General features: G+C 66.2%; 45 protein-coding genes (1 of these 45 running past the window's edge). 14 read left to right on the top strand and 31 right to left on the bottom strand.

Features of this window, described 5'->3' with window-relative positions; genetic code table 11:
- The 22 genes from CKO40_RS09260 to CKO40_RS09160 all read right to left on the bottom strand — a co-directional run.
- Positions 1–856, bottom strand: the beginning of a protein-coding gene (locus CKO40_RS09260) for an eCIS core domain-containing protein (RefSeq protein WP_200345924.1). The gene continues 4,076 nt to the left of window position 1, outside the view; only the first 856 of its 4,932 coding nucleotides appear in the window; it begins with the start codon at positions 854–856; the stop codon falls past the left edge of the window.
- A gap of 17 nt (positions 857–873) precedes the next feature.
- Complete coding sequence (locus CKO40_RS09255; protein WP_200345923.1) at positions 874–3,009, bottom strand: ATP-binding protein; 2,136 nt, start codon at positions 3,007–3,009, stop codon at positions 874–876.
- 16 nt (positions 3,010–3,025) lie between these two features.
- Positions 3,026–4,954 (bottom strand): hypothetical protein, encoded by a 1,929-nt coding sequence (locus tag CKO40_RS09250; protein WP_200345922.1) that lies wholly within the window; start codon positions 4,952–4,954, stop codon positions 3,026–3,028.
- A 228-nt stretch (positions 4,955–5,182) separates the two neighbouring features.
- A complete protein-coding gene (locus CKO40_RS23945; RefSeq protein ID WP_207173525.1) occupies positions 5,183–5,344 on the bottom strand; it encodes a hypothetical protein in 162 nt (53 codons plus the stop codon).
- A gap of 239 nt (positions 5,345–5,583) precedes the next feature.
- Positions 5,584–8,037 carry a hypothetical protein gene (locus tag CKO40_RS09245; RefSeq protein ID WP_200345921.1) on the bottom strand — a complete coding sequence of 818 codons (2,454 nt, stop codon included), beginning with the start codon at positions 8,035–8,037 and terminating at the stop codon, positions 5,584–5,586.
- A gap of 34 nt (positions 8,038–8,071) precedes the next feature.
- Positions 8,072–9,763: a hypothetical protein gene (locus CKO40_RS09240; protein WP_200345920.1), complete on the bottom strand. Its 1,692-nt coding sequence runs from the start codon at positions 9,761–9,763 to the stop codon at positions 8,072–8,074.
- A 5-nt stretch (positions 9,764–9,768) separates the two neighbouring features.
- Positions 9,769–12,582: a phage tail protein gene (locus CKO40_RS09235; RefSeq protein ID WP_200345919.1), complete on the bottom strand. Its 2,814-nt coding sequence runs from the start codon at positions 12,580–12,582 to the stop codon at positions 9,769–9,771.
- A 9-nt stretch (positions 12,583–12,591) separates the two neighbouring features.
- Entirely contained in the window at positions 12,592–14,862 is a 2,271-nt protein-coding gene (locus tag CKO40_RS09230) for a baseplate J/gp47 family protein (protein WP_200345918.1), read from the bottom strand.
- Positions 14,863–14,877: 15 nt separating this feature from the next.
- Positions 14,878–15,279, bottom strand: a complete 402-nt coding sequence (locus CKO40_RS09225) for a GPW/gp25 family protein (RefSeq protein WP_200345917.1) — start codon at positions 15,277–15,279, stop codon at positions 14,878–14,880.
- Positions 15,276–16,853, bottom strand: coding sequence for a hypothetical protein (locus CKO40_RS09220; protein WP_200345916.1), 1,578 nt, complete (start codon positions 16,851–16,853; stop codon positions 15,276–15,278). Before CKO40_RS09220 ends, CKO40_RS09225 begins: the two co-directional genes overlap by 4 nt.
- 19 nt (positions 16,854–16,872) lie before the next feature.
- A complete protein-coding gene (locus CKO40_RS09215; RefSeq protein ID WP_200345915.1) occupies positions 16,873–17,574 on the bottom strand; it encodes a phage baseplate assembly protein V in 702 nt (233 codons plus the stop codon).
- Between the two features lie 8 nt (positions 17,575–17,582).
- Positions 17,583–18,671 (bottom strand): phage late control D family protein, encoded by a 1,089-nt coding sequence (locus CKO40_RS09210; protein ID WP_200345914.1) that lies wholly within the window; start codon positions 18,669–18,671, stop codon positions 17,583–17,585.
- 8 nt (positions 18,672–18,679) lie between these two features.
- Positions 18,680–18,856: a hypothetical protein gene (locus tag CKO40_RS09205; protein WP_200345913.1), complete on the bottom strand. Its 177-nt coding sequence runs from the start codon at positions 18,854–18,856 to the stop codon at positions 18,680–18,682.
- Between the two features lie 150 nt (positions 18,857–19,006).
- A complete protein-coding gene (locus tag CKO40_RS09200) occupies positions 19,007–19,720 on the bottom strand; it encodes a CIS tube protein (protein WP_200345912.1) in 714 nt (237 codons plus the stop codon).
- A gap of 27 nt (positions 19,721–19,747) precedes the next feature.
- Positions 19,748–20,197: a phage tail protein gene (locus CKO40_RS09195; protein ID WP_200345911.1), complete on the bottom strand. Its 450-nt coding sequence runs from the start codon at positions 20,195–20,197 to the stop codon at positions 19,748–19,750.
- Between the two features lies 1 nt (position 20,198).
- A complete protein-coding gene (locus CKO40_RS09190) occupies positions 20,199–23,066 on the bottom strand; it encodes a hypothetical protein (protein WP_200345910.1) in 2,868 nt (955 codons plus the stop codon).
- 24 nt (positions 23,067–23,090) lie between these two features.
- Positions 23,091–23,549, bottom strand: a complete 459-nt coding sequence (locus CKO40_RS09185) for a phage tail protein (protein WP_200345909.1) — start codon at positions 23,547–23,549, stop codon at positions 23,091–23,093.
- Positions 23,550–23,577: 28 nt separating this feature from the next.
- Complete coding sequence (locus CKO40_RS09180) at positions 23,578–25,440, bottom strand: phage tail sheath family protein (protein ID WP_200345908.1); 1,863 nt, start codon at positions 25,438–25,440, stop codon at positions 23,578–23,580.
- A gap of 31 nt (positions 25,441–25,471) precedes the next feature.
- The gene (locus CKO40_RS09175) at positions 25,472–26,401 is read right to left on the bottom strand and encodes a hypothetical protein (RefSeq protein ID WP_200345907.1); all 930 of its coding nucleotides are present in this window, start codon (positions 26,399–26,401) and stop codon (positions 25,472–25,474) included.
- The gene (locus CKO40_RS09170) at positions 26,398–27,048 is read right to left on the bottom strand and encodes a Pvc16 family protein (protein ID WP_200345906.1); all 651 of its coding nucleotides are present in this window, start codon (positions 27,046–27,048) and stop codon (positions 26,398–26,400) included. The genes CKO40_RS09175 and CKO40_RS09170 overlap by 4 nt, the downstream gene beginning before the upstream one ends.
- Positions 27,041–27,298, bottom strand: coding sequence for a hypothetical protein (locus tag CKO40_RS09165; RefSeq protein WP_200345905.1), 258 nt, complete (start codon positions 27,296–27,298; stop codon positions 27,041–27,043). Before CKO40_RS09165 ends, CKO40_RS09170 begins: the two co-directional genes overlap by 8 nt.
- A 277-nt stretch (positions 27,299–27,575) precedes the next feature.
- Entirely contained in the window at positions 27,576–28,298 is a 723-nt protein-coding gene (locus CKO40_RS09160; protein WP_200345904.1) for a HugZ family pyridoxamine 5'-phosphate oxidase, read from the bottom strand.
- Positions 28,299–28,558: 260 nt separating this feature from the next.
- Here CKO40_RS09160 and CKO40_RS24895 point away from each other — a divergent pair, with 260 nt between their 5' ends.
- From CKO40_RS24895 to CKO40_RS09110, 10 genes are all read left to right on the top strand, one after another.
- Positions 28,559–31,102: an endonuclease/exonuclease/phosphatase family protein gene (locus CKO40_RS24895; RefSeq protein WP_200345903.1), complete on the top strand. Its 2,544-nt coding sequence runs from the start codon at positions 28,559–28,561 to the stop codon at positions 31,100–31,102.
- 103 nt (positions 31,103–31,205) lie between these two features.
- Positions 31,206–34,658, top strand: coding sequence for a bifunctional metallophosphatase/5'-nucleotidase (locus CKO40_RS09150; protein ID WP_200345902.1), 3,453 nt, complete (start codon positions 31,206–31,208; stop codon positions 34,656–34,658).
- 310 nt (positions 34,659–34,968) lie between these two features.
- Complete coding sequence (gene queF, locus CKO40_RS09145) at positions 34,969–35,358, top strand: preQ(1) synthase (RefSeq protein WP_200345901.1); 390 nt, start codon at positions 34,969–34,971, stop codon at positions 35,356–35,358.
- The gene (locus CKO40_RS09140) at positions 35,355–36,644 is read left to right on the top strand and encodes an FGGY-family carbohydrate kinase (RefSeq protein ID WP_207173523.1); all 1,290 of its coding nucleotides are present in this window, start codon (positions 35,355–35,357) and stop codon (positions 36,642–36,644) included. The genes queF and CKO40_RS09140 overlap by 4 nt, the downstream gene beginning before the upstream one ends.
- A 640-nt stretch (positions 36,645–37,284) precedes the next feature.
- Positions 37,285–37,908: a V-type ATP synthase subunit D gene (locus CKO40_RS09135; RefSeq protein WP_200345900.1), complete on the top strand. Its 624-nt coding sequence runs from the start codon at positions 37,285–37,287 to the stop codon at positions 37,906–37,908.
- A gap of 157 nt (positions 37,909–38,065) precedes the next feature.
- On the top strand, positions 38,066–38,728 hold the full coding sequence (gene nth / locus CKO40_RS09130; protein ID WP_200345899.1) for an endonuclease III: 663 nt from the start codon (positions 38,066–38,068) through the stop codon (positions 38,726–38,728).
- A 159-nt stretch (positions 38,729–38,887) separates the two neighbouring features.
- Complete coding sequence (locus tag CKO40_RS09125; protein WP_200345898.1) at positions 38,888–39,334, top strand: DUF1841 family protein; 447 nt, start codon at positions 38,888–38,890, stop codon at positions 39,332–39,334.
- Positions 39,335–39,673: 339 nt separating this feature from the next.
- Complete coding sequence (locus CKO40_RS09120; RefSeq protein WP_200345897.1) at positions 39,674–39,934, top strand: HvfA family oxazolone/thioamide-modified RiPP metallophore; 261 nt, start codon at positions 39,674–39,676, stop codon at positions 39,932–39,934.
- 29 nt (positions 39,935–39,963) lie between these two features.
- Complete coding sequence (locus CKO40_RS09115; RefSeq protein WP_200345896.1) at positions 39,964–40,833, top strand: HvfB family MNIO-type RiPP peptide maturase; 870 nt, start codon at positions 39,964–39,966, stop codon at positions 40,831–40,833.
- Positions 40,826–41,656, top strand: a complete 831-nt coding sequence (locus CKO40_RS09110; RefSeq protein WP_420827374.1) for an HvfC family RiPP maturation protein — start codon at positions 40,826–40,828, stop codon at positions 41,654–41,656. The genes CKO40_RS09115 and CKO40_RS09110 overlap by 8 nt, the downstream gene beginning before the upstream one ends.
- Before the next feature lie 78 nt (positions 41,657–41,734).
- Here CKO40_RS09110 and CKO40_RS09105 read toward each other — a convergent pair whose 3' ends face one another.
- Entirely contained in the window at positions 41,735–42,580 is an 846-nt protein-coding gene (locus CKO40_RS09105; protein WP_200345894.1) for a retropepsin-like aspartic protease family protein, read from the bottom strand.
- Positions 42,581–42,948: 368 nt separating this feature from the next.
- Between CKO40_RS09105 and CKO40_RS09100 the strand changes: the two genes are divergently transcribed.
- The 3 genes from CKO40_RS09100 to CKO40_RS09090 are packed head-to-tail and all read left to right on the top strand — an operon-like array spanning position 42,949 to position 45,801.
- Complete coding sequence (locus CKO40_RS09100) at positions 42,949–44,139, top strand: aspartate aminotransferase family protein (protein ID WP_200345893.1); 1,191 nt, start codon at positions 42,949–42,951, stop codon at positions 44,137–44,139.
- Complete coding sequence (gene argF / locus CKO40_RS09095; protein ID WP_200345892.1) at positions 44,136–45,080, top strand: ornithine carbamoyltransferase; 945 nt, start codon at positions 44,136–44,138, stop codon at positions 45,078–45,080. Before CKO40_RS09100 ends, argF begins: the two co-directional genes overlap by 4 nt.
- 25 nt (positions 45,081–45,105) lie before the next feature.
- The gene (locus tag CKO40_RS09090) at positions 45,106–45,801 is read left to right on the top strand and encodes a TIGR04211 family SH3 domain-containing protein (protein ID WP_200345891.1); all 696 of its coding nucleotides are present in this window, start codon (positions 45,106–45,108) and stop codon (positions 45,799–45,801) included.
- Positions 45,802–45,949: 148 nt separating this feature from the next.
- On the opposite strand, the gene CKO40_RS09085 is transcribed toward CKO40_RS09090, so the two are convergent.
- The 4 genes from CKO40_RS09085 to gpmI form a co-directional block, all read right to left on the bottom strand.
- The gene (locus CKO40_RS09085; protein WP_200345890.1) at positions 45,950–46,828 is read right to left on the bottom strand and encodes a LysM peptidoglycan-binding domain-containing protein; all 879 of its coding nucleotides are present in this window, start codon (positions 46,826–46,828) and stop codon (positions 45,950–45,952) included.
- A gap of 146 nt (positions 46,829–46,974) precedes the next feature.
- Entirely contained in the window at positions 46,975–48,051 is a 1,077-nt protein-coding gene (gene sohB / locus CKO40_RS09080) for a protease SohB (protein ID WP_200345889.1), read from the bottom strand.
- A 176-nt stretch (positions 48,052–48,227) separates the two neighbouring features.
- The gene (locus CKO40_RS09075; protein ID WP_200345888.1) at positions 48,228–49,067 is read right to left on the bottom strand and encodes a thymidylate synthase; all 840 of its coding nucleotides are present in this window, start codon (positions 49,065–49,067) and stop codon (positions 48,228–48,230) included.
- Positions 49,068–49,122: 55 nt separating this feature from the next.
- Entirely contained in the window at positions 49,123–50,667 is a 1,545-nt protein-coding gene (gene gpmI, locus CKO40_RS09070; protein ID WP_200345887.1) for a 2,3-bisphosphoglycerate-independent phosphoglycerate mutase, read from the bottom strand.
- 408 nt (positions 50,668–51,075) lie between these two features.
- Here gpmI and CKO40_RS09065 point away from each other — a divergent pair, with 408 nt between their 5' ends.
- On the top strand, positions 51,076–52,335 hold the full coding sequence (locus CKO40_RS09065) for a glucose-1-phosphate adenylyltransferase (protein WP_200345886.1): 1,260 nt from the start codon (positions 51,076–51,078) through the stop codon (positions 52,333–52,335).
- A 492-nt stretch (positions 52,336–52,827) separates the two neighbouring features.
- On the opposite strand, the gene ihfB is transcribed toward CKO40_RS09065, so the two are convergent.
- The 4 genes from ihfB to aroA form a co-directional block, all read right to left on the bottom strand.
- A complete protein-coding gene (gene ihfB, locus CKO40_RS09060) occupies positions 52,828–53,220 on the bottom strand; it encodes an integration host factor subunit beta (protein WP_200345885.1) in 393 nt (130 codons plus the stop codon).
- Between the two features lie 92 nt (positions 53,221–53,312).
- Positions 53,313–54,992: a 30S ribosomal protein S1 gene (rpsA, locus tag CKO40_RS09055; protein WP_200345884.1), complete on the bottom strand. Its 1,680-nt coding sequence runs from the start codon at positions 54,990–54,992 to the stop codon at positions 53,313–53,315.
- A gap of 221 nt (positions 54,993–55,213) precedes the next feature.
- Entirely contained in the window at positions 55,214–55,924 is a 711-nt protein-coding gene (gene cmk / locus CKO40_RS09050; protein WP_200345883.1) for a (d)CMP kinase, read from the bottom strand.
- Positions 55,921–57,270 carry a 3-phosphoshikimate 1-carboxyvinyltransferase gene (gene aroA, locus CKO40_RS09045; RefSeq protein ID WP_200345882.1) on the bottom strand — a complete coding sequence of 450 codons (1,350 nt, stop codon included), beginning with the start codon at positions 57,268–57,270 and terminating at the stop codon, positions 55,921–55,923. The genes cmk and aroA overlap by 4 nt, the downstream gene beginning before the upstream one ends.
- Positions 57,271–57,671: the final 401 nt, after the last annotated feature.

Here is a 57,671-nt window from a genome sequence, read left to right as displayed (position 1 = left end):
ATGCCGATGCCGATGCCGCGCTCGCCTGCAGCGCGTCCTCGTCCTCGGCCCTCGTTTGCAAAGGGCCTTCATCGCTGGACTTGGCTTGTACGCTGTCCTCGTCCATGGATGCGGTCTGCAGCGGCTGCTTGTCGGCGAGCTCGGCCTGTATCCGGTCCTGCTCTCCGGGTGACGCCTGCACTGCCTTATCATCCGCCGAGCTGGTCTGTGCGACCTCTAAGTCATTCGATTCGGTCTGCACATCCAGGGACGCCTCCTGCTCCGCCACCTTCTGCACCGGCAGGTCTTCCGCCGGCGTCACGCCCTGACCCTGGATGGGCTTGGTCTGGAGGCTGTCGTTGTTCCCGCCCGCCTTGGGCTGGACCTCCATCTCGTGCGGTGACTCGGCCGCCGCGCATTGCTCGCACTTGGCCTGGATAGTCTCCTGCTCGGACTCCGTCGGCGTCGATGCTTGGGTCTGGATCGTCTCGCCGTCGGCGGAGCCGGATTCGATCTGGCGCTGCAACGGGGTTGGCTCGGCCGACAGGTCGTCTCCCCCTCCCTTAGTCTGCGGCGCGCCGGCCAGTCCTTGGGCCGGCAGGGTCGAGATCTCCGGCACCGCCGCGCCCTGCACTACGCGGTCGGCGACCGCATCGGCCTCGCGCTCGTAGGGATCGCCGGCCTCGCCCACCTCGACTTTGGCCTGGAGCGCACCGCCCAGCGTGAAGGCGGGCGGCGCCGCGTAGAAGGCGCTCAGCGCTCGCGGTGCGGCCGCACTGGGCTGGCCGCTGCTGTTGGATGCCGCTGGAGTCGCGCCCCGTGCCGTCTCGCCACCACGCGGGCGGCTGCCCTTGGGCCTGAGTGCCGTGACGCTCATGGCTGGGCCATTTCGCGTCAATCGTCCCTGAGCGCCGCCACGAAGGACTGCAGGCGCCCGGGTCGCTCAACGAAGCCCTCTGGCTGGCGGCGGATCGGATAGACGCCACCGGCCTTGCGGTACTCGGCGCGCAAGGCGGTCTCCAGATGCCGATCCTCGATTGGGGCGGACTCCTCCAGCGCCAGCAGCGCGGCATGGGTCACGGCATTGCGCAACTGCCCGCCCGTGAGCTGACAGCGTAGCGCGACCTCGTCCAGATACTCCGGGCTCAGACCCTGCAACGTCGGCAGATGGAGGCTGAGGATACCTCGCCGCTCCTGGACCTGTGGCGCGAAGAAGGGCACTACCACATCCATGCGCCGCTTGAACGCCTGGTCGATGTTCTCGCCCAGATTGGTGGTTACCAGGACGATGCCTTGATACTGCTCTAGACGCTGCAGCAGGAAGTTGGTCTCCAGGTTGGCGTAGCGGTCGTTGGCGGACTTCACCTCGGTGCGGCTGCCGAGTAGAGCATCGCCTTCGTCGAGCAGCAGGATGACGTCCAGCGCCTCGGCTTGGGTGAGCACCTGGTGCAGGTTCTTCTCGGTCTCGCCGATGTACTTGTTGACCACCGCGGCCAGGTCGACCCGAAAGATGTCCATGCCAAGCTCGGCGGCCAGGATGCGTGCCGCAAGCGTCTTACCCGTGCCGCTGACGCCGGTGAGCAGGGCGCGCACCCCGCGCTGAGCGCTGCCCTCGAATGCCGGACCGAGATGCCCTTGAATGCGCTCGCGGCAGGCGCAGCGGCGGCCGAGCTCTATGAGCTTGACCCGGGTCGCCTCGCTGACCACGAGATCCTCCCAGCGTCCCTTCGCCTCAAGTCGGGCTGCCAACGTATCCAGATGCTGCCGGTTCAGGGCGCGAGCGGCCTCGCGCACCTCTGCCAGACCGACCCGGTCGCTGCCGTTCAGCCCGGCCTGAGCGAGCGCGATCTGGGCCACTTGACGGATATAGGCGCCCGACAGCCGAAAGGTCTCGGCCACGCGGTCGAGGTCCTCACAGGTATGCCCGTTCAGGGCGCGGCGCCAGTGACGGCGGCGCAGCTCCAGGTCGGGCGGGTCTAGCTCGAGCGTGATCACCTGATCCAGCGCCCGATCCGACAGGCCGCCCTCGCGTCCCTGGAGCACGCCGACAGGCCCGCCATAGCCACCGAGCGCAGGCAGCTTAGCCGTTTCGCCTGGGCTCAAATCGTAGGCGATCACCGGCATGGCGCCCGTCATCGCACACCAGGGGGCCAGGGCCGGCCAAGTGCGCTCGCGATCATTGCTACCGCTCGGCAGACTGAGCACGCCACGCCCAAGACCGCGCGCGATCGCCCCCATCACGTCCAACGCCTCGGTCCCCGGATCGCTGCGCAGCAAGATCAGACGGACCATGCCCGAGGCCACCAGGGCTGGGAGCCGAGCCAGACGTCCCAGCAGATCAGCCGGAAACAAGAGATCGTCGATGGATGGGAGCCGGCCGGTGGGGATGAGACGCAGCCCGGTCTCTGAGGGTGGGTCGCCGCGTCCTCGGGCGGCATCCCAAAGCAGGGCCGGCACGCGCAGCGTCCATTCGGACCGCGGTGCCTCGGGATTGGCGGTCTCGACGAGCCCCGATTCGAGCAAGGGGCCACAGAGACCCCAGGGGTCAGGAACGCCGATGCGTCCGGCACCGCCGCCCAGCACCTGCCCGAGAAACTCAAGGGTCGGACGGCGCGTATTGAGCGGGGCTTGCAGCTCGGAGAGGAACGTGCCGAAGCGCGAGTCTTCCTCTACCAGCCCCGTGAGGACGAAGGCGAGACGCGCCTCGAATGTCAGGCCGAGGTGGCTACCCAGTGCGCGAAGCGGCAGATGCGTGCCCGTCCCTTCCTCCCAGGCCAGTATCTGGCTCCGCCACAACTCGGCTCTGTGAACCCAGTCCAGATTCTCGGGCATGTAGCGGCACAGCTCCGCTCCGTAGGCCGCGAGAAAGGGATAGCGTTGGTAGAACCGATCGAGCGGCTCGCCGCCGTAGGCACTCATTCGATCGATATGCGCGAGCAGCTGGTCGATGGCGACATAGAGATGGACCGCGAAATGGCTCGCCGGATCACAGAGGATCAGGTCGAGGGACGATGTCTGGGCTTGAATCATGGTCGTGACCAGCCGCCTACTGAAAGTGGAAGGACACCACGCGCCCCCAGTCGCCGGCCCAGCCCGGATCGCGATCCAAACCGGCCAGGCGCGCCGGTAGCGAGATGCATTCCAGACTGGTCACCAGATCGACGTGGGCCCGGGTCACGTAGAGGCGCCCCGACACCAGCAGCAGGTCGCCGAGCGGGTCCAAGGCCGCCGGTGCCGCCTGATCCAGCCGCCAGCGGATATAGGGGATGACGGACCGCAGCCAGAAGGCCATAGCGGGACCGAGGACCTCATGCAAGGCCTGATGGAGCCTGGCCGCAGGCGCGCTATCGAAGGGCGCCGACGTCGGCACGGGCAACTCGGGATAGCGCCGTGCCTCCGTGATGGCCTGCTCAATGGCGGGCTGAGCGCCGCGCGGGATGTCGGCGATCAGGAAGCCGCGATCGGCCCATAGGCGCAGACACCGGTCGGCCGTACCCCAGTAGAGGTGCTCGGGCGGCTCGTCGATCCAGTGGTCAGGAATGCGATAGACATCGTTGGCGGCGACCGCCTCGCCAGGCCAATCCCCTGGCGCACGGCTGTCGAGCTCGGCCAGGACACGCCAGAGCGGATCGCTCGCATGAGCGTCGTGGTCCTCGCCCAGCAGAGCACGCGTGATCAGCTCCAGAAGCCCCCAGGGACCCAGATCGCGCCCTAGTCCCCAGCTCGGCTCGAAGCATTCCGGCAGCCCGAGATGACGCATGAGATTGATCAGGTAGAGCGCGCCGCCGAGACGCGTGGCGACGCCCGAGACCGCTCGATCATCTGGCCAGTCGCCTGCCCAGTCATCTGGGCTCTCGAGCATGCTGTCTGAGCTGGAATCGACCGGGGACTCGCTGTCTACGGCGTTCGAGACCTGTGCTGCCACCCCATCCGATAGAGGCCCGTTCGATTGTTCAGTAGCCGTTGCGAGCGACGCCGGAAGCTCTAACGCTGTTGACTGATCCCGTGTCAACCTATGCCTTGCCGTGGAACGTGACGCCCTAGCGGGCTCCAGTTTCGCCTCGGCCCGATCCGGCCCGGCGGGCGTTCGCGTCCAGCGGCCAACGGAAACCGTGGGGGCGGCTGAGGTGTCGGCGGACACCTGCTCCGATGCCGGCGAGCCCGACCCAGCGAGAGCCTTGCGCGGCGCACCCTCCGGCAGCTGTCCAGCCACAGAGCGGCTGCTCCGGCTTGGTCCAGACACCTCCTCCAGCGCCGCGGCCTCGTCCTCAGCGTGGGGCGCAGCCGAGGCCGCACGGTCTCGAAACCAGCTGCGCAGCTGGGCACGGAACAGCGGTGAGCGCGCCTGAGCCGGCTGATGATGAAGCATCAAGGCCAGACCGACGAAGAGCTCGGCCTTTAGACCCAATTGGTCTAGACCCAATTGGTCGTTCTGAACGGGGTCAAGCCACTTCCGCCAGGGTGATGGCGATGGATCGGCGCGGCTCAGCCGAGCGGGCGACGCCGCCGCGCCAGCGTCCTCCGGAACCTCGGCAGCCTGCTCAGGCGCCACATCGATATCCAGCGCATGCTCCCTCGACAGCGCCCGCACGAGATCATCGAGCATGTCGTCCTGCAAGCAAGACAGCACCGGACTGCACTGCTCCCAGAGTACGAGCTGCGCGATCACTGCCGGCACCAGCCTCGCATTGGCGACGAGCAATCCCTCGAGCCGGGCCCGGCCGCCGGCGGCATAGCGGTTCAGCGCGAGCGGCCAGCACCAATGCGCCGCGAGCTCGCCGCGCGCCAACGCCAAGGCGAGACAGGCGATGAGCTCGCTCTCATCCGCGAGCAGAACCGAAGCGGTGCCCGTCGGGACTCGACCCCGCACCGGCCGGGCGGCGTTGCGGTAGTCCTGATCCAGACGCTCACAGACCGCGTGCTCCCAACGGGGCGATAGTCGCGAGGTCTGGTGCGCCGACAACCATCTGGGCAAGGGATCGGCGATCCGACGCACGAGCAGCAAGGCCGAGGGGGGCAAACCCGAGGGCCTGAGATCGAGACTCCTGAGTTGCTGCTCGAGTTGAAATCGTCGAGCCGCGTCTCGCCCTCTTCTAGATCGGATCGAGAGGCGGTTGATATAGGTGGTGCCCGGGTCAAACACGGAGCACCGGCGTATCAGGGCCGAGGAGCGTGGGAAACGCGCGCAGCAGTGCCCCTCCAATCAGGTACCGGGCATTCGACGCAACGTCTCTCGCCAGTGGATACGCTTCATCGACCCATCGGGCAGGGTGAGCAGCCGATTGGACGATTGGGAGGACAGCGAGGTCTTGACGACCTCGCCTGGTGCGTAGCTTGGGATTCGAACCCCCAGACCGCTTTGCATCGAGACAACTGAGCTGTCGCAGGAAAAACCTGAAAACAACTATTGCGCTACCCGCGTACGACCTGTGCACATACCAAAGGCTCGCTACACGCTTAATCCTATAGAACTCGGCTCTCGTCTTGTCAAGTAGAACGAAACCACCCCTACCACGAGTCGCATCGTTCTGACTGCGAACGGCTTCGAAAGAACGACGGTTCTGTCTTTGGACGCGGTGCCGCATGGACTCGTCCCCAGACCGGCTAGGCGACGTTGTTGCCAATGTTCCGCACCCGTGAGCGCAGCGCGGTTGGCTCGACGCGAACGGCCTGCCCCGCCGAGCTGAGCAGGTTGTCCTCCACCACCCATTGCAGCTCCGGATTGGTCGGCGGCAGGGTCACCGAGTGGATCAGGATGCCGGTGTTGAACTGATCGAGCTGATTGCCGCGCACCAGCAGCCGGCGCCCGAAGGTGCCGAACAGACGCAGCCCCTCGATGCTCTGATTGGCACCACCGATACGCTGCAGACTCGCACGGTTCTCGTCCACCGAGAGACTGAGACAGTTGCCGACGAAGATGGCATGACGCTCGCCCCGGACGCTCGGGTCGAGCACGACCTCGATCGCGTTGCCCGCGATGACGACCCGGCGGATGCTGTCCGGCGTGCCCCGCGAGGACTCGCGATGACTCACCCCCACATGAATCCCCTGGACCAGGTCCCGCAGATCGTTGTCCCGCACCCGCACCTCGCCCGCGATGCGCCCGCCGACCACGATGCCCTGACCCGCCGGGGCCGTGCCGGGGCCCGGACTGCCGTCGAGCCGCACCTGGTTGTCCTCGATCTGGCAGCGATCGGCGTTCACCGCCAGGATGCCGACCTGACCGCTGCCCACCAGACACTCGCATCCCCGCACCCGCGTCCTGTCGGAGGGACCACCGGCGGCCGTGTCATGACGGACATAGAGACAGCTCGCGGCCCGTCCGACTGCGGACGCGCAGCGCAACCGCACCCGCTCGATCTCGACGCTGGGGCAGTCGCGAGCGCTCAGGACCCCGGCCAGACTCTGGAACTGCCGATTGGCACCCGAGCCCTGGGGCGGACTCGCCGTGCCGGCCTGGGCCGAGAGGTCGCTGACTCGAACGCTGGCGCAGTCCTCGAAGATCAGCGCGCTCTCCCGGTTGGCGATCGTCAGCCGCGTACCGGGACCACCGCCGCACACCTTGACGTGACCGAACCCAGTGAAGCGCAGCGGCTCGGTCAGGACGAAGTGCCCGACCTCGAAGCAGATGGACACATCCTGCCCCGGCGCGAGCGCGTCGATCGCCTGCCGCCAGTTTCCCCCGGGCGCGATCACCAGCGTGCAGCAGCCGCGCAGCCGCTGGCAGAGGTCGTCCAGCGCGCCCTGCACCGTATGGACGCCGGGGAGCTGGCAGCCCGCGTTGTCGAAATGCACGTCGCGCGCGACGACCTCGGCGAGCCCCGAGCGCACGATGAGGACATGATCGGTACGGCCATCGATCCGGTAGACCAGATAGGGGGTCGCGTCGGCGGCGCCCGGTGCATCGCGCGGCACTACCCTCGGTGCCAGGCGCGGCAGGGCTGTCGCCAGCACCGAGCGCACCAGGCCCTGCGCGACCGGCGTCTCGCTCGACGGGGCATGGGCACCGAGGAAGCTCTGCCAGCCGAGGCCGTTCGGACCGGTCGGCAGATAACCGACCGCCGGCAGATGGGTGAGATAGTCCTCGACCCGAGCGCCCGCGCCCACCGCCGGATCGTTGCGCAAGTCTGCGATCTGATCGGCGAACTGCAGCAGCACGGCCTCGGACTCGGCCGCGAAGCGCGGGTCGAGCAGGGTCGGCCAGTCGGCGGCGGGGGCCGGCGTGACGGGACGCCGGCGCACTGACCAGGTGTCGATGAAGCGGATGCCGTCCGCGGTCCAATAGATCAGCGCCAGTGGGACGTCGCAGTCCGTCAGCAGTGACTCGGGCAATCGCCCCAGCGCGCCGTACTCGAGCCCGTTCGGCGGGCTGTCGGGGCTGAAGTCGATGTCGTGCGGCGCGGTCTCGGCCGTGCCCAGGCAGAGCTGCGCCAGGGCGCCGCGCAGACGCGACCAGCCGGCGGTGTCCCCCGCTGCGGGCTCGACGAAATCGCTCGCGCTCAGCCCTGCCAGCCCGCTCAGGAGCTCAGCGACCGGAAGCTTGATCAGCCGAAAACGCACCCCCTCGACCCGATGGCGCAGCCCGCAGTGGCTCCCCGTGCCCCCGTCGCCCAGACCGCTCTTGGGTGCCTGTCCGCGATAGTCGCTCGCCGGGCTCATCAGGAGCACGTAGGCGCCGGTGCCGACCAGCAGTGTGCCCGGCTGAGGCGGCACGCAGACGGCGAAGAGTCCGTTCGCCGCGTCCTCGAGGGTCTGCTGGGCAAGCAGATTGATCTGGACCTTGGTCGGCAGCTCGAGACCCTGCCCCGCTCCGTTGAGCGCCAGCCCCCCGCCAACCTGAACGACGGGCGAGCTGCCGCTGCCGCCCGGCGTCAGGACCGAGACGTCGAGGCCGCGCACCACGCCCGCACCCAGGGCCGTCCCGAGCTGGCGGTGCTCGCGGCGGTTGGCGGTCTGCTCGTCCTGCAGGTCCTCGCCCGTGAGGATACGGCCGTTGAAGAAGTTGACGTGCTCGACACCCTGATCCAGGTATGCCTGCTGTAGCTCTATCTGGGGCATGCTGGCTCACTCCTGCGAAGTGCGCTCGATCGATTCAGCCCAGGTCGGCGCGGCCGTAGGCACTGATCTCGACCATGAATGCCTGGACACGATTGGCGTCCTGGATGTCGCTCACGCGAATCCGTATCCCCTCTTGCTCGAACCGCACTACGCGCAGAATCCCCGGCCGCTCCGGATCGACGATCGTGCCCTTGACGATGTAGACCAGATCAGGCGGGGGGACGATGCCGTCGTTCTGCGGCGGCTGGTAGCGAGGCCAAGCCAAGCGGTATTCCAGGACACCGAGCATGGTCGCGGACAGCGCGTTGTAGACCAGCCCCAGGGGTTGTCCGGCCGCATCGAAGAGCCCCGCGGCGACGATGGCATAGCGCGCATTCTGACCCGGGGCCTCGACGAAACCGCCGATCACGGCGGGCGTGCTCGGCTGCCATCGGTTACCGCTCCAGGTCAGCACCTGGCCGGCGGCCGGATCGACATCGGCGACCGGTCGTCCTCTCAGAGCGGCGACCGTCGGGTTCGGATAGGTATCGACGAGATCGCCTCCGGCGATATCATCGATCTTGACCGCCTGCTCGAAACGCACGGCGTCGCCATCAACGCCGCCCTCCCCCAGCCCGGTGATCCGGTTGCCGCCAGCGCCCAGGTCCCCAGTCAGCGGACGGCTACCATCGACCAGCAGATACTGAGGATGATCGTCGGCATCCAGGTCGTGGAGATCCGCATGGCTCAAGGACTCGAGGTCCGCCGAGGCGTCGCCGCGATGACAGATCAGACACTCCTGCAACAGACGGGTATGGAGCCGATAGGGTCGCCGAGACTCGTCGAGCAGCGGGTCGCCGACTAGGCTCGGACCGCCGTCGAGATTCAGGATCACCTCAGCCAATAGCACGCAGCCCTCCTCGGGCGGACCGGCGGCGCAATTGGCGCCGCTCGGCAACAGGGCCGGCCGCACCTCGGTCACCCAGACGCGCATCGCCACGCGCAGCAGCGCGTCGACATCGCCCGGGTGCATGTGCTGCATGCCCATCGGCGGCGATCCCGGCGGGGAATCGAAGGGCGGCGAGGAGAGCGAAGGCGAGCCCGAATCGGTCAGACCGCGCACCAGGTCGGCGATGCCCCCCTCGGTGAGACCGCCCGGGTCCTCGCTGATCTCGATCGCGCGGATCAGCGAGACCAGGTCGCGCACCGCCTCCTCCTCGGTCTGCTCCGGCGGCTCGAAGCGCAGCGCCAGTTCGAAGGCGTCCTGGATGCGCGAGGCGACCGAGCTGTCCTCCAGCGTCTTGCAGGGTCCGCCCGGGATGGGCACCTCGTCGGTCTCGCACTCGCGATGGCAGAGCACGAGATAGAGGCTCAGCGGCTCGGGCGGCGAGAGCGGTGGCGAGGCGGCGAGCCGGTCCTGGACCTCGTCGGCATGGCTCTGCAGCCAGGCCGTCAGATTGGCGCAGTAGGCCTCGGGCACGCGGATCTCGCGGCCGCGCGGATCGACCGCAACGCCCGGGGCCACGGTCAGCCTGGGGCCGTCGCCCGGATCGGAGAGATCGACCGACAGACCACACAAGGTGCCATAGCCGTGGAGGAGCCGGTTGTGCAGACGGTGCTTCTCCAGGTGGTAGAGCTGCTCCTGTACGAGATCGTCTGCCCCCAGCACCAGACCGTTGACGTAGTTGACCCGCTTGTACGGATCCAGGTTGGACAGATTCGCGCAGACTGTCGTGAAGTCATTCATGGTCGTTACTCCGTGAGCGGGTCACGCCCGAGCACCCGCAGCGCGCGATGGGTCACGCCCCAGGGATGCGAGGAATCCAGGAAGCCCTCGGCAAGCGCCGTCTTGCCCAGCACCAGCGCGACATAGCGGCTGCCCTCGCCCAGCGCTGTGTCGAGCCCCAGACGCGCGCCGCCGAGCTGGAACAGCGCCCAGAACAGCTGGGTCTCGAATTCGGTGTGGGCGGGACGCTCGCGCTCGACCAGCGCGCCCACCCGGGCGAGCCGCCGCTCGCGGGTCTCGGCGCTCTCGGTCGGATCGGTGGGGACGAGCACGGTGAAGCGATGGGCGTTGCGCTCGGTCGGCAGGGCGAGCGAGACGAAGCCGACCCAGTCGCTCAGGCGGGCCGGCTGCGAGGGCAGCACCCCGGGCAGCTGGATGGCATCGAAGGAATCAGGAGGCTGGCCGTCCAGCAGCTGCCAGGCGGTCCTCAATGCATCGATGCGCCGGTAGCGCTGCCGGAGAAAATCTTGGTAGAGCCCCAGGTCGTCCTGACCGACCTGTGCGTAGCCAAAGCCCAGTCCTCGCGAGACGAAGGCCCGCCAGTCCTCGGCGCGCGCGACGTCGGCCGGCGGCAGCGGCGGGAACTGGATCGCCGCTGGTGGCGAGCCCCAGCGCGCGGCGAGCGTCGTTTCATCGCCCTGATAGCGACACCGGAGAAAGTCGCGAAATCGCAGGTGCAGCGGCTCGGGCCCCTGCGAGGGCTCGAAGGGGGCGGCGGCGCCGATCAGCGCCGGCTGCTCGAGCCGGCGCGGGTCGCCGAGCACCACGCCCGGGACACCGCGCCTCTGGAAGTGCTCGACGAGACGCACCGCGCGGCCGGCATACCGCAGCGGCTCGATCCGCTCGGGATGCCGTAGGTCGTCGAGCAGCGAGGCGTTCGGACAGGGATCGATGGTGAGACGGATCATGGCCAGCAGCCCGGCCGGGGTCCCGCGCCAGCGAAACAGCAGCTCGGCGTGCTCGATCAGCAGACGGCGGCGCGCCTCCTCGAAGTCCGGGTCCAGGGTCGCGCCCAGCCAGCCGGCCAGCCACTCGAGATACTCGGCCGGCGCGGTGCGGCTGTCGAGCAGCCGCTCGGCCCCGGCAACTGCGCCTTCCAAGGTGGTCCAGAGACCCTCGACATTGGCGAGGAAGCGTTCGAGAAAGCTCGCGGAGACGGCATCGTCGCGATAGACCGCCGGCAGATACTGCTCGAGATAGGAGAAGCGCGGATACCAGGCGCGCAAGGCCCGCAGACGCGGCGTCGAGCGGCCGCTGCCGGTCAGACGCAGACGCAGCTGCAGATAGCGGCCGGTGGCACCCTGCAGGAGCAGCTCCCAGGTCCCGGTGCCCTGGCGCTCGCGCTGGGCCGCGCCGAAGGGCTGGTGATAGGCGATCTCCGAGGCATGACGCCGATAGGGCGGCGGCTCGTCGCGCCAGTCCGCCAGGTCCAGGTCGGCCGGCTCGTCCGCAGCGCGACTCTGCAGCCTGATCGCGTCGCCCGGCGCGATGCAGGCGTCGAGCGTCACCCGGTGCCAGACGCAGCCGGGCTCCTTGCCGTCGAGCGCGGGCAGATCCAGATCGGCCTCGAGCCCGTAGCGCGGCCTCGGCTGCTCGACTAGGCGCGTCCAGAGAGCGGGCAGGTGATAGAGCACGTCTCGACCGTCGCTCACGAGATCCTTGCCGTCGTAGCGGCGCATCGGCAGGAAGCGCGGCTCGAGCCTGAGATGCAGCGCATCCCGCAGGATCGAGAGGCCGAGCACCATTACCTGATTGCCGTCCTCGGACACCAGGAAGAGCTCGCCCCTCGAATCGGAGTCATCCTTTCCCTCGGCCGGGACGAAGAGCATGTCGTGCGCCCGCAGCCGCTCGGGCTCCAGCCCTGTGAGACGCTCGCCCTTGAGATCGATCCGATCCAGCTGCATCCCGTCCCGGAAGCGGTGGAGGCTGGAATGAAGCGCATCGGGGCGCGTCTCGAGGATCAGCAGCGAGCCGTCGGGCAGTGCCGCCAACGCGATCGGGGCCTCGACCTCGGGGGGCGAGGCTGGAGCCAGCGGGCGGCCGGCGGCGCATGTCCGCGCGGCCTGCACGCGCGGCCCGGCGTCCAGCGGCCAGAAGTCGTCGGCTCGGGCGGGGACGACCTCGACCAGCGCGTCGCCGCTCCCTGCGACCACCTCGAGATAGCGGTCGAGCCGCCAATAGCGCGCCGCGCCCTCGTCCGGTCCAAGGTCCAGAATCCAGAGACCGCCGTCGGGCGCGGCCGCCAGATCGAAGGGCGCGAAGTCGAGCGCATCCGACCAGACGCGCCACTGCGGCGGACCGCCCGCATGCAGATCGAAGACGAGGAGCCCGGCCGGTGACAGGGTGCCGACGACCAGGAAGTGACGGGAGGTGACCGCGAGACCGCGCAGCCGAGGCGGCGCCTCGGCCGAGGGCCCGGAGCAGGGCGCGAAGTCAGCGCCTGCGGGCACGCAGACGGGCGTCGTCAGACTCGCCGAGGCCCAGTACAACCCCTGCCTGTCGCGCCCGGCCGGCCGCCAGTCGATACCCAGCCCGTCGTCGTCGATCCAATAGAGATTGCCGTAGCGGTCGCAGTCGGCGCCCCGCCGCTGCTCCAGCGAGGGCGGCGTCTCGCTGCGCCTGGGCGGAAAGCGGAAGAGATGCGGCGCCAGGGTCACCTCGGCATGGACATCGTCCCAGTGGAGCTGGCGCTCGCCGTCCAGGACGAGATGCCGCTCGAGCACCGGGACCCAGTCCCGGGCGCCTTGCAGCAGATGGAAGCGGGTGCCGTTGACGTCCATGGACCCGGCTTAGCAGGACACCGGCACGACCGGCACCGGGAAGGGCTGGCGCTGACCGGCCGGCGTGCCGCCGCTGGCGCCCAGCAGTGCGTCCAAGGACGTGGGCGCGTCGCTCGATACCGCGACCCCGCGCAGCCTGGGCAGCTGGAGCCCGCTCAGCTCGATGCGTTCGCGCGCCGCGCCCGCCGCATCGCCGAGCAGGACGCCGACCACCTTGGCCACGCCGCTCACCCGGCTAGCCACGGCGCTGATCTCCAGCGGATCGAGCGTCTTCTCGAGCGGCCAGCCGGCGGCTTCGAAGCCACCGGTCAGCGGCGAGACGAAGGTCTCCACGGCCGCCTTGACGGCATCGCGCACCGGCGGTTGCTCCCGCCCCGGCACGACCTCGATGCCGAGCGACAGCCAGATATCCTCATAGATCGGGCCGCGCACGTGCAGCTCGGTGGTCACCAGCCGGCGCGGGGCCAGATAGCGGCAGACGGCCTCGAGGAAGAGCCGGTCGGGCTCGGGCGAGCGCGGATGCAGCGCGTCCGCCGCCGGGACGACCAGCAGGGTCACCACCCCGCGCGAGACCTGGGCGGCCTGCTCGGGATGGACCAGCGGCAACACCTCGACCCGGCCGAGCTCGACCCCGGGTGTGCGCCAGGCGATCTCGACGAAGTCCTGGGGCGCGACCAGCCGATCGCGATGGTGCAGGAAGGCCGGGATGCGCCGCTCGGCCTCGGCCAGGGTCTCGCCGCGATCGCCGCCATAGGTGGGCAGCGGGTTGGCGACCTTGATGCCGGCGGGCAGCCCCGGCCCCTTGGTGATGGCGCCGGTGCCGACCATGCCGGCGACACCGCCGCCATGGGCGTAGCTCACCTGGATCTGGGCGCCCAGCGGCGGCCGCGCGCCATGCAGTCCGTCGCCGAAGCGGATCTCGCCGGACTCCCGGTCCAGGGTGTAGACGCGCTCACCACCACCGCCCGATGCGGTCGGATCGCTCGTCGTCACCCTGGTCGCCGCCTGGGTCTGGACCTCGGGCGGCGCCGCCGAGAGATCGTCGACCCGCTGCCAAGGCTCGCCATTGACCCTGAGCGTCACCGTCTCGAGCAGCACCGGCCTGTGGGTCAGCGTGGCGCCCTGATCGGGCTCGCCCGTGCCCCTGGGCAAGGACTCGGCCGGCACCCAGGCCCGCTGCACCACCTCGGCCGCGTTGATGCCGAGCCAGCTGAAGCGCGCCTGCAACCCCTGCGCGTCGCTGCCGTCGGCATTGGGCGCCGGGCGGATGCGGACCCAGGTGACGAGCCGCTCGGCGTCCGCCGTATCCTCGAGCGCGGGCGGAAAGTTGCCGGCCCCGGCCTCGAGCGGATCGAGATCGTCCCAGTACCCGAGCTGCCCGGCCGCCGGCAGGCTGAGCTCGACCACACCCGGATGCAGCAACAGATTGGTGCTGCCGCGCGCCTCCACACGGCTGTAGCGGTCCAGCGCTTCGCCGCTCGTGCCCGGCGCCGTATTGGGCACCTCGAACAGGAGCCCGAGATCCTCCGAGCCGAGCGTACCGCCCGAGGGCAGCAGGCAGCCGCTGGCCCCGAGCGCGGGCATCGCGCCCAAGGTCAGCACCCGCCCGGCGATGGCGGCGCGCGCCTGCGCCGGCTCCTCGTTAGGCCGCGCGAAGAGTGCGAGCCAGAGCGCCCCGTCGACCGTGTCATGGCTCTCGGACAGCGTACCCGCGGTCGCCAGCGGCTTGGCGAGATCGACCACCGGCAGGGGCGCGCCCGCCTGGGGTGGCTCCAGACGACGTGTTTCGTAGAAGCTGAGCGCGCCCTGCTCCTGCTCGAAGCTGGCGTAGAGCCGCCGATAGAGCGTCTCGGTCTCCTTCGACTGGGTGTCGGTCAGCGGGGCCTTGTAGTAGACCCGGGCCTCGATGGGCAGCACCTCCAGTGCGTTGCCGGTGCGGAAGGGGGTCTTGCCCGCCAGCACCTCCAGATCCTCCGCCAGGCCCACCGACTGGAGCGCGCCGCGCGGATTGGAGAAGCTCACCAGCCCGCGCGCGGCCTCGGGCGCGCGCACCGACTCGCCCAGCAGACGCAGGAACTTGCGCCGATTGCGCTCTGGGATGCGGTTGGCGCGATAGATGATGCTCTCGCTCATGAAGGCGAAGAGCTGCAGCAGCGTCACCCCAGGGTCGGCGTCGTTGAAGTTGGTCCATTCCGGGTTGTGCACCGGGATGCGCGCCAGCGCCTCGTTGAGGATCTCGCGATAGCCGCGGCTGTCGAAGGTCGGCTCGGGTATGGGCATGGTGTCTCCTCTCGGTCAGCCGGTCAGCAGCAGACGCAGCTGCAGACGGTCTTCCTCGGCGGTCGCGACGAGGCGGTAGCGGATGCGCACCCGCGCCGCGCGGGCGTCCTCCGGGTCCGCGTCCACCAGGACGCTCTCGACCTGGATGCGCCGCTCCCAGCGTCCCAGGGACTGCACCACCGCCTCCTGGACCAGCCGATGGGTCGCGACCGTGTTGGGCCTGAACAGGAAGCGCCGCAGCCCGCCCCCGAACTGCGGCAGCATCAGCCGCTCCTGGGGCTCGGTCAGCAGGATGACGCGGATGCACTCGCGGATGTTCTCGGGCCCCGCCGAGCGCGCGAGGCGGCCGTCGGCCCCCACTCGAGGAGGGAAGGCCATGCCGCGACCGAAGAGACTGCCCGGGTCCGGGGGATTCATCGGCGCACCGGCAGGCAGATCTGGAAGTACGGCAGCCAGAAGAAGACGATGTTGAGCAGCTGCACGATGATCATCAGCAGGATGAGTGCGCAGATGGTGATGATCGGAATCGAAAAGGAGCAGACGACGCCCAGGTCGAGCGAGGAACTCTTGGAGTCGCCGTCGATGAGTCCCCCCATCCCGGCCTTCTGGGCCCGATCCATCTGGCGGCGCAGTTCCTTCGAGAGCTGGATCGACAGCCCCTTGGGCGACTGGCGTAGCCCCTTCAGAGTTGTGTCCACCGGAATGCGAATGCGGTTTCGGCGCACCGGCGCGTCCGGATCGAAGAAGGACGCCAGCTGGAAGGGACGCGAGGCATGGCTCACCAGGGGCGGCACGAAGACCCCGCAGCGCGGACGCTCGTGGACGCAGCGGATCACATAGGTCGATGGCCCGGTGTCGACGACGGGCGGTGACGCCATCCCGGCGTCCTGCAGGCCGGAGTCGGCTGGCGGCTCCGGCAGTGCCGCGGCGACCAGTGACAAGAGCAGGGGATCGCTCGACGGGGTGGCCTGCCGCAACGCGGCGGCGCTCACATCGGTGACCGAGAGCCCATGCACGAGCAGACTCGGCTCGATGTCGGCGAACGCCTGGGTCAGCACCGCCTGTCGGTGATCCTCGATATCCAACACCAGATCACGCCAGCTTCGCTGTGCCGAGGGCTGAGCGACGAGCTCGTCGTAGAGAGCGCGCTCGGCGCTGGAAAGACCGGTGTACGAATTTTCGACCAGCGCCTGCCAGACGCGGTCGAGCTCGGTCCGCAGATATTCGCCGAGATCCAGCAGGACGAAGGCCAGCGTCTCGCGGGCCTGGATCGCGCCGAAGTCGGTCGGCGGATCGGCGAGCCCCTGCAGGCCCGCGAGGATCTGCGCACGGAACAGAGCGATGCGCGCATCCCCCAGCGGATCGTCGTCGAGCTCGCCATCGCTCGGCGTCGGCTGGAAGGCCGCGCCGCCTTCCTCGTAGACCTCGCGGCTCGCGACCGGGATCAGGCCCATGTAGAGATACCGCACCCGGCCCTCCAGCTCGAAGCGGACCGGGAAGAGCGCTAGACGCTCCTCGCCGCCGGCCGGGATCAGGGGGTCATTCAGGCGCTGCCAGCGGCCCTGCTGCCGGTCGCCGATCCAGGCGTACTCGTCGCCGGCGATTAGCCGGCGCATCAGGAAGCCGGCCCGCTCCTCCCGGGCGGCATCGACCCGCCGCTCGGGCAAACCGGCGCTACGGCAGTTGAGACTGATCGCCACCAGATAGAAGCGGCTGTGCGCCGGCTGATAAAGCTTGATCGGCGTGCCCAGCTCAGGGTTCTGCGCACCGAGCCACCCGGCCGACTCGGCGCGCCAGCTCTCCTGCCGGGCGACATGGCCGGCGAGCTGCGTGGCGTCAGTGTCCAGCAGGGACTGCAGCTCGTCCATGAAGGCATCGCTCGCGAAGCGCAGCAGGGCCGGCGCCTTGAAGCGCTCGCGCGGCGGCCCCGGGTCCGCGAGACTCAGGTCCCAGAGCGGCGAGGCCGTGTGCCATTCGATGCGTGGTTCCATCATCGATCCCCGTGCAGACTCACCAGATGTTTCCCGCGCCAGGCGTGTAGGAGGCGCTCACCACCGAGTTGGTGATCACGGTGTCGGCCTGGACCACACCGCTGAAGCGCGATATCCCAGCGTTCACCGTCACCGAGCCCGCCGAGACCTCGACGGTACTAGCCTGCACCGTGACCTTGGCGGAGGCGCTCAAGGTAATGCCGGAGGACTCTAGGGTGACCGTGTTGCCGTTGCTGTCGCGCAGCTCGACCACGCCCGGGCCGTCGGTGAGCGAGACCTGCTGACCGCCGGGCGTCTCCAGGATCAGACGCTCCTGCCCGCTCGCGTCATCCAGGGTCACCTTCACGCCGTTGCGCGAGCGCAGCGACTTGATGTCGTTGTTGCCCGAGGCATCCATCTGCTCGGGCGGCGTATCCACGCCGTTCCAGAGCCCGCCGATCACGAAGGGCCAGCGGGTGTCGCCGGCCTGGAAGACCACCAGCACCTCGTCGTCCAGGTCCGGGACGAACCAGCTGCCGCGATTGTTGCCGCCCATCAGGGTGGCGAGACGCGCCCAGGCCTCGTAGCCGCCCGAGTCGTCCGGCGACCAGGGCAGACGGATGCGCACCCGCCCCTGCCCCTCCGGATCGTTGAGGTCGGTGACCACCGCCGGATAGACGCCGTAGAAGCGTCCGCCGAGACCGGTGGCGATCCGGGCGTCGCGCTCGCGATCGAGTGCCATGGGCCGGCTCATGCGCCGCCTCCCAGACCGGGGCGCTCGACCTCGAAGTGCGTGCGAAAGCCGTTCTGGCCGTCGAAACTGTGCCTGACCTCGGTGACGCTGTAGACGCCGTCGAAGAGCGCGCCGAGCCCGCCGAGCCGCACCCGGGAGCCGACACGCAGACGGGCGTCCCCTTCGGCCATCGCCTGGCCCCGGACGAAGCGCCGGGCCATGCGGCGAAACTCGGCGCCTGCCAGCGCCTGGGCCTCGGCGCTGGTCAGCGGGGCCTGATGCACGCTGCGCTCGCCATGCTCGCTCAGGGCTGAGCCCAGGAGGCCGGCAGCGCTCTCGCCGCCCTCGAGCTCGGACTGAATGGACTGCGCGTCCGCCGTCTCCTCGATCGCCTCCTTGGCGCTCGGGTCCCAGCCGGCGACCGACCAGCAGCTGCGCTGCCCGGCCAGGTCCGCCCTGACCTGGAGCTCGCGCAGGCCGCGCCCGTAGGTGAGCTCGATCTCGTCTATCTGACGCCGCGCCCTCGCCTGGACGTGCAGACGTCCCTCGGCGATCCAGAGCTCGGCGTCGATGGCGCGGGCGCGCTCGCGCAGGAAGGCGAGATCGGACTGATTGACCTGCGCCAGCACGGCATAGCGCGGACCCTCGATGTCGAGCTCGGTGCCAAGTCCATGGTCGGCGGCGATCGTCTCGATCACCTCCTGATCGTCGACGTCCTCGAAGCTGCGGCTGCGGCGCGTCATGCGCAGAGCCTGCAGCCGGTCCTCGGCCAGGATCGTGATCTCGGGCGGGCGCTTGGCCGGAAAGCGCCCCTCGAGCGCGGTGATGCGCCCAGCGAAGATGGTCTTGGCGGTTCGTCCGGGGCCCATGCGGATGCTGAAGTCCTTGCCGAAGTCGAACAGCTCGCGATCGAAATAGAGGAAGTCCACGCTGCCCCGGCGCGTCCCCCAGTTGCCGAAGCTCGCCTCGCAGCGGTAGAGCCCGTCGGTCGTCTCCTCGACCATCAGCGACAGCACCGCCTCGCGCAGCTCCGGCAGGTCGCGCCCGTCGACCGAGAGAGTCGGCCGGGCCGGATAGAACAGCGGTGTGACGCCGAGATCGGGCATGGCTCCCCCTAATCCGCCCGCAGCCGCAGCTCGCGCTCGAGCTGATGTTTGAGCATCGCCTCGAGATCCGCGGGTGTCAGTGTCGGCGCGGGCGCCGACTGAGGCTCCGCCGGCTCGGGCGTCTCACCCGGCCCGGGCTGGCTGTCGTCCGGCACCACCTCGAATTCATTGATGATCACGGCCATAAGGTTCCTCGCGTTGCCTCTCTCGTTCTCTCGGTCCTAAGCACTGCTTGGGGATGCGGCGCCGAAGCTCTGCTTCGCATCCTCGGCTCGGGAAGCAGAGCTTCGCGGACCAGGCTCCCAAACAGGGCTTGGAAGCCAGGACCCGATCGCTCAGAGCCGCGTATTGAGCGGCGTTCCAGGCGGGATCTGCCTCGGATTGTCGATGTCATTGGCGTCGGCCATCGACTGCCATTGATCCTGCCGACCGCTGCGCGCCATGATGGACTGCGCCGAATCGCCCTGACGCGCCTGGGTCAACGGCTGCGAGCCCGGCGCCGGATTGCCGCCGAAGTTGGGCGAGAACTGCTCGTTGAACTGGAACTGGATCTCCTGTTTCGAGAGGCTGACATTGAGCCCGGCGCGTAGCGGCCGGCCGTCCTCTGAAAAGAACTCCAACGTCTCGTTGATCGAGTCCACGATGCCGTCGAACTTGAAGGAGCCCCAGAGAAAGCGCATGCCCGGCGGGACGAACTTGCCCTCCCCGCGCTCCTCCTTGGGCTGGATGAACTTGACGATCTTCTCGGTGAGCTTGCGCACGTCGTTCTCCTCGCCCTCGGCGTCCTGCTGACCCTCCTGCTCCGGCGGCTGGGGGGCGGTCACGTCGAGCCAGAGGTCGAAGGACAGCTTGGTCGTGCCCTGGCCGACGAACTGAGTAGCCGAGCCGCCGCGCTGGTCGCCGCCCGAGCTCTGATTGGCGTAGCTGACCTTCAGGGTCTCCGGGTTGAACTGCACCGTAACCCTGCGCTCGAGCTCCTGAACCACTTGGTTCTCGTCCCAGGTGATCTCCTGCAGTAGGGCCTTTTCGAGTCGTGCTGGCTGGGGCATGGCTTGGGTCTTCTCGCTTGGGTCTCCTTAGGCGCCCGACTCGGCGAGATGGAGCGTCTCGTAGGCGATCTGCATCTCCTCGATCGCGATCTCGCCGTCCTTGGCGCTCAGCGTGGGCGCCTTGAGCTTGACCGGCAAACAGCCGGTGAGATCGAAGCGCACGTCCGCCCGGCTGCGGTCGGAGGCCAGCATCAGGATGCGGCCCGAGGCGCGCAGCGTCCGGTTGCGCTGCACCTGCTCGAACCAGCGCCACAGGGCGAAATCCGACGTCATACCGCGCTTGAGGCTGAGCTGGCCGTAGCTCACCGGCCCCGCGAGATGGATCTGGCGACCATTGTTGCCGCCCTCGCGGATGGTCTTGGGCTCCATGTTGACCTCCAGACCGTCGCAGTCGGAGAACTCGGCATCGCAGAGGACCTTGCCGGGCTCGGCCTCGATCAGGACCTTGAAGTTGAAGGTGGTGAAGGGGCGGGGCATCTCAGACCTCCTCCAGCGCCAGCCGCTCGGCGCCGGACTGGACCAGACGCACGGTGATGAACTGCAAGGGCTGCGAGGGGGCGACCCGCAGCTCGACCACGAAGCGTCCCGGCTCAAGGCTGCGCGGCGGGTTGACCGAGTCGTCGACCACCACCCGATAGGCCGCAGTCGGTGTGTCGCCGGCGAAGGCGCCGCGCACGTATAGCTGCGAGAGCAGCTGCTCGAAGCGATGCTGCACCAGGTCGCGGAAGTCCTGGCTGTTGGGTTCGAAGACATAGCCCCGACCCTCGCGCAGCGCCAGCCGCCGCAGCAGGATCAGCAGCCGCCGAACGCTGATCTGGCGCAGCTCCGCGCCGGGGGAAAGCGTCTCAGCGTTCAACAGCAGCCAGCCGCGCGGATCGGGACGGATCAGATTGACGCCCAACGCGGTCAGATCCCGCCAGTCGCCCTCGGAGAAACTGGGATCCAGCGCGATCACATGGCGGTAGGCCATGTTGGCGGGCGCGAGCCAGGCGCCCTCATCGACCGCTTGACGCGCCATCTGGCTCAGAATGGCGCCGTCGGGCGGGCCATAGGCGACCAGTCCAGCGCCGGGCGACATGGCGGCCGTCTCGTCGAGCCGCACGCCCGGCCAGGGATGGAAGAGCCCGGCATAGCTCAGGGACGGGCGCTCGCCAAGGCTCAATGGGGGCACGGCGGAGGCCGTCGGCGGCGTAGCGCCCGATGTCCGAGGCAGCAGCTGCCGCAGGTGCTCGCGCACCTGGGCGGCGCGGTAGTGGCGCGGCAGGGAGAGACAGGCCCAGAGATCACCGCGCGCGGCGCAGCAGCGGATCAGTGCGCGGTGGACGTCCAGCAGCACCGAGTCGCCCGAGACCTGCGCCGCATCGAAATCGGAGACAGACTCCAGGGTCACGGTCGCGAGCGCACTCGGCTCGAGCGACACCGAATTGGACCAGGGACCGACCCTGCCAGCGCGCACCCCTCGGACCCGGTAGTACTGCGCGGCATTCAAGGGCAGAGGCCGCTCGAGGCTCGTGTGGGTCCCGGCGTTGACGATGCGTCCGGACTGAAAGCCGAGATCCGAGGCGACCTGAAGCTCGAAGGCATCGGGCGCGTCGAAGTCCGGGTCGACCAGCGACCAGCTCAGCTTGACCCCGGCATCGGGCGGCGAGGCCAGGCGCGTCACCAGCAGCGCGACCTCGTCGATGGGCTGAGCCAGACAGGCGACGAAGTCGACCGCGGGCAGGATGCGCCCGCGCGTGCCCGACCAAGGGCTCGCGACCCCGTCGCGCAGTGCGCGGACGCGGAAGTAGTGGGGTCTCGGACAGTCCGCCGGCAGCTCGATCTCGGCGAGTGCTGGAGGCGGGATCAGCGTCTCGTCGAGACTCAAGGCCCGACCGAAGAGGTCCAGCCTGTTGGGCCGATCCAGCTCGGGCGTGGTGCCGTACTCGAGCCGGTAGGCCGTCGCCCCGGCGATCGCCGACCAGCGGATCAGATAACGCCCGCTTGCATCCGGCCATGCCGGGATGGGCTCCAGCTCGGGCGCCTTCAACGGCTCCGGCAGATCGCGGATGACCCGGCTCCAGCCTAGGTGCACCGCGTCGGGCACAGCGATCAAGGTGATCTCCTCGATCGTCAGCAGGCTGTGCAGACCGCTCAAGGGCTGGTGCAGCAGATAGTAGCGCCGCTCGGCCTCGCCCAGCAGCGCACCGCTGCCCAGACGCTGTAGGCGGTCGTCCAGAAAGAGGTCCGAGCCGTACTCGGCGATGTCCGGCCTCGTCGAGTCTCCCGGCGCGCGATCGAGGGCGTCCAGATCCGCTGCCAGCGCGTCCATGCCCAAGGGCAGCGAGGGCTCGAGCGCACCCTCGGGCCCGGCCAGCGGAAAGCGCGGAAAGCTGGCCTCGGCATGAAGCACTTCGGCACCCCGGTCGGACGACTGGGGGCTGTGCTCGAGATCGCGGGCGAAAAGCGTCGCGTCGTCCGGCAGGTGCTGCCAGGCGCGCGGATGCTCTGGATGGAAGGCCAGGTCGGCGAGACGCCACTTGGTGTCGTCCAGCCGGACGTGCAGACTGAAGCGCAGACGATGGACCGACGGCAGATCCGGTGCCGGCGAGCCGGACTGCCAGAGCTGAAAGTCCACCACGGCCGCCGCCTCGTCGACATGCTCCCAGGTCTCCGGCGCCTCAGGCGGCGAAACGGCGAGCGGCTCGTACCAATAGGCCCGAGCGCCGGTCAGGATGACGCCGACCGAGACCGCCTCGAGCGCATCGACGAACAGGTAGAGCCTCGGCAGCGCATCGCCGAAGTCTAGTTCGAGCAGCTCGCCGGGCGACCAGTCGTCCGGGGCGCGATCGAGCTGGAGGCTGTAGAGCCAGCCACCCTCCCCGTCCGGATCGATCGCGACCGACTGGAGCCCGAGACGCTCGCGCCGCAGCTGGGTATCGACCAGCAGCCCGTCGGCCCAGCGCCCCGGCGAGCGCGCCCGCGCCTTGACGGCGCCCCCCAGTCCGCCGGCCGAGATGACCCCGGCCGGCATCAGGCCGGGCAGGTCGATCTCGCGCACCGGCATGTCGTCAGGCCCGACGCGCACCACCCAGCAGCGTCGTCCGCCGTTGCGGAAGAAGCCGTCCACCGCGCCGCCGAGCAGGGCCGGCTGAGGCACGCCACGCTCGGCGTCCCAGGCGAGTGTCGGATCGGCGCCGAAGAGCTCGCGGAAGCGCCCTCGGTCTTCGACCGCGACCGGCAGGTGCAATGGACCGCTGGACGCGAAGCCGACGAAGGCCGCGATGTCCATCCTCGGCAGCAGGGTCCGGGGCTGGCGCGGCTCGACCTCGAAGACGATGCCGGGCAGTCGGGCGGCGGCGGTCATTCAGGCGGCGCCTCAGTTGAGCTCTCAGTTGAGCTCGATGCGCTCGGCCGAGAGCACCAGCTCCTCGACGGCAAGGTCCGTGCCCTTGCCGTTCAGGCTAGGACCGGTGTACTTCATGGGACGCGAGTTGATCAGGCGCCAGGTCTGGGCGACCGTCTCGCGGTCCTCGCTCATCAGCTTGATGGTGACGTTCTTGAGCGCGATCTGCGAGCCGTTACGCACCTCGTTGAGCCAGTCATAGAGGGTACTCAGCTCGCCGATAACACCGCGCTTGAGGGTGACATCCGGGGTCTTGACGGTGCCGGTGATCTTGGTTGGCTCATTGGTCGCCGCGTTGCCGGCGCGGTACTCGGCGATCGTGATCTCCATCCCCAGGCCCGAGACCTCCTGGAAGCCCGCCTGGGCGCTGTTCTCGTCCAGACCGTCCCAACTGACGCGGAAATTGAACTGGGAGTAGGGTCTATCGAGTCGTTCGGTGGCCATGACTGGGTCGCCCTCCGGTCAGCGGTTTTCAGGAGCGGGCATCGGCGGTCTTCTGCCCGATGCGGAAGATCACGAACTCGGCGGGCCGCAGCGGCGAGACGCCGACCAGGCAGATCAGCCGACCGTTGTCGATGTCGTTCTGGGTCATGGTCGTGCGGTCGCAGCGCACGAAATAGGCCTGCTCCGGCTTGGTGCCCAGGAGATGATTCGAGGTGTACTCGTTGAACAGGAAGTCCGAGACCGTGAGCCGGATGTTCTCCCAAAGCTCGGGTCCGTTCGGTTCGAAGACCGCGAACTGGGTACCCTTCTCGATAGAGCGCTCCAGGAAGGCGAAGTAGCGACGCACGTTGACGTACTTCCACTCGGCGTCGGAGCTGGTGGTGCGCGCGCCCCAAACACGGTAGCCGCGCCCCTCGAAGAAGCGCAGACAATTGATGCCGAGCGGATTCAGCACCTCCTGCTGAGCCTTGTTGATCAGCAGCTCAAAGCCGAGCGTCAGGCGCACGACCTCGTTGGCGGGCGCCTTGTGCACGCCCCGTTCAACGTCGTTGCGCGCGTAGATGCCGGCGACGAAGCCGCTCGGGGGCAGCAGGATCTCGCTCGGGGCCAGGGGGTCATCGGCGAGCGGATTGCTGATCCGCACCCAGGGGTAGTAGAGCGCCGCGCGTGTGCTGTCGATGCCGCCGCGCAGCTCCCGGATCTCGCTCGGCAGCTGACCGCGCAGCGAGTCGAGCACCGCGATCCGATAGCGCATGCGCTCGCAATGCGTGATGAGGGCACCAATCACGCCGCGTCCGACGCTCTCGGCGTTCAGGATCTCGGTCGCCGTCGAGCCGGGCGCGGCCAGGATGGAGATGTCCTCCAGGTCCTCAAAGGCGACCAGGCCGCTCTTAGTGCCGTCGGTGTCCTCTCGACCCTGATAGTCGGCCGTCAGCAGCGGACTGCCGTCGTTGCCGCCCTCGAGTTCGAAGTGCAGGCTGCGGTCGGCGTCCGTCGCCTCGGCATCGTCCAATGCCTGGAGGATGTCTGTTCCGTCGCCGCTCAGAAGCGTGCTTGCGATCTCGAGCCCGGTCTCGAGATCCTGTGGATCGAACACCAAGGGGACATAGAGCGCCGTGGCGCGGCGTTGCGGCTCGACGGCGAGGACCGCACTCAGCGAGCCCGCCTGCCCGGGGTTCAGCGCCAGGTCCTCCCATGCCTGCTCCTGATCGAAGCGGCCGCTGCCTTGGGCTGTGACCGTCACGGTAAGCGGATAGACGGCGGTGACGCTATCCAAGTCCGGCCCGCTCGGGCTCAGGTCCGGGTTCTCCAGCCCAAAGCGGCGCATGCCACCCTCGAGCCGGCTGGTGACCGCGTAGAGCTCGAGCTGGCTGGGCGAGCCACCGCCCAGGTCGACCAGCACCACCTGGGCATCGCGCACACCGCTCAGCGTGGCCGAGCCATCGACCACCCGCCGGACGTTGGGACCGCGCTTGAACAGGAGGGTCACGGCCATGTTGCCGGCTGCACCGGGATAGCGCGCCCGGAATTCATACTCGGGCGGCGAGGCCCCACCCGGCTGCCAACTGGCAACGCCGTCGTCGTCATCGCTCACCGAGTTGAAGACCCGTGCGACATAGAGCCGCTTGCCACCCTCCTCAAAGTAGGCCCGCACCGCCTGCGCCAGATAGTTGGTCTGGCGCTGGGTTCCGCCGCCAAGACTCAGCGCGTCGATGCCGCCGTAGATGCGCTCGAACTCAGTGAAGCTGGTCAGGATCTCGGGCTCACCCCCGGTTGGCCCGAACCTGGCCGGCCCGACGAAGCCCGTGGTGCTGGTACTGACACCCTCGATGGTCTTCTGCCGAAAGCTGGTCTCCTCGACGAAGACGCCGGGCGCGAGATATTCAGGCATGTCCAAATCTCCGCAAGATGGCTCAACAAGGCTATCTGGGCTCGATCAGCAACCGCTGCGCACCCAGCGTCGTTACACTCAATTCACGGCCGTAATCCAGCGCCCCCGACCAGACCTCCGCCAGGCCCGGACTGGCGCCCAGCTCCGGCGACTCCAGCCAGAGATCGGCCAGCGGCTGGGTCAGCAGACTCAGGTAATCGGGCAGCTCGGTGCGCGACAGCGCGACCTGATGGTCTGGGTCGTAGAGCACCCGCAGCTCGAGCGGCCAGCTCTGGCCAAATAGCGACCCCAAGCCGAGCGCCGGCGGCGGAGAGCCCGTGATGTCCTGCGCAATGCCCGGATACGGCAGCCAGACCGCGAAACGGCCCTCGCCATCGCTGAGACCATAGCCCTCCTCACCGCCGACGGAGACCTGGATCAGTGCATGCGCAGCGGGCCGCCCGTTGACCTGGTCGAAGAGCTCGCCGTAGATTCCGGCCATCCAGGACGGGCGCTGACGGGCCACCGTCGAGAGCAGCAGGAAGCCTGGCGGCGCATCCGTCGACGGACTGTAGAGCGTCCTCTGTCTCGGATAGACACCCCGATAGGGCAGGGGCAGATCGACCGCACGCGCCGCGGGCAGATAGCGGCGCTGGTCGTCCTCGACCTGGATCACGAATGGCCGCTGAGGCGGCGGCGAGCTGGTTGCTTCATCGAGGTCGCCCGGGTACTCGAGGTCGCCCGGGTACTCGAGGTCGCCCGGGTACTCGAGGTCGCGTAGACCCGGCAGTCCCTGCAACACATAGATATCGGAGCGAGACCGATAGGCGGTCACCGCGCGGCTGGGCGCGTCGGCGGGCCAAGCCGTCACCCGCAAAGCGTCGCGGATCTGCTCATCGGTCACCGGGTCCCAGAAGCGGATGCCAAGCGGCGTGCAGACGGAGACCGTCTCCAGGACGCTGAAGGCTGCCCTGCCGCTCATGAGGCGTCCTCGTCCATTGCCCTCGGGCTGTATCGAGCTGCCCGCTGCACCCGCTCCTGCACCTCAGCGCCGGAGCCCGAACGCAGGGGCAGCTCGGACTCGAGATGGATCACCCGCGCCACGTAGGGCACCGAGAGCTGATAGACGTTGGGCATCAGCACCTCGTAGATACGCAGCAGGTTCTCGGTGCTTAGCTCCGCTAGGCTCAGCTCGAGCGTCTCGTCGCTGCGGAACACCGTCGGCGCGACCGCCGTCAGTACGCTCGCCGGCAATAGTGAGGAGTCCTCCATCACCCGCATCATCCAGCCCGCCAGCGCGTGCTGCAGCGACGCCTCCCCGGCCCAGACGGTCAAGAGAAAGTGCATCTCCACCGGCAATAGCGTCTGCCGCCGCTGCCCATCGGGCCCGATCCGGCCCGGCGGCAGTCGCTGGGTCCCGTTTGCGAAGATACGATAGAGAAAGAGCGAGACGCCGTTGGTGATGGGCGAGCTGGCGAAGTCGCGAGAGGTGAAAACCCGGAAGTCGAGCTGCAGCTCGGGATCGATCAGCGGGTCCAGCGCATCGGCGAAGTCCGCCGGACGCATGTTGCTGCGTAGCTGGTGGATCACCGCCTCGCTGACCGCCTCGAGCGCACGGATGTTAGCCATCGGCGGAGTCGTCCTCGTTAAGCGAGTAGAGCATCCGCCCGTCGGCCAGCGGCTCACGGTTGACCTTGCCTTGAGCGACGAGGAGGTCTAGCGCCTCCTGGACGCGCTGCTGAGACTCCTCGACCCGATGCCGCGTGATCCACCAACCGGCCACACCTTCCAGGGTGTCGGCGGCCTTCCTGTGCGCGGCGAGATAGCTGGTGATCTCGCCCGCGATCTCGGGGATGCCCTTCTCGGAGTAGTCGCTCACAGATCTCGCAACGCCGTTTGAGGGGATGGCGGGAGATGGAGCAAGCCATGGGCCATATGACGGGACACGACCCAGGCCCATGCGAAACAGGGAGTTAAGAATTTGTAGAAACGCCTGGGTGGGTCTGCTATGACCCAAGCTCAGACTAGCGAAGCAGACGTCGGGACCGTCTCAAAAGACTGCTTCTTTCATGTTCATCAGCCTTTCAAGCAATGTTCACCAGCCTTCAAGCCTGGTGGGTCGCGTCAGACCCATCGAAATGATGACCAGTCAGACGTCAGTCCGGGCCAGCACGTTGGCGCTGAACGGCCATCTCGACCAGAACCTCACGCGCCTCTGCCGGTGAGTTGATCGCGCGGTGCAGCGGAACGCGTCGCAGACGCTCTGCAACCCGAAGATCGATGCCTTCGGCGTCGATCCCGACCATGGTGACATCCTGCTCGCTCGCAACGCCGTCGAGTCGCGCCAGGTATCGGCGCAGCGCATCGGTATGATCTTGGTTCATGTGCGCGATGATCCGACGCTGTGATTCGAGGCTCAGCGGGTTGGCGCGAACGATGCGGTCGTTGCTGAACCAACGCGCGGTGGCAAAGCCGCCGTTCCAATGGAAGCGAAGCGGGGTGAAGCGGTAGAAGCGGAAACCGAGCTGCTCAAGATAGTCGCGCGTGTGTGGAAAGTAGCGAAAGTAGCGCTCGGCATCGGCCTCTGCACCGGCTGGTGCGACATCGCCAACAGCGCTCAGGCGGCCGCGTTGCTGGACATCGCCCTCGCGCTCTTCGACCACCGTCAGTCCGCAGCGGCTGTCGGCATCGAGATTCCTGGTGTGTTGCGAGAGCGGGCTCAACAGGAGCAGCGGCAGCCCCTCCTGGTCCAGGACGTAGGGCACGACCGAGCCAAACGGGTAGCCGGTCAGCTCCTGGGAATGGGTCGAGAGCAGGCCATGGAAGGTGCCGGCAAGCACCTGGCGAGCCCGATCGGCCTGTTTGTCACCACCGTTCATCAGGCAGGCGCTTCCGCTCGCAGGATGGCCTCGACATCCGCCTCAGTCACCGGCAAGGTCAGCACCGCATGAAGCCGAAACCGTTCGGCGAGCCGCGGGACATTCGGAGGCGATTGGATACCAGTTAAGGCTACCAGAGCCGCCTTGCCGATTAGCGACATAGCAAAACTCAGTGAACCGCTCAGAAAATATTCATCGGGCTGACCCAGAACGGTAATGGCAATCGTTTAACCTCCGGGTTTTTTCGAGGAGGCCAAGCGATGTTCTCTAACCGCCAACGACGCATCGGCACCCTGGTCCTGGTGTTGGACCTAGGCATCGGTCTGATCGGCACCGCCACTGCCGAGACGGTGATAAATGAGGTGGTCGGCTCGACCACCGGTGCGGATGTCGAATTTGTCGAGCTTTACGGTGTTCCTGGCTCCTCACTAGCAGGCATCTCTCTGATCGTCGTCGAATCCGATGACATCGCGGCGAACGGAGCGATCGACTTCCAATACGACTTCGCGACGGGTGACGCACTCGGCGACAATGGCTTCTTCCTGGTCGGCAACGATTCAGTCTTCGCGACCTACGGCGTCGCGCCGAACCGGACGATCGAGGCCAACGCGGTCGAGAACTCGAGCTACACGATCGCGCTGGTGCAAACCTCATCCATCGCCGGCGCGAATGTCACTGGCAACGAGATCGTGCTCGACGCCCTGGGCGTATTCGACGGCGATGCGGGGGATGCGTTCTTCTTTGGCGCCCCGGTGATCGGACCAGACGGCCGCTTCCTGCCGGCCGGTGGCCGCCGCGCTGCAGATGGCATCGATACCGACACGGCCACCGATTGGGTCCTCGCGGACTTCTTCCTGACCAATAACTTCCCGACGGCAGGCACCGGTGATCTCGGTGGCAACATCGCGTCGGCGAGCATTCCAGAGATCCAGGGAGCAGGGCACAGCTCGCCCTTCGCCGGCGAAGAGGTGACGACCGACGGCGTCGTCACCGCCGTCGACAGCAACGGCTTCTACCTGCAGGACCCGGAGGGCGATGGTGACCTCGCGACCTCGGACGCCCTCTTTGTCTTTACCGGCAGCGCGCCCGGCGTAGCCGTCGGCGATGCCGTCACTGTGACAGGCCTCGTCTCCGAGTTTATTCCGGGCGGCCCTTCGACAGGCAACTTATCGACGACGGAGATCGTCGGCAATCCCGAGGTCACCATCACCGCGTCCGGCGTTGCCTTGCCGGCGCCGGTGGTCATCGGCAACAGCGGTCGCATCGCTCCGAGCGAAAACATCGACGACGACGCCTTTGGAGCCATCGCCGGCCTCGGAGACTTCGACCCGACGACCGACGGCATCGATTTCTTCGAGAGCCTCGAAGGGATGCTGGTCACCGCCGAGGACCTCGTCGCCGTCGCCGGGACCAATCGCTTTGGCGAGATCTTCGCAGCAAACAACCAGGGGTCGAGCGCAACCGGGCTTTCGCTCAGCGGCACCCTGAATATCTCGCCGGACGACTTCAATCCGGAACGCATCCAGGTCAATGACAACAGCGATATCTTCGACTTCGCGTTTCCTGAAGTCGCTGTCGGAGACCGGCTCGGCGACGTGACGGGCGTGATTGGCTCCAGCTTCGGCAATTTCGAGATCTATCCAGTGGAGGACTTCTCCGCGAATGTTGTGTCGGCCGACCTCCTTCCGGGGGCGTCGAATCTTTTCCCGGAGGTCCGCACGCTGCTGGTCGCCAGTTACAACGTCCTGAACCTGGACCCGAACGACGCCGACGGCGATACCGATGTCGCCGACGGCCGCTTCGACACGATCGCGGAGCAGATCGTCCAGAACCTCAATGCACCCGACATCATCGGGCTGCAGGAGATCCAGGACAACAGCGGGTCAGTCGACGACGGGACCATCTCTGCTGACCTGACCCTGCAGACGCTGGCCGATGCAATCGTGCACGCAGGCGGACCGGCCTACGCCTACCTCGACAACACCTTTATTGGCGACAACACGAGCGGTGGCCAGCCGGGCGCCAATATCCGCACAGCCTTCCTCTACAACCCGGCTCGCGTTTCGCTCGTACCTAGAAGCATCGAGACGATCGGCTCCCAGGAGCCAGGCGGTGCGTTCTTCGATGCCCGGCTCCCGCTCGTCGCCGACTTCCTATTCAACGGCCAGGCGATCACCGTCGTCGTCAACCACTTCTCGTCGAAGAGCGGGTCCGCGCCGATCCTCGGTGTCGAGCAGCCGTTCGAGGCGCGTCAGGAGGAGGTCACCGTCAACGGTTCCCTCGACGAGCGCCAGACACAGTCGGCGGCAGTGCAGGGGTTCGTCGGCGATCTGCTCGCCGCAGACCCGGCCGCGAAGATCGTCGTGCTCGGTGACTTCAACGAATTCGAGTTCGTTTCGCCGCTGCTTGACCTGGAGGACACCGGGCTGACCAACCTGACCTGGCGCTTGGATGAGAACGAGCGCTACTCGTTCATCTTCCAGGGCAACAGCCAATCGCTCGATCACATCCTCGTCAGCGACAGCCTCGTGGACGCTGCGCTGTTCGACATTGTGCACCTGAATGCTGAGTTCGCTGAAACCGCAAGCCGTGCGTCCGACCACGAGCCTCTACTGGCTGCTCTAGCGTTCTCGGCCCTGCAGGGCGATGCGGACGGAAACGGCGTGGTGAATCGAGCCGATCTGAACATCCTCAGAAGTTACTTGCGGCAACCAGCAGACAACTGCAAGGCATGCGACCTCGATGGTGATGGAGTGGTGTCGATCCGCGATGCCAGGCTGCTGATCCTCGAGCTGCGACAGTAAGCAGCACGCGCAACCCCAGTCAGTAGCGCGCATCCAGTCTGTGCCGCGCGCTGCGACTCGTCCTAAAAATCCGATGTCACCAACGAACCTACTGGAGTCCACAATGACCGCTTCGATACCACGCCTCGCGCTGCTTTCCTCGGGCCTCGTGCTCGGGGCGAGCCTCAGTCCAACTGCGTACGCCGAGTTCAAGCTCGAGCTGCTGCATGCCGCTGACCAAGAAGCCGGCGCGGCAGCCGTTCAGGATGCACCGCGCTTCTCAGCGGTGCTCAATGCCCTGCGAGCCGAAGATTTGAGTAATGACGGCCTCGCTGATAACACGATTGTCCTCTCGTCGGGCGACGCGTTCATTCCAGGCCTCTTCTTCGACGCCTCCGCCGGGGCATTCGGATCGGCCGGTATCGCCGACATCCAGATCCAGAACGAACTGGGCTTTCAGGCGATCGCCTTCGGCAACCATGAGTTCGACTTCGGGACTGAGACGCTGGCTGATCTCATCGACGGCAGTGCTCCAGGAACGATCCTTGGCGCTGATTTCACGGGTGCCGCGTTCCCCTACCTGTCGACCAACCTAGACTATTCGACCGATCCGAGTATGGCACCTCTCGAGGTCTTGGGCGGACAGACGCCTCAGGCCGGCAAGCTCACTTCATCGGTGATCATCGACGTTAACGGTGAGCCGATCGGCGTGGTCGGCGCGACGACACCAACCCTGAAGAGCATCTCGAGCCCTGGCGATGTCGGTGTGTTCCCCACACCCTTCGATGCGAGCCCAACCGAGGCTCAGCTCGATGCCCTGGCGACCGAGATCCAAGCGGGCATCGATGACCTGCTCGCGGCAAACCCGGACATCAACAAGGTGATCCTGCTTGCGCACATGCAGCAGCTCAACATCGAGTTTGCGCTCGCCGAGCGGCTGCGCGGCGTCGACATCATCGTCGGCGGCGGCTCGAACACCCGTCTGTTCGACGAGAACGACCGCCCGCGCGACGGGGACAGCGAACAGGGCGATTATCCGACCTTCTTCGAGGACCTCGATGGCAACCCGGTTGCCGTCGTCAACACCGACGGCAGCTATCAGTACGTTGGCCGCCTCGTGATCGACTTCGACGATTTTGGCGTCATCGATCCGGCGAGCTATGACCCCGTAGTCAGCGGGGCCTACGCGACCGACGAGCAAGGGGTTACGGATCTCTCTGCCGAGGGACTGATCGACCCGGAGATCCAGGAGATCGCCGATGCCATCGAGGCGCAGATCATCGCGACCGAGTCGAATGTCTTCGGCATCGCCGATGTCTTCCTGAACGGTAACCGCAGCGGTACCGGTGCAGGCGACGACCCGGACGGGGTCCGCACCCAGGAGACCAATCTCGGCAATCTCACCGCCGATGCCAACCTCGCGACCGCGCAGCTCTATGACCCCAGCGTGCTCGTCTCGTTAAAGAACGGCGGCGGCATCCGGGCGTCGATCGGGCAGACGATCGTCCCGCCAGGCGGCACCGAGGCGGTCCGGCTGCCGAATGAGGCCGTGTTCGACAGCGACGGGAATCTGATCAAGCCCGAGGGCGGGATCAGCCAAAACGACATCCAGACCACGCTGGCCTTCAACAACGGCCTGACACTGCTGACGCTCACCAAGGCCGAGCTGGTCGCCCTCCTCGAGCACGGTGTGGGCGCCATCCCTGGGGTCAGCGGCCGTTTTCCGCAGGTCACGGGGGTGACCTTCTCCTATGACGCAAGCAAGGATGAAGGCGACCGGATTCAAAGCGCGGCGGTCGTCTCCGAAGACGATGAGCTCGTCGCAATGCTGGTTCAGGACGGCGAGCTCGCCGGCGACGCGAACGAGCTGTTCCGGGTCGTGACCCTCGGCTTCCTGGCCGCTCCGCGCTTCGACGATACCGGCAACTTCATCGGCGGCGGCGACGGCTATCCGTTCCCGAATACCAACCTCGATCCGGCCGTCGGCGAGACCGCCGACCTGGACACCTTCAACAGGATCGATCCGCGTTCGCTGGTCGAGGAGGGCCCCGCATCGGGTAACGCCGTGTTCGCCGACGATGGAAGCGAACAAGACGCGCTCGCCGAGTACCTCTTTGCCAACTACTGGACTCAGCCATTCGATGGGGATGACACCGGTCGCAGCGAGGACGAGCGCATCCAGAACCTTGCATTCCGAGATGACACCGTGCCAACTCCGCCGATCGCAGGCGATGCAGACGGGAACGGCGTGGTCGAGCGTGAGGACCTGAAAACCTTGCGCTCCTTCCTGCGCCGGCCAGCGAGCAGTTGTCCGGCATGCGACCTTGACGGCGACGGCGTCATCTCGATCCGAGACGCCCGACTCTTGGTCCTCTCAATTCCGAGACCCGCAACCGTCACAAACGGCGCGGATGATGGCCCAGGCTCCCTTCGCGCTGCTCTCGGCAGCGGCGCGACCAAGATCACCATCAAGCCGTACGTTTCGGAGATCGTCGTACAATCCCCGCTCCATTACGATTCAACGAAGCCGCTGACAATCGCCGGTTCCGGGCAAGTAATCCGTTGGGGCATCGATTCAGTCGATCCGGCCGACGCCCTACTCCACCTCTCGAAAGGTGCAGACCTTTCCCTATCCAAACTGAGTTTCCAAGGTCTAGGTGGCTACTCGATCACCGAGCAAGGTGGCGGAAAGGGAGTCTTCATCGATGTTCCAACTGATCGCGTCGGTCAGGTCAATGTCAGCCTGAACGATGTGTCGGTCAGCGACACCGGCAACCATGGCGTGCATGTGCGCGACTGCCCGAATGATGACTGCAGCGCGGGCCAAGGAGGAGGAGGCATCGGCTCCCCGGCTTCAGTCTTCATGCGTCTGACCAATGTCGAGATCGATGGCGTCGGATTCGGCAAACAGGATGCGGACGGCGTCCGAGTCGATGATCGAGGAGACGGCGATATTCATCTGACCGTCTCCAACTCGACGTTCAAGAACGTTGGCGCCGATGGGATCGAGCTCGACGAGGGCGACGCCGGAAGTGTCGTCATCGACGTACGCGACTCGGTTTTCGAGAGAAATGGCGCGTACTGTTCGGATATTCGAGACGAAGGGGTCGATCCCATTGCAGCTGATCCGGCCTGCGATGACGACGGCGACCCGGACGTCGACGACGCCTTCGACATCGACGAGGCTGGCTCGGGTGGCATTTCGGGGATCATCGTAAACGCCGACATCATCGACAACTTCGACGAAGGTCTCGACTTCGATACCGAAGGGGAAGGCGCTGATAACGACGTCGACCTTGATCTCATCAACATCTATGCAGCTGGCAATGGCGACGAAGGCATCAAGGTATCGGAAGAAGGCGACGCCTCCGTGCTTGTCCGCATGCGCGCGATCGACGTGGAAGGCGATGTCGAGGTCGAGGAAGAAGATGCCGGAGACCTCGAGGTCGTCATCAATGGCTCAGCCATCGGCGATGACCTGAAGCTTGCCGAGGATGGCGACGGCGTCGGGACGGTGCGGCTGCGTGGTACCACGGTCGGCGACGAGCTCGACTTCGAAAACGTCGACGAGATCTAGGCCCACCTCGCTCAGCAGCGCGGGCCTTAACGCAGCGGTGATATGCGGCTGCCCGGGTCAAACAGCCCTGGAAAGGCAGGCACAGGTCGTCCTTATCCAGGGCTGCGGCCCGCGGCAGGGTCTTGTTCGGCGGCCAACCGCCAGGCCTGCGAGAACGAGCGCGGCGGTGCGGATTGTCGGAATCAGGGAGCCCCCAAGGGTGCCCCGACGCCAGGGGCAGGCCGTCACTCCGGCTTAGAGCAATGCAGTCGGTGCCTGAGCTCGCTATGCTTCGTTGAAATCGACCGAAAAAGCAACGAGGCCCGTTTTGATGGCGAATGCGCTAAGCCAGAACCTGGAAACCTTCCCGAACCCGCAGCCTGAGCGTGATTACACCATCCGCATCCGGGTGCCGGAGTTCACCTGCCTGTGCCCGAAGACTGGCCAACCCGATTTCGCCGAGCTCACACTCGAGTACGTGGCCGATAGGTTATGCGTCGAACTCAAGTCGCTGAAGCTCTACGTCTGGTCGTATCGTGACGAGGGCGCCTTCCATGAGGCGGTCACGAACCGCATCCTTGAGGACCTCGTCGCAGCAACCGCGCCCAGATTCATGCGGTTGACCGCCGAGTTCAACGTCCGCGGCGGCATCTACACCACGGTGGTCGCAGAGCATCGTGCACCGGACTGGAGCGCGCCGGCGCCGGTCCAGCTGCCTTGACCGCGAGCATCGCACCCGATTGCTGGATCGGGCTCGACCTCGGAACCTCTGGCTGCCGCGCGATCGCGATCGATGCCGACGGCAGCACCATCGCCTCGGCATCAACCTCGCTGCCCGCACCCGAGTCGCCAAGCCCTGATGCACTCCAGCAAGATCCGGAGCTCTGGTGGCAGGCCGCCTTAGCGGTGCTGCGCCGACTCCAGGCCAATCTCGACGACCATTGCCCGCGCGCGCTCTGCGTCGACGGTACGTCAGCGACCCTGCTGTTGTGCGATAGCGAGGGTCGGGCGTTGACGCCGGCCTTGATGTACAACGACGCTCGCGCGTTGTCCCAGGCCGAGCAGGTCGCCGAGCAAGCGCCGGAGGACTCGCCAGCACGGGGGCCGAGTGCTTCGCTCGCGAAGCTCCTCTATCTGCGCGCGCAGGTGCGCCGCGACCAAGCTTTGCTGGCCTTGCATCAAGCCGACTGGATCGGCGGCCGGCTGCGCGGCCGCTTCGGCGATAGCGACTGGAACAACGGCCTGAAGCTGGGGTTCGATCCGGAACAACTGCGCTGGCCGTCCTGGCTGGGCAGGCTCAACCTCAGCCCGATCCAGCTGCCACAATGCCATCCGCCTGGCTCCGACCTCGGCAGCATCGATCCGGAGGTCGCCGCCATCCTGGGCCTACCAGCCGAGATGCGGGTCTGTGCCGGGACGACCGACAGCAACGCCGCCGCGCTGGCCGCTGGCGCGCGCGAGCCAGGTGACGCGGTCACCAGCCTCGGCTCCACGCTCGCGCTGAAGCTGATCTCCGAGTGCGCGCTGCAGGACGCGCGAAGCGGCGTCTACAGCCATCGCATGGGCGACCGCTGGCTCGCCGGCGGCGCCTCCAACAGCGGCGGTGCCGTGCTGCGACAGTATTTCAGCGACGCCGAGCTCGCGCGGCTGAGCGAGCGCATCGATCCTGACCGGCCAACCGGCCTCCACTATTATCCGCTACCGCGGCCGGGCGAGCGGTTTCCAACCCCAGACCCGCAGCGCACACCCCGTCTCACCCCGCGCCCGGCCGAGGATCATCTGTTCCTGGCCGGAATCCTGGAGGGCATCGCTCATATCGAGCGCGAGGGCTATCAACGCCTCTGCGCGCTCGGCGCGCCGCGGCCGAAGCGCATCCTGAGCACCGGCGGCGGCGCCCGCAACGAAAAATGGAATCGAATCCGCGCCCGCGTGCTCGGCCTGCCGGTAGAGACCGCATCGCAGCAGGAGGCTGCCTACGGCGCCGCGACCCTTGCACGGGGGCTCTGACCGCACGGCTACGTCATCTTCCCGGCACCTGCTCGCTGGCCCCACGCCGCTCGATAGCCTGCGCGCAGGCGATTCTTTGACCTCATGCGGCACCGGCTTAGACCCCAGCCCCAGCTGAGCTTGAGCCGAGTGCAGCGCGTCAGAAATATAGCCATTCCGCCTGATCGCCGGACAGAAAGCGCCGGCATAGTCAGCACCGATGGGCTCAGCCTGTCCGGAAACCAGGGCGAGTGACTATACCGAGACCCTTTTCCTACCACCTGGCTCTCAGCGCTGTAGGAGCCCGCTTGCGGGCGACCAGGCCGCGCTCGCGGCGGCGAAGATCGCCCGCAAGCGGGCTCCTACCCCACGACCATGGCGGGCAGCGATAACCCTAGAAGCGGCAATCGAGCGCCTCTCAGAGGCACGGCTGTTACCGCGAATCGCCTGGGATTGATCGTCCGGGGTGGCAGCCTGCCATGAGATGAGCGTTCGAGCGCATTCAAATTCTGAGCGAATCTCAAGCCGTCCTGCTGATGCAGAACGCACCGGCCGCCGCGCTTGACCAGGACCTGCATTCAGGCTGCCCGGTCTTTTGGCACAATAGCGGGCAGCCGTCGCTTGTCCGCAGGCAGTCCAGCCAGCCCCGGAGTCCAGTTCCATGGCGCAGCAAGTCTTGAAGGTCCCGCCGACCAAGAACACCCTGCTTTCGTTGAAGAAGCAGGTCCGCTTCCTCGAGGAGGGGCATGACCTGCTGGAGCGCAAGCGTGAGCTTCTGACCCGGCTGGTCTATGAGCGCATCGGTGAGTACCGGCGCCTGCGCGAGGCCGCCGAGCGGGGGCTCGAGGAGGCCTATCGCTGCCTTGGGATCACGCATCTGCGCATGGGTAGCCGCGGTCTCAGTCAGGCCGCACTGGGCGCAAGTCCGGGTCTGCACGTCGATATCCTGCCGCGGCGCTCCCTGGGCGTCGAGTATCCGGCGGTTTCGGCGGAGCGGGTGCCGATCAAGCCGACCGGCCTGCTTGGGACCGATGCAAGCTTCGACAACACCCGCGAGCACCTTGCCGAGGCGGCGGTGCTGCTCGCGCGGCTCGGCGAGGTCGAGATCGCCCTGTATCGGCTCATGGAAGAGCAGCGCAAGGCGCAGAAGCGGGTCAATGCGCTCAAGTACAACATCATCCCGCTCTACCAGCGCAGCATCCACTTCATCCAGTCGGCGCTCGAGGAAGAGGAACGCAATACCCTGTTCCAGGTCAAGGTGCTGCGTGACCGGGCTGCGGTCTAGTCCTAAGCAGAACGCATCGGCACCCCGTTTACTCGGCGCGTGATACGAATGATCCGATCGAGTAGACCGATCCCAAAAGCCCCGACGGAATGCGCTTGAACCGATTACAAATCATAAGGTTATCCAGCCGACTCGGTGATTCTGCTAGGGCCGCCCAGTGAACCGGGAAAAGCGCACGGCGATCTTTCAGCGGCTGCGCTCAGCCAACCCTGCCCCGACGACCGAGCTGGTGTTCAGCTCACCCTTCGAGCTTCTGATCGCGGTCATCCTCTCTGCTCAAGCGACTGACAAGGGGGTGAACAAGGCGACGGCGCGGCTGTTCGCGATCGCAAACTCGCCTGCGGCGATCCTCGCGCTCGGCGAGGAAGGGCTCAAGGAACAGATCCGGACCATCGGTCTGTTCAACAGCAAGGCAAAGAACATCATCGAGACCTGCCGGCGTTTGGTCTCCGACCACGCCGGCGTGGTCCCGAGAGACCGCAAGGCGCTCGAAGCACTGCCTGGGGTCGGACGCAAGACCGCGAACGTGGTCTTGAATACAGCCTTCGGAGAACCGACGATCGCCGTTGACACGCACATATTTCGGGTCGCCAATCGCACTGGCCTCGCAGTCGGCAAGACGCCCCTCGCCGTCGAGCAACGCCTTGTGCGTCTGGTACCGACCGAATTCCTGAAAGATGCGCATCACTGGCTCATCCTGCATGGTCGCTACGTCTGCAAGGCACGCTCTCCAGACTGCCCGAATTGTCCGATCTCCGACCTCTGCGAGTATAAGGAGAAGACGATGGCCCTGCCCTGTGCTCGCAGCCGCACGGCCTGACGGCCTCGGCAACGCGACCACGCGGAGAATGCAACACTCCCAGCCATTGCTTAGCGGTATCCCAGGGTTACAGCTCCTCTTGCTCGCGCCCGCTCGACAAGATCACCAGCGCCGTCGAGGCGCAGCAGTTACCGCAAAGCCAGTTGCTCCAGGACGCTGATGTTCACGAACGACCGCAACGCGCTCCGGCAAGCCTATGTCGAGGCCTGGCGCAAGGCCCGCGCCAAAGAACGGCTTGAACCCGTCGAACAGCAGATCGTGGACGTCGTTCGGCAGCATCCGGAATATCAGCCACTCCTCGAGCGAGGCGATTCGGCTCTAGGCCGCGATTGGCTGCCGGAGGGCGGCGAGACGAATCCGTTCCTACACATGGGCCTGCACATCGCGCTGCAGGAGCAGGTCGCAACCGACCGCCCAGCGGGTATTCGGCCACTCTATCGCGCGATGATCGACGCCTGCCTGGGTGACGTCCATGCAGCTGAGCACCAGATCCTCGACTGTCTCGCCGAGGCGATCTGGAAGGTCCAGCGCGACGGCGGCGAGTTCCAACCCAAGCCTTATCTCAAGTGCATCAAGCGACGCGGCGCTGGACGGCGGCGAGCCTGAATAGGCTCGACCCGCAGCGTCGTCGAGCCAGGTCAACGCGATCCTTATAGCCATTCCGCCTGATCGCTGGACAGAAAGCGCCGGAACAGTCAGCACCGATGGGCTCAGCCTGTCCGGAAAGCAGGGCGCGCGACTCTCTCTGCGGACATGAAACATTTGATCGCTGAACTCGGTCTTTAGGGGCGATAGCAGAGACGCGCTGCGCTGAAATCCCAGCTTTAACCCAGCGCCGTACTGTGTTATCAGTAGTGTCCTGCAAGTGGGCTCCGATAACGCCTCGTTACGGAGGCTTGCAGACAATCCAACAAGACAGAACCCTATCTCTCCTGGAGTGGAACCATGTCCAAGAAGACCATGACCCCGGCGGCGGCAGTAATCGGTGCGGCCTTGGTTGGCGGCTTGTCAGCCGCCAACCTCGCGAGCGCGGAAGAGAACCCGTTCGGCGCCGAACAGCTCAATGGCGGCTATCTGATCCTGGCCGGCGAAGGGAGCTGTGGCGAAGGCAAGTGCGGTTCCAAGGACGGTGGTGAGGGGAGCTGTGGCTCCAAGGATGATGGCGAGGGCAAGTGTGGCGAAGGCAAGTGCGGCGGCACGAGCTGAGCCGTTGAACGATGTTTGACAGCCAAGCCATGACGAGTCCTCAGTACCCGGTTCATGGCGCCGGCCTCGGCCTGCGGCGCGCGTTTACCGCCGCCGCAGCCGAGCAGCCACCCGCCGAGGTCGCGTTCTGGGAGATCGCACCCGAGAACTGGATGGGCGTGGGCGGCCGATGGGGCAAGCTCCTGCGGCACATGACTGAGCGCTATCCATTCGTCTGCCATGGGTTGTCCCTGTCGATCGGGTCACCGGCGCCGTTGGACCTGGACTTCGTTGCCCGCATCAAGCAGTTTCTCGACCAGCATCAGATCCGGGCCTACACCGAGCACCTGAGTTACTGCTCTGATGACGGGCATCTCTACGACCTGATGCCGATCCCATTCACTGAGGAGGCCGTCGCACATGTCAGCGCCCGGGTGCGCCAGGTTCAGGAGGTCCTGGAACGTCGGATCGCGCTGGAGAACGTCTCCTACTACGCTGCGCCGGGCCAGCAGCTCAGCGAGCTCGAATTCATCAATGCTGTGCTGGCAGAGGCCGATTGCGACCTACTGCTCGACGTGAACAACATCCAGGTCAACAGTATCAACCACGGCTACGATGCGCATGGATTCCTGAAGGGGCTACCGACCGAACGCATCGTCTACGGGCATATCGCCGGCCATTACCAGGAGGCACCGGACCTGCGCGTCGACACGCACGGGGCAGACGTGATCGAGCCGGTCTGGGACCTGCTAGAAGACGCCTATCAGCATGCCGGCGTCTTCCCCACCCTGCTCGAACGGGACTTCAACATCCCGCCGTTAGAGGATCTCATCGGCGAGGTCAAGCAGATCGCAGACCTCCAGCAGCGCCATCTAGGGCGCCCCGTCGCGAGCCGGTCCGAACAGGTGGCGCATGGCTGAGAGCAACAGGACACGAATGGATAGGCCGATAGGAATGGATCGGCCGATAGAAACCGCCGCACAGGATTTTGCTTCGATTCAACGGGGGTTTGCTGGCCATATCCGCGACCCGGAGGGTCAGCCTGTGCCAGACGGGCTTGAAGAGCGGCGCATGGCCATCTATCGGGACCTATTCTTCAACAATCTCTCGTCGCTGTTGCGCCAGGGTTTTCCGGTGCTCTATCGCTGCCTTGGTCAACAACGCTGGACGAGGCTCGTGCGCCAATTCATGATCGAGCATCGCGCCGAGACGCCGTTGTTTCCCGAGCTCGGCCGCGAGCTCGTCACCTTCCTGGCCGAGGAGCGGACGGCCGAGCCCGAGGACCCGGCCTTCATGCTCGAGCTCGCCCACTACGAATGGGTCGAAGCCGCCCTGCTGTTCAGCGATGAGGAGGCGGGCCCGGAGCTCGCCGACCCGAATGGCGATCTCCTCGCCGAGTTGCCCGTGGTCTCTCCACTGGCCTGGAACCTGAGCTACTGGTTCCCAGTACACCGCATCGGCCCGGACTTCCAACCGACCGAGCCCGATCCCGAACCGAACCACTTGGTCGTCTACCGCAACCGACGCGACGAGGTCGAGTTCCTGAAGATCAATGCCGTCACTCAGCGCTTGCTGCAGTTGCTGCAGGCGGGGGAGCAACGTTCGGGGCTCGAGGTGTTACGCGCGATCGCAGGCGAGCTCCAGCACCCGAATCCAGACCAAGTGATCGCCTTCGGCCGCGGCCTGCTAGACGACCTACGCGAACGCCATATCCTGATCGGCACCGCGAACGGCCTATCCTGATCAGCACTCGGCACTCGGCGGGCTGACACCGTCTACTGCATGCAAGCGCCTCGCCGCGCAAGACAGGCGCTTTCCGGTCTAGCGCGCGCTGTTCGGCTCATCACCGTCGGCCGCAGCGCCCGTCTTTTGCGTCGGCCTCAATGTCAGACGGTTACGCTCGTCGTCGATCGTCATCTGAAAGCGACCGAGCACGCTCATCCCGAGCAGGCCCGAGGAGCCGAGCTTCTCCTGCTCTAAGAACGCGACCGCGACATCCTCCAGCGGCTCGCCATCAAGCCAGACCGCATTCAGCGACCCCATCAGCGCCTGCGCGCGGCCGTTCGCGGTCTGCACCTCCCGCTCGACGAGCTCGTCTTGATCGAGACCCAGCGGCGCGATCATCGATGCCGGCAGCACGACCGCGTCGGCACCGGTATCGATCAATAGGGCGCGATCGACCCGGCGCCCGCCGACCCCCTCGAGCGTCACCCGGACCGAGTGCTGAGCGCCCTTGCGGATGGTCTCGAGCTCGATCGGATCAGACGGGCCGGGGCCTTCCGCCGCATCGAGCTGCACCTTCGGGGCCGGCGGCGACGTATCGGTCAAACCGATGATGATCACCCGCTCGACCTCACGGTCATCGCCGTGAACGATGATGTGGTCGAAGCGCTCCAGCAGAACGCGCAGCCGGCGGTAGAGGGCACCCTCTTCAGCGCGGCCTTGCTCACCCGCCAGCGCCTCAGTGCCGGTGACCGAAAAACCATACTCGCTCGATAAACGCTCCAGTTCCGGAGCAATCTCGACTTGCGCAGCAGGCCCAGCAGGCCCAGCAGGCCCAGCAGGCCCAGCAGTCGCTTGCGCGAGCCAGAGCGCGCTAAGCAGGGCAACCAACCGAGTGCGAAAGAGAGCGCCCATCATGAGCACGCCGACCAAACGCGTTACCATGCGCTGAGCTTAGCAGCACAGACTGGTCTGCGCGAAAGCAGAAGGCAAACGACCGGGCCGTTCCCTGACTCCGAATCCACTGAGACCGATCTTGTGCAGCCGCCGACCGCCCAATAAGACCCGATCAGAACGCAGAACAGAGCCTGAGGCGAGCCCATCTCTGGGCCACCCCAATACTGAAACCCCAGTTTGCCCATTCCAATCTGCGCCTGGTATCCTTCTCTGTTTATTTCGCATACTGGTACAGACCGGCGCAGAAACGAATTTCGGGCGCTCGTTTTTGGAGAAACCTTGGCGTGAATGGGCCTGAAGACAACGGTAAGGATTCGGCAATCCCACCAAGCCAGGGCGCTGGCAACCCGCACCTGATGCCGACCTATAGCCGGTTGCCGGTTGCTTTCGAGCGCGGCGAAGGTGCCTGGCTCTGGGACGAGCAGGGCAAGCGTTACCTGGATGCGCTTTCCGGGATCGCCGTATGCGGTCTCGGCCACGCCCACCCCGCTGTCGGTGCCGCACTGTGCGATCAGGCCGGGAAGCTGATCCATACCTCGAACCTGTACGCGATCCCGTTACAGACCGAGCTCGGCAACCGCCTTTGCGGCGCTGCAGGGATGGATCGGGTGTTCTTCGCCAACTCTGGCGCCGAAGCAAACGAAGCCGCCATCAAGCTCGCCCGGCTTCATGCGCACCGGCGCGGGATCGCCAATCCAGCGGTCCTGGTGATGGAGAACGCCTTTCACGGCCGGACCCTCGCCACCCTCACCGCAACCGGTAACCGCAAGGCCCAGGCCGGCTTCGAGCCGCTCGTGCAAGGGTTCGTTCGGGTCCCTTACGACGATCTTGATGCGGTCGCGAAGGCCGCCGAGAATCGCCCGAACATCGTCGCCGTACTGCTCGAGCCCGTCCAGGGGGAAGGCGGTATCGTCGTCCCGGCCGAGGATTACCTGCAGCAGCTTCGCGCACTCTGCGACCGTCATGACTGGCTGCTGATGGTCGACGAGATCCAAACCGGCATGGGGCGGACCGGAAGGCTGTTCGCACACCAATGGAGCCGGGTCAAGCCCGATGTGATGACATTGGCGAAAGGGCTCGCCAATGGCGTGCCAATCGGCGCCTGTCTCGCGAGCGGTGCCGCCGCCGAGGTACTCGGTCCCGGCAGCCACGGTTCGACCTTCGGCGGCAATCCGCTCGCGTCGCGAGCGGCGCTGAGCGTGCTCGAGGTGCTCGAGAATGAAGACCTTCCAGCACGCGCCGCAGTCCTTGGCGATTGGATGATCGACGGGCTGAGAACCCGCCTCAATGGCATCGACGGCGTGAACGACATCCGCGGCCGCGGGCTCATGATCGGAATCGAGCTCGACCGGCCGGGCGCCGGCTTGGTTCAAGCCGCACTCGCGCGCGGGCTGCTGATCAATGTGACGGCCGGGTCGGTCGTTCGGCTGCTGCCGCCATTGATCATCGACGATGATCAAGCCAACGAGATCGTCGATGAGGTGTCGGGACTGATCCTAGAGTTTCTCCAACCCCACAGCGCCGACAGCACCGGTGAAGGCTCGTGACGGACTCGACACAGCCGACCCCGACACGGCATTTCTTGACGCTGCTCGACCTCACCAAAGCGGAGGCCGAGCATCTGCTCCGACGTGCCACCGAGCTCAAGGGCTTGCGGCAGCGCGGCGAGGTCTATCGGCCCTTCGTCGGCTACACACTGGCCATGGTGTTCGAGAAGTCTTCGACGCGTACCCGGGTCTCGTTCGAGGCCGGTATGTCCCAGCTCGGCGGCACCGCGATGTTCCTATCGCCCCGCGACACCCAGCTCGGCCGCGGCGAGCCGGTCGAGGACAGCGCGCGCGTGCTCTCGCGTATGGTCGATGCAGTGATGATCCGGACCTTCGATCACGAGACGGTGATGCGGTTTGCCGAGCATTCCCGGGTGCCGGTCATCAACGGCCTGACCGACCGCTTCCACCCGTGCCAGCTGCTCGCCGACATGCAGACCTACCTCGAGCATCGCGGCTCGATCCAGGGCCGGCGCGTCACCTTCATCGGCGACGGCAACAACATGTGCCATTCGTATATCAACGCCGCCCGCCTGTTCGGGTTCGAGCTACGGATCGCCTGTCCCGATGGCTTCGAACCCGATCCCGCGATCCTTGCCGCGGCCGGCGACCAGTGCACCGTTCTTCACGACCCGGGCGAAGCCACCGAGCATGCCGATCTGGTCGTGACCGATGTCTGGGCGAGCATGGGCCAGGAGAGCGAGCAGGACGCGCGCAAGGCATGCTTCTCGCGTTTCAGTGTTACCTCGAGCTTGATGAAGCGCGCCCGGGCTGATGCGCTCTTTATGCACTGTCTCCCGGCACACCGCGGCGAAGAGGTCAGCGGCGAAGTCATCGACGGACCCCAATCGGTGGTCTGGGACGAGGCAGAGAATCGGCTCCATGCCCAGAAGGCCCTGCTCGAGCTGCTGCTCTCCTACAGCCCGAACACCCCCGGCTAAGCCGGCTTGCCCTGCGAATCCTGACATGCCCAAGGCACACCTCCGCTGGCGCGCGCTCGCCTTGACAGGCCTCATCGCCTTCGCGACCTCCAGCCAGGCGCAAGAGACACGCTACGTTACCGATCAGTACGAGTTCAATCTGCGCAGCGGCGAGAGCACGCGCTACAAGATCATCCGCCAGTTACCGAGCGGCACGCCGCTGACCGTCCTCAGCGTCAATAAGAACAGCGGCTATGCCCGGGTCCGCACCGAGAACGGTCTGACCGGCTATATCCTGTTGCGCTATCTCCAGGACAAGCCGGCCGCGCGCGATGAGCTTGAGGAGATGCGCACCCGGCTGGCCGAGCTGCAGCAAGAGCCGGACAAGCTCGCCGCGCGGCTGAGCGCGCTCCAGGCCAGCTATGAACGCCTGGAGGACAATGCAGCCCAGCTCAAGCGCGAGAAGCAGGACCTCGAGGCCGAGCTCGCGGAGATCCGAAACGCGGCAGCAAACGCGGTCGAGATCGACCGGGAGCGCCGAGAGCTCCAGGAACGGGTCTCGAATCTGCTGCTCCAGGTCGATCAGCTCGAGCATCGCAATCTCGAGCTGAGCAATCAGACCAAGCAACAGTGGTTCATGATCGGCGGGGGCGTCCTCGGTGGCGGCATCCTGCTCGGGCTCGTGCTCCCGAATCTCCGCCTACGCCGCCGGCGCAGCTCCTGGGGCGGCTCGGCACTCTAACCGTCACTGCGAATCCTCTTGGTGACCTGAACAAGCCCCTAATTCCAATCGCGGCAGGTGGCATTTTACTTCCCGATCCCAAGGCCACCGGTCCCGGCAACTTCGGGAAGCAAATGACGGACAAGCGTCCTAACTAACCAGAGGGTCGTCAAGGGATCACCAGCGACATCCCAGGTTGGAGCGCATCCGGACTGGACAGGATATCCCGATTCGCCTCGTAGATGCGCTCCCAGGCTGCAACGTCACCATAGACGCGCTCACTGATGCTGGACAGGGTGTCCTCCGGCCGGACCTGATAGAACACCGCGCTCGACAGGCCCTTGGCAGCGGTGGGTTCCGGCGTGCCGGTTTCATCGGAAACGGCGGCGAGACCGGCGTCAGGACCGTCGACCTGCGATGAGGTCGATCGAGTGTCCTCCGCAGTCGAGCCCGATGATTCGACCTCGGGGTCCCGCCTGAGCCGCGCCTCAGCCTTGGCCAACTGCCGCTCCAGTTGCACGGCCTGCTGCAGGGCCTCGGCTTGGCGTGCCCTGGCCGTCGCCAGCGCGTTGGTCAGCCGCTCGATCTCGGTCTTGGCCCGTGCTTCGGCCTCATCCAGCGCAGCGGCCAGCTTCTCTGCCTTCTCGGCCCGGCGCTGGGCCTCGTCGACGGTGAGCTGCTGCTGTTGCAGCCGGGCATTGAGCTGAGCGATCTCTCGCTCGCAGGCCTGCCGTGCCGCCTCCTCCAGGGTCGGAGCCGCCCCGCTGCTGATCCCAGGCAGCAAGACCTCGAGCGCGCCGACCAGGCGCACCAACAGCTCGGCCTGGGTCCCGACGCTGCTGCGCAGTTCGGCGACCTGATCGCCGAGCCCCTCGACCTGTTCTCCCAGGCCGGCCGAGTCGGAGACGATCTCCTCGCTCTTCAGCGCGCGATGAGACCTCTCTGCTGGGTCGCTAGGGTCCGCAGTGGGCTGAGCGGCGGCGGCAAGGCTCAAACAGAACAGGAAGCCAGCGCTAAAACGAGCAAGCCCCCGGAGGCCTTGCTTCATGAACCCGAGCTGATCTCGATGGGCAATTTCCGGACGTGGATGCTCCAACAGCTGGGGCGATCCGTTCACCGCGGCTGGAACACCAAGTTGGATGGCCGATGCAATCAATGGATGGCTGGATGACAAGCGATAGGTCCTGCCTGTAGTCAGTGTAACGCCGCCCCCTTCAACCAACGCCCGACTCGGCGAGTGACGGCCCTGATGGGGCCAGACAAAGTTAAGTGCGCTGGCGAGGCGATTAGGCCGAATGACCCGAGCAGGCGCTCCAACGGTCGCTTCCTGGCACGATAGCGGACCTTGAAGAGATCGGCCTCTGCGCGCGCCGCCAACAGATAGTCATCGCTGGTCTGGACAGCATCGATCAACCCCAACTCCAGCGCCTGTTCGCCATGCCAGTACTCACCGGTTGCGACCCGCCCCAGGTCCAAGGACTCGCGATACCGGCTGATGAAGACCTTGAACTGCCCGTGGGTGTCTTCGAGCTGCTCACGCAGCTTGGCTCGACCTTCCTCAGTATTCTCGCCGAAGAGGGTCAGCGTCCGCTTATGCTCCCCAGCCGTATGCAGCTCGAAGTCGACCCCCTTTTCCTGCAGCAGGCGATGGAAGTTCGGCAACTCGGCGAGCACGCCGATCGAGCCGATCACCGCAAAGGGTGCAGCCAGAATACGGTTCGCCACACAGGCCATCAGATAACCGCCGCTCGCTGCCACCTTATCGACCGCAACGGTCAGCGGAATCCCGGCACGACGCAGCCGCAATAGCTGCGCCGCAGCCAGCCCATGCTCGTGGACGGCACCGCCCGCATTCTCGAGCCTCACCAAGACCTCGTCTCGATCGGACGCGGCCGTGAGCAGCGCCGAGACGACCTCACGCAACGCGCCGACCTCGGTCGCCATCAGATCGCCATGGAAGTCGACCACGAAGACTCGCCGCTTATCGATCTGCTCCGCCTTGGCCTTCGCCTTTTCGGCCTTGCGTTCCACCTTCAGGCCCTTCTTATACAGCTTGGGCGGCAGCGAGGCGGCTTTGATGGCATCGGTCATCTGCTCGAAGCGATGGTTGAGATCCACGACCTCGAGGCGGTGGCCGTCCTCATCATCGTCGCCCGATCCGCCGCGACGAGCACGGAAGAGAAGTGCTGCGAGCAGACCCAGTGCGGCGACCAGGGTCAGCGACTTGGCAACGAAGAGGCCATAGGCGATCAGTGCATCGGTTATCGTCATTGTGGTCGGAACATCTCCTGGGTTCATGGCATCGGGTCGAGCGTCGGAGGCTCAAAGTGCGGGACCGCAAGGCCTCTGTGACCAAGTCAGCCGTGACAACCCGAATCGGATCGCCTCAAGCCCCCGGCGCAGCCCTGTGCTGACGAGACTGACCGGGAGAGCGTCTTGCAGGTCAGTCACACCGCGATCGGGGCACGAATCGGCGGGTGCGGGTCGTAGCCGTCGAAGGCGAAGTCTTCGAGCCTGTAATCGAACAGGGTCGCGGGCCGCCGGCGAATCGCCAGCCGGGGCAGTGGTCGGGGCGTGCGGCGCAGCTGCTCGAATACGATCTCCTCGGTCAGATGGTTTCGGTACAGGTGAAGATCACCAAAGGTATGGACCAGCTCACCGGCCTCGAGGTCCGCCTGTTGGGCGATCATGTGGGTAAGCAGTGCGTAGCTGGCGATGTTGAATGGCACACCGAGGAAGAGATCGGCACTGCGTTGGTAGAGCTGGCAAGACAGGGTGCCTGCCTGGACGTAGAACTGGAACAGACAATGGCATGGCGCGAGTGCCATCCGGCCGCTGCTCGCATTGGCGCTTGGCGAGCGCCCGGCTTCTGGGAGCACAGTGGGATTCCATGCGCTGACGACCAAGCGCCGCGAATCGGGGTCGCGTCGAATCGTTTCGACCAGCTCGCTGATCTGGTCGATACTGCCGCCGCCCGGCGCCGGCCAGCTGCGCCATTGGGTGCCGTAGATCGGGCCCAGCTCGCCGTCCTCGGCCGCCCATTCGTCCCAGATCGTCACGCCCTGCGCATTCAGCTCCCGCGCGTTGGTGGAGCCCGACAGGAACCAGAGCAGCTCGGCGATCACGCTCTTGGTATGGATGCGCTTGGTCGTGACGAGCGGAAACCCAGCGCCGAGATCGAAGCGCACTTGGCGCCCGAACACCGAGCGCGTACCGACACCGGTGCGATCGGCCTTGTCGCATCCATTCTCGACGACGTCGCGGAGCAGTTGCAGATACTGATGCATGAGCGGCAGCCAGGGTCTTGCGATGGGCGATGGCGAGACTTGCAAGCGTCCCTTGCTACTGCTGCGCAGGTTTGAGCAGGATCGATTTGCCCTGCATCGCCTCCGGCTGCGGGAGACCCATCAGCTGCAGCACCGTGGGCGCGACATCCTCGATCCCAGCCCCAATCCGTAAACGCCAAGCCATCTCGTCGACGACGAGACAGGGCACCGGGTAGACGGTATGGCGTGTGTGCGGCTCAGCGGTCAGCGGATCGATCATCTCATCGCAGTTGCCGTGGTCCGCCGTCAGCAGCACCGAATAGCCCTGCGCGACCGCGCTGTCGACCACGCGACCCGCCTCGCGATCCAATGTTTCGACGGCGTTGATCACCGCGTTGCGCACGGCCGTATGGCCGACCATGTCGCCATTGGCAAAGTTGACGACGATGAAGGCATAGGCCCGACTCTCGATCGCGGCCACCACTGCATCGGCGACCTCCGGGGCGGACATCTCGGGTTGGAGGTCATAGGTCGCGACCTGCGGCGACGAGATCAGGCAGCGCTCTTCGCCCGGAAACGGGTCGCTGCGCCCGCCGTTGAAGAAGAAGGTGACATGGGCGTACTTTTCGGTCTCCGCGCAATGGAACTGCGGCAAGCCTGCGTCGCTGAGCACCTCGCCGAGCACGACCGGCGGCATCTCATGGCTGAAGGCTGTGGGCAGGCCATACCAGGGATCATACTCCATCATGCAGGTCAGGTCCGCCGAGCGGAAATCACCCCGATCGAACGCATCAAAATCGGGGTTGGAGAGGGCCGAGACCATCTGCCGCGGGCGGTCCTTGCGAAAATTGAAGAAGATCACGGGGTCATCGCTCGCGATCCGCTCACCGTCTGCGATCAGGGTCGGCCGAATAAACTCGTCATCTTCATCGGCCGCATAGGCCTGTTCGATCGCATCGCGCGCCGAGTCGGCCTTGCGCCCCTGGCCATGGACCAGCGCATCGAACGCGAGCCGGGTACGATCCCAGCGCTTGTCACGGTCCATCGCGTAGTAGCGGCCGCTGACCGAGCCGATCGCGCCGCCGGCCGCTGCAAGTGCCTCATCCAGCGCGGCGAGGAAATTCAGCGCTGAGCGCGGAGGCGTGTCCCGCCCATCGGTGATCATATGCACGATCGGCCGGGCACCCTGATACTTCGCCAGTTTGATCAGCGCCGTCAGGTGCCGGACATGGCTGTGCACGCCGCCGTCTGAGACCAGCCCCATCAGGTGCAACGGCCGGCCGCGCTCGACCGAGCGTTGGGCCGCCGCACAGAGTACCTTGTTCTCGAAGAAGCTGCGGTCAGCGATCGCGTCATCGATCAGGACCAGATCCTGGCGCACGATACACCCCGAGCCCAGGGTCATATGGCCGACCTCGGAGTTTCCCATCTGCCCGTCCGGCAGGCCGACTGCGCGGGCCGACGCCTGCAGCAGCGTATGCGCATTGTTGGCGAACAAACGATCGAGATTCGGCGTCTTAGCGAGCACCACCGCATTGTTCGCTTTGCTCGGATTCGTGCCAAAGCCGTCCAGGATGATCAGCACCACGGGACGGCGCGGCAGCTTGAAACTGTTACCCATAGGTTCTCCTTACAGAGGATCGATTCGCGCCCTGATCAGCCCGAGGCCGCAGCAAGAGACCACAGCATCACGATACCGAAGAGCGGCATCGCAAGCGCGCCCTGACGCCGAGCCGCTATGCTGAAACCAAGCCGCCGGCGGATCAGATCACAACAAATCGGAGGCTTACCGGTTTATCATGGGGGATGTCGAGGTCTGCGGGCCGGCCAGCACGGGGCTTCCCCGGCACGGCAGGATGCCACAGGGCCTGCGACAGCGAAGACAGCCAGACCGGGCCGAGATTGTACCGAACCCTGTGCCTAACGAGACTGATCAAGCGCGATCAAACCAAAAGCCCAGGGCCGTCCCGCGAAGCACGCGTTGCAGTTGAGATAGCCCGGTTTTCGATTTTTAGCGCCCGGAGGACACATGCCCGATCGAATCATTGCCTTCGTCATGGCCGGAGGTCAAGGCTCACGCCTGCAACCGCTCACGGCTGCCCGCTCCAAGCCATCCGTCCCCTTCGGCTCGCGCTATCGCATCGTCGATTTCGTGCTCAGCAACCTGATCAACTCGCAGATCCGGACGATCTACCTGCTGGTCCAGTACAAATCCCAATCGCTGATCGAGCATGTGCGTAAGGCCTGGACCATCTCGCCGCTGCTGAAGGATCAGTTTGTGACAGTGGTGCCACCACAGATGCTGCTCGGCGAATCCTGGTTCCAGGGCACCGCAGATGCGGTCAATCAGAACATCAACCTGATCGAGGAGCATGGGCCCGACCTGGTCGCTGTGTTCGGCGCCGACCATATCTATCGGATGGACGTCTCGCAGATGGTTGCCTTCCACAAGGAACGCGAGGCGGACGTGACCATCTCCGCGCTGCCGGTCCCGCTCGACGACGCCAAGAGCTTTGGCGTGATCGCCGCCGACTCCAACGGCCGTATCCAGGGCTTCCAAGAGAAGCCGGCCAGCCCCTCCCCAATGCCCGGTGATCCGACCAAGGCCTATGCGTCGATGGGGAACTATATCTTCAGCACCGATGTGCTGATCAAGGCACTGCAAGATGCACAGCAGGCCGGCGAGACCGATTTCGGGCAGCATGTCCTCCCGCGCCTGCTCGCAAGCAAGCATCGCCTGTTCGCGTACGACTTCGCGACCAATGAGATACCCGGCATCAACCCCTACGAGGATCAGGTCTACTGGCGCGACGTCGGCAGTATCGACGCCTACTTCAATGCCCACAAGGACGTGCTCGGCGCCGAGCCGGTGTTCGACGCATTCAATCCGGAGTGGCCGATCTACTCGAGCAACTACCAGGGCCCTGTCGCGCGCGTGCTAGGTGGGCAGATCGAGAACACCTTGCTCGGCGCTGCGACGATGATCCACGATGGCACCCGCATCCGGAATTCGATCATCCGGCGCGAGGCGGTGATCGAGGAAGGAGCGGAGCTCGAGGACTGCATCATCATGGACTATGTGCGCGTCTGCAAAGGCGCCCGACTCAGGAAGGTCATCGTCGATCGCCACAACGTGATCGAGGCCAACACCGAGGTCGGCTACGATCGCGATGCCGATGCCAAGCGCTACAAGGTCTCAGCGGGCGGGGTTACCGTGATCCCATCCGGGCAGCCGAACATCTTCGCGCGCGCGGTAACGGGTCGAAAAGGGCGCGGCTATTCTGAGTAGCCACTCAAGGACCGCCTGGCCGGCGCAAGCGCCGCGCCAGAGGTCTCGCCACACCATTTTTGCCGAATGGGTATCCGCCCCGGCCCTCTCCTCGGCCCTCTGGAGGCGGAGGACTAACCCTCTAGGTCGCCGTGAACCATGCTGGCTTTATCCTAGAAACCGCAGTTGACCGCTTAGCCCAGCATGCAACCCTTTGCACTGGTTCCACTTCTGGCGCTTCATGAAGCGCACCAATGGGTGACGGCCGTCCAACTGCGGTTTCTAGGTTCATTGTCCGGGGCGGCCTTGTGCCCTAAGCGCCGCTCATTCCGCCAGTCATTCCGGGTTCCTCAGAAGGCGCCTTCAGCGCAGGTGGGGTCGGTGGTGCGGCTCACAGCGCGCTCGTCATCGTCCGTCCGCGAAGGCGCGCTGCTTTGTGCTTTGGGAAGCCCGTTACCGCGAAGCAACGGCTGCGAGCGTTTCATGCGCCGGGATGGCGCGTCGCCATGACCGTTAGCCAAGACTGGCCGCTGCTCGGGAACGCTCTGCTGGACCCTCTTCGTCCCCTTCTTCCTCATCACTACCGCCGTCTTGCTGCTGCGCGAGGCGCGCCAGCTCGGCCTGGTAGGCCTGATTGACCCGATCCCGGAGCTCCTTGCCAGGCTTGAAGTGCGGCACATGCTTCCCTGAGAGGGCGACCGCATCGCCCGTCTTCGGATTACGGCCGACGCGGGGTGGACGGAAGTGCAGTGAGAAGCTGCCGAAGCCTCGGATCTCGATGCGCTCGCCCGATGCCAGGGCCGCGCTCATCTGCTCGAGGATGCAGCGCACCGCCAGCTCGACATCCTTGTAGGCGAGATGGTTCTGTTCCCGGGCGAGGATGTCGATGAGCTCGGATTTCATCATAGCGGATCGCCTGCGATATCAACGCTGCCCGGCACAGGGTGCCGGGCTGTGATCAATTGGAATGATGGCTGCGCGAAGACGAGTCGCAGCAATCAGTCCTTCGCGGCCTCTTCCATCTGCTGCTTCAGGATGTCGCCGAGCGTTGCGGTTCCGGCCTGCGCCTCGCGCGCATAGCCCTTGATCGCCGCCTGCTCATCGGCCATGTCCTTCGCCTTGATCGACAACGAGATGCTGCGGTTCTTTCGATCGACGCCGAGGAACTTGGCCTCGACCTCCTCACCAGCCTTGAGCACCGAGCGGGCATCCTCGACCCGGTCACGCGAGATCTCGGAGGCACGCAGGTAGCCCTCGACGCCCTCGCCCAGATCGATGTTGGCACCCTTCGCATCGACCTCGGTGATGGTGCCGGTAACGATGCTGCCCTTCTCATGGACGGCGACGAAGCTCGAGAACGGGTCCTTGTCGAGCTGCTTGATCCCGAGGGAGATCCGCTCGCGCTCCGGATCGACCGAGAGCACCACGGTCTCGACCTCGTCGCCCTTCTTGAAGTTGCGCAGCGCCTCTTCACCGGACTCGTCCCAGGAGATATCGGACAGGTGGACCAGCCCGTCGATGCCGCCATCGAGTCCGATGAAGATGCCGAAGTCGGTGATCGACTTGATCTGACCGGAGACGTGATCGCCCTTCTTGTGGATCGCCGAGAACTCGTCCCAGGGGTTCGACTGGCATTGCTTGATGCCGAGCGAGATGCGGCGGCGTTCCTCGTCGATATCGAGGACCATGACCTCGACCTCATCACCCATCGCGACGACCTTGCTCGGATGGACGTTCTTGTTGGTCCAATCCATCTCGGAGACATGGACTAGGCCCTCGACGCCCTCTTCGATCTCGACGAAGCAGCCATAGTCGGCGATGTTGGTGACCTTGCCAAACACGCGCGTGCCTTCCGGATAGCGGCGCGAGATATTGATCCAGGGGTCCTCGCCCATCTGCTTCAGACCCAGGGAGACACGCTGGCGCTCGCGGTCGAACTTGAGCACCTTGACCATGATCTCCTGACCGATCTCGACCACCTCGGATGGGTGCTTGACCCGGCGCCAGGCCATATCGGTGATATGCAGCAGGCCGTCGATGCCGCCGAGATCGAGGAACGCACCATAGTCGGTGAGGTTCTTGACCACACCGTTGAGCTCCAGTCCTTCCTCGAGCTTCTCGAGCAGCTGCTCGCGTTCGGCGCTGTACTCCTCTTCGACCACGGCACGCCGCGAAACGACCACGTTGTTGCGGCGGCGGTCGAGCTTGATGACCTTGAACTCGAGATCCTTGCCTTCGAGGTAGGTGGTATCGCGCACCGGCCGGATATCGACCAGCGAGCCCGGCAGGAACGCGCGCACGCTGCCGAGCTCGACCGTGAAGCCGCCCTTGACCTTACCGTTGATCTGGCCGGTGACGGTATCGCCGTCTTCGAACGCCTTCTCGAGCTTGTCCCAGGCGGCGAAGCGCTTCGCCTTCTCGCGCGACAGCCGGGTCGCACCGAAACCGTCTTCGACCGCGTCAAGCGCGACCTCGACGTCGTCTCCAACGCCAACCTCGAGCTCCCCTTCAGGGCTCAGGAATTGATTGCGCGGGATGATGCCCTCGGACTTGAGTCCGGCATTGACGATGACGGCATCGGAGGTGATGTCGACAACCTGGCCGGTCACGATGGTGCCAGGCTGGAGCTGCGTGTTGGTGAGGCTCTGCTCAAAGAGCTCGGCGAAGCTTTCGGTCATGCTGTGAATGTTCCTGGCGTCCTACGCCGTCTCCTGGTCATCGTCGTCACCGACCCGGCATCGCCGAGAACAGGAGGGTTGAGTTAAAACAATAAGACCGAGGCGGCGACGCTTCGGTCGGGATCACGAATCAAGGGCTCGAGGACCCACCCGTGGCTCTAGGCTGCACTGCCGCGGCCAGCGGAACGAGAGGCGGGCTCTAATCCGAGGTCTTATCCCGGTCACGCCGCGCTGAGGGCCTGCTGGGCCAAGCTGACGACCTGGGCGAGCACTTCGTCGATCGTTAGCTCGGTCGAATCGACGACCACGCCACCGCTTGGAACCTGCAGCGGACTCTCGGAACGCTCGCGATCGCGGGCGTCACGCACACGGAGCTCCTGGATAAGATTTGGCAGGTTAGCATCGAGCCCCTTGTCCTTCAACTGTTTATATCGGCGCATTGCGCGTTCTTCAGGGCTGGCATCAAGGAAGACCTTGAGCACCGCCGCCGGAAAGACCTGTGAGCCCATGTCGCGGCCATCGGCGATCAGGCCCGGCGGCCTCGCCGCGGCCCGCTGCCAGTCGAGCAACGCGGCACGCACCGACCGGTGCACGGCCACACGCGAGGCATCCGCGCCAGCCTGCGCGGTGCGGATCGGCGCCGAGACATCCTCGCCGTCCAGCCAGACCCGCTCGCCGTCCGGGACGACCTCGATACGCTCGGCCAAGGCGCCGAGCGCGGCATCGTCGTCGAGATCGACATCGGCCCGCCGCGCCGCCAGCGCAAGGGTCCGATAGAGGGCGCCGCTGTCGAGCAGATGCCAGCCGAGACGTTCGGCGAGCAGGGCCGCGATCGTACCCTTGCCGGTCCCGGACGGCCCGTCGATGGTGATGACCGGGGCCGAGGTTGCTGGCGGGGTTGCTGACGGGGTTGCGGATGCGGAGTCGGTCATGCGTCCGTGGCCCCGCGCTGCTCGGTGATCGGCAGACCGACCCCGGCCGAGGCGGCCGCGAAGCCCGGGAACGAGGTCTCGACATTGGCGCAATCGCGAATCACGATCGGCGAGGTGGCGCGCAGCGCGGCCATCGCGAACGCCATCGCGATGCGATGATCGCCATAGGCATCGACCGTGCCGCCGTCCAGCTGCGCGGCGGCGCCGGCGCCCTCGATCCGCATCCCGTCCGGCTGCGGCTCGACGTCGACGCCGAGCGTGCTCAGGCCATCGGCCATCACCTGGATGCGATCGCTCTCCTTGACCCGCAGCTCGGCCGCGCCGCGCACCAGCGTTGGCCCGTCGGCACAGGCCGCGGCCACACAGAGGGCCGGGAACTCATCGATCGCCAGCGGGACCTGGTCCTCCGGGATCGCGATCCCGCGCAACGGCGCGGACCGCACCCGCAGGTCGCCCACCGGCTCGCCGCCGAGCTCGCGCGGACGCTCGATCGCGATATCAGCGCCCATCCCGCGCAGGATATTGATCACCCCGATCCGGGTCGGATTCAGCCCGACCTCGGTCAGGGTCAGGTCCGAGCCCGGCGCGATGCTGGCACCGACCAGGAAGAAGGCCGCCGACGAGATGTCGGCCGGTATCCGGAGCGCGGTCGCATGCAGCCGTCCACCGCCGCTTAGGCAGACGCGATCGCCCTCGCGCCGCAACGGATAGCCGAAGGCTTGGAGCATGCGTTCGGTATGATCGCGGGTCACCGCCGGCTCGCGCACAGAGGTCTCGCCCTGGGCATAGAGACCGGCCAGCAGCAGGCTCGACTTGACCTGAGCGCTCGCGACCGGCATCCGATAGTCGATCCCGCTGAGCTGTTTGGCTGGCAGCACCCGCAATGGCGCGCGCCCTTCGGGTGTCGCTTCGATCCGGGCGCCCATCTGGGTCAGCGGCTCGATGACCCGGCCCATCGGCCGGCGGGAGAGCGACGCATCACCGATCAAGGTGGTTGCGAACGACTGCCCGGCGAGCAGCCCGCACAGCAGCCGCATCGAGGTGCCGGAGTTGCCGAGATCGAGGGCATCCGCCGGCGCTTGCAGTCCGTGGAGCCCAACGCCCTGCACGCGCAGCCGGCCTTGCTCCGGACCCTCGGCCTGCACCCCCATCGCCCGAAATGCGGCCAGGGTCGCGAGGCTGTCGGCGCCCTCTAGAAAACCGCTGATCGCGGTCTCACCCTCGGCTAAGGCTGCGAGCATGACCGCGCGGTGCGAGATGGATTTATCGCCCGGCACCTGGAGTGGTCCGCGCAGCGCGCCGCCGGGGGCGACCTCGAAGCTCAGCGAAGGGGGCGTATCGGCCATGAGATTCCAGCTTGATCGGAGAAATGATGCTGCGCCAACCCTGATCCTGCAGCCCTGATCCTGTAGGTCCGCATTGATCGCGAGCGTCCGTCATGGAGTCGAGGAGCCGCTTGCGATCCGACCGATGCGGCCGATACCGCTCGCGCAGCGATAACCGCGTAGGATGCGGCTGCCTGGTTGCACCGGTCAAGCTGTGCGATGCGGTTGCCCAGTCTGGAGCCGGGCTTGGCGCCTGGGGTCAGACAGCGAGCAAGTGACGCCTTAGGCGATTGCCGCCGGGTGACCACGGGTGATTGCTCACCCGTGGTTCCCACAGATCCGGACGTGCGGAATTCCCGCATCCGGCTCCTCAGTTGAGCAGTCGCTACACAACAATCGTTGCACACCCATCGGACAAAAGC

The sequence above is a fragment of the Halochromatium glycolicum genome (genome assembly GCF_016584085.1).
GTDB lineage: Bacteria > Pseudomonadota > Gammaproteobacteria > Chromatiales > Chromatiaceae > Lamprobacter > Lamprobacter glycolicus.
The sequence above is the reverse complement of the archived record's forward strand: the minus strand, read 5'-3'. Positions and strand labels throughout refer to the sequence as shown.

Bases quoted from the DNA above. Each gene is read 5' to 3' on its own strand.
- CKO40_RS09255 (WP_200345923.1), bottom strand. From the start codon at position 3,009: ATGATTCAAGCCCAGACATCGTCCCTCGACCTGATCCTCTGTGATCCG.
- CKO40_RS23945 (WP_207173525.1), bottom strand. From the start codon at position 5,344: ATGCAAAGCGGTCTGGGGGTTCGAATCCCAAGCTACGCACCAGGCGAG.
- CKO40_RS09245 (WP_200345921.1), bottom strand. From the start codon at position 8,037: ATGCCCCAGATAGAGCTACAGCAGGCATACCTGGATCAGGGTGTCGAG.
- CKO40_RS09240 (WP_200345920.1), bottom strand. From the start codon at position 9,763: ATGAATGACTTCACGACAGTCTGCGCGAATCTGTCCAACCTGGATCCG.
- CKO40_RS09235 (WP_200345919.1), bottom strand. From the start codon at position 12,582: ATGGACGTCAACGGCACCCGCTTCCATCTGCTGCAAGGCGCCCGGGAC.
- CKO40_RS09230 (WP_200345918.1), bottom strand. From the start codon at position 14,862: ATGCCCATACCCGAGCCGACCTTCGACAGCCGCGGCTATCGCGAGATC.
- CKO40_RS09225 (WP_200345917.1), bottom strand. From the start codon at position 15,279: ATGAATCCCCCGGACCCGGGCAGTCTCTTCGGTCGCGGCATGGCCTTC.
- CKO40_RS09220 (WP_200345916.1), bottom strand. From the start codon at position 16,853: ATGGAACCACGCATCGAATGGCACACGGCCTCGCCGCTCTGGGACCTG.
- CKO40_RS09215 (WP_200345915.1), bottom strand. From the start codon at position 17,574: ATGGCACTCGATCGCGAGCGCGACGCCCGGATCGCCACCGGTCTCGGC.
- CKO40_RS09210 (WP_200345914.1), bottom strand. From the start codon at position 18,671: ATGCCCGATCTCGGCGTCACACCGCTGTTCTATCCGGCCCGGCCGACT.
- CKO40_RS09205 (WP_200345913.1), bottom strand. From the start codon at position 18,856: ATGGCCGTGATCATCAATGAATTCGAGGTGGTGCCGGACGACAGCCAG.
- CKO40_RS09200 (WP_200345912.1), bottom strand. From the start codon at position 19,720: ATGCCCCAGCCAGCACGACTCGAAAAGGCCCTACTGCAGGAGATCACC.
- CKO40_RS09195 (WP_200345911.1), bottom strand. From the start codon at position 20,197: ATGCCCCGCCCCTTCACCACCTTCAACTTCAAGGTCCTGATCGAGGCC.
- CKO40_RS09190 (WP_200345910.1), bottom strand. From the start codon at position 23,066: ATGACCGCCGCCGCCCGACTGCCCGGCATCGTCTTCGAGGTCGAGCCG.
- CKO40_RS09185 (WP_200345909.1), bottom strand. From the start codon at position 23,549: ATGGCCACCGAACGACTCGATAGACCCTACTCCCAGTTCAATTTCCGC.
- CKO40_RS09180 (WP_200345908.1), bottom strand. From the start codon at position 25,440: ATGCCTGAATATCTCGCGCCCGGCGTCTTCGTCGAGGAGACCAGCTTT.
- CKO40_RS09175 (WP_200345907.1), bottom strand. From the start codon at position 26,401: ATGAGCGGCAGGGCAGCCTTCAGCGTCCTGGAGACGGTCTCCGTCTGC.
- CKO40_RS09170 (WP_200345906.1), bottom strand. From the start codon at position 27,048: ATGGCTAACATCCGTGCGCTCGAGGCGGTCAGCGAGGCGGTGATCCAC.
- CKO40_RS09160 (WP_200345904.1), bottom strand. From the start codon at position 28,298: ATGAACGGTGGTGACAAACAGGCCGATCGGGCTCGCCAGGTGCTTGCC.
- CKO40_RS24895 (WP_200345903.1), top strand. From the start codon at position 28,559: ATGTTCTCTAACCGCCAACGACGCATCGGCACCCTGGTCCTGGTGTTG.
- CKO40_RS09150 (WP_200345902.1), top strand. From the start codon at position 31,206: ATGACCGCTTCGATACCACGCCTCGCGCTGCTTTCCTCGGGCCTCGTG.
- queF (WP_200345901.1), top strand. From the start codon at position 34,969: ATGGCGAATGCGCTAAGCCAGAACCTGGAAACCTTCCCGAACCCGCAG.
- CKO40_RS09135 (WP_200345900.1), top strand. From the start codon at position 37,285: ATGGCGCAGCAAGTCTTGAAGGTCCCGCCGACCAAGAACACCCTGCTT.
- CKO40_RS09125 (WP_200345898.1), top strand. From the start codon at position 38,888: ATGTTCACGAACGACCGCAACGCGCTCCGGCAAGCCTATGTCGAGGCC.
- CKO40_RS09120 (WP_200345897.1), top strand. From the start codon at position 39,674: ATGTCCAAGAAGACCATGACCCCGGCGGCGGCAGTAATCGGTGCGGCC.
- CKO40_RS09115 (WP_200345896.1), top strand. From the start codon at position 39,964: ATGACGAGTCCTCAGTACCCGGTTCATGGCGCCGGCCTCGGCCTGCGG.
- CKO40_RS09110 (WP_420827374.1), top strand. From the start codon at position 40,826: ATGGCTGAGAGCAACAGGACACGAATGGATAGGCCGATAGGAATGGAT.
- CKO40_RS09105 (WP_200345894.1), bottom strand. From the start codon at position 42,580: ATGGTAACGCGTTTGGTCGGCGTGCTCATGATGGGCGCTCTCTTTCGC.
- CKO40_RS09100 (WP_200345893.1), top strand. From the start codon at position 42,949: ATGCCGACCTATAGCCGGTTGCCGGTTGCTTTCGAGCGCGGCGAAGGT.
- CKO40_RS09090 (WP_200345891.1), top strand. From the start codon at position 45,106: ATGCCCAAGGCACACCTCCGCTGGCGCGCGCTCGCCTTGACAGGCCTC.
- CKO40_RS09085 (WP_200345890.1), bottom strand. From the start codon at position 46,828: ATGAAGCAAGGCCTCCGGGGGCTTGCTCGTTTTAGCGCTGGCTTCCTG.
- sohB (WP_200345889.1), bottom strand. From the start codon at position 48,051: ATGACGATAACCGATGCACTGATCGCCTATGGCCTCTTCGTTGCCAAG.
- CKO40_RS09075 (WP_200345888.1), bottom strand. From the start codon at position 49,067: ATGCATCAGTATCTGCAACTGCTCCGCGACGTCGTCGAGAATGGATGC.
- gpmI (WP_200345887.1), bottom strand. From the start codon at position 50,667: ATGGGTAACAGTTTCAAGCTGCCGCGCCGTCCCGTGGTGCTGATCATC.
- CKO40_RS09065 (WP_200345886.1), top strand. From the start codon at position 51,076: ATGCCCGATCGAATCATTGCCTTCGTCATGGCCGGAGGTCAAGGCTCA.
- ihfB (WP_200345885.1), bottom strand. From the start codon at position 53,220: ATGATGAAATCCGAGCTCATCGACATCCTCGCCCGGGAACAGAACCAT.
- rpsA (WP_200345884.1), bottom strand. From the start codon at position 54,992: ATGACCGAAAGCTTCGCCGAGCTCTTTGAGCAGAGCCTCACCAACACG.
- cmk (WP_200345883.1), bottom strand. From the start codon at position 55,924: ATGACCGACTCCGCATCCGCAACCCCGTCAGCAACCCCGCCAGCAACC.
- aroA (WP_200345882.1), bottom strand. From the start codon at position 57,270: ATGGCCGATACGCCCCCTTCGCTGAGCTTCGAGGTCGCCCCCGGCGGC.